At 38.5% G+C, this 57405-nt stretch carries 52 protein-coding genes, 2 tRNA genes and 3 pseudogenes; 10 read left to right on the top strand and 47 right to left on the bottom strand.

What is annotated here, in order from left to right; translation table 11 throughout:
* Positions 1-190: 190 nt before the first annotated feature.
* The 5 genes from HFK82_RS07980 to HFK82_RS08000 all read right to left on the bottom strand — a co-directional run bounded on the left by HFK82_RS07980 (position 191) and on the right by HFK82_RS08000 (position 5903).
* Complete coding sequence (locus HFK82_RS07980; protein ID WP_168261388.1) at positions 191-1123, bottom strand: ABC transporter ATP-binding protein; 933 nt, start codon at positions 1121-1123, stop codon at positions 191-193.
* Positions 1123-2169, bottom strand: a complete 1047-nt coding sequence (locus HFK82_RS07985; RefSeq protein ID WP_168261389.1) for an ABC transporter ATP-binding protein — start codon at positions 2167-2169, stop codon at positions 1123-1125. The genes HFK82_RS07980 and HFK82_RS07985 overlap by 1 nt, the downstream gene beginning before the upstream one ends.
* 10 nt (positions 2170-2179) lie before the next feature.
* On the bottom strand, positions 2180-3211 hold the full coding sequence (locus tag HFK82_RS07990) for an ABC transporter permease (protein WP_168261390.1): 1032 nt from the start codon (positions 3209-3211) through the stop codon (positions 2180-2182).
* Between the two features lie 10 nt (positions 3212-3221).
* Complete coding sequence (locus HFK82_RS07995) at positions 3222-4136, bottom strand: ABC transporter permease (protein ID WP_168261391.1); 915 nt, start codon at positions 4134-4136, stop codon at positions 3222-3224.
* A 111-nt stretch (positions 4137-4247) separates the two neighbouring features.
* Positions 4248-5903, bottom strand: coding sequence for a peptide ABC transporter substrate-binding protein (locus HFK82_RS08000; protein WP_168261392.1), 1656 nt, complete (start codon positions 5901-5903; stop codon positions 4248-4250).
* A gap of 175 nt (positions 5904-6078) precedes the next feature.
* Between HFK82_RS08000 and pbp3 the strand changes: the two genes are divergently transcribed.
* Positions 6079-7308: a D-alanyl-D-alanine carboxypeptidase PBP3 gene (gene pbp3 / locus HFK82_RS08005; protein WP_206151232.1), complete on the top strand. Its 1230-nt coding sequence runs from the start codon at positions 6079-6081 to the stop codon at positions 7306-7308.
* A gap of 73 nt (positions 7309-7381) precedes the next feature.
* On the opposite strand, the gene sufB is transcribed toward pbp3, so the two are convergent.
* The 8 genes from sufB to HFK82_RS08045 form a co-directional block, all read right to left on the bottom strand.
* Complete coding sequence (sufB, locus tag HFK82_RS08010; RefSeq protein WP_154455417.1) at positions 7382-8800, bottom strand: Fe-S cluster assembly protein SufB; 1419 nt, start codon at positions 8798-8800, stop codon at positions 7382-7384.
* Complete coding sequence (gene sufU, locus HFK82_RS08015; protein WP_154455418.1) at positions 8801-9253, bottom strand: Fe-S cluster assembly sulfur transfer protein SufU; 453 nt, start codon at positions 9251-9253, stop codon at positions 8801-8803.
* Positions 9240-10472, bottom strand: coding sequence for a cysteine desulfurase (locus HFK82_RS08020; protein WP_168261394.1), 1233 nt, complete (start codon positions 10470-10472; stop codon positions 9240-9242). The genes sufU and HFK82_RS08020 overlap by 14 nt, the downstream gene beginning before the upstream one ends.
* 1 nt (position 10473) lies before the next feature.
* A complete protein-coding gene (sufD, locus tag HFK82_RS08025) occupies positions 10474-11736 on the bottom strand; it encodes a Fe-S cluster assembly protein SufD (protein ID WP_168261395.1) in 1263 nt (420 codons plus the stop codon).
* Positions 11737-11813: 77 nt separating this feature from the next.
* Positions 11814-12584 carry a Fe-S cluster assembly ATPase SufC gene (gene sufC / locus HFK82_RS08030; protein ID WP_154455421.1) on the bottom strand — a complete coding sequence of 257 codons (771 nt, stop codon included), beginning with the start codon at positions 12582-12584 and terminating at the stop codon, positions 11814-11816.
* 123 nt (positions 12585-12707) lie between these two features.
* Positions 12708-13865: a glycosyltransferase family 4 protein gene (locus tag HFK82_RS08035; protein WP_168261396.1), complete on the bottom strand. Its 1158-nt coding sequence runs from the start codon at positions 13863-13865 to the stop codon at positions 12708-12710.
* A gap of 1 nt (position 13866) precedes the next feature.
* Positions 13867-14622, bottom strand: coding sequence for an adaptor protein MecA (gene mecA / locus HFK82_RS08040; protein ID WP_168261397.1), 756 nt, complete (start codon positions 14620-14622; stop codon positions 13867-13869).
* Positions 14623-14762: 140 nt separating this feature from the next.
* On the bottom strand, positions 14763-15602 hold the full coding sequence (locus tag HFK82_RS08045; protein WP_168261398.1) for an undecaprenyl-diphosphate phosphatase: 840 nt from the start codon (positions 15600-15602) through the stop codon (positions 14763-14765).
* 221 nt (positions 15603-15823) lie between these two features.
* Between HFK82_RS08045 and HFK82_RS08050 the strand changes: the two genes are divergently transcribed.
* Together HFK82_RS08050 and HFK82_RS08055 are read left to right on the top strand one after the other, a co-directional pair.
* Positions 15824-17395 carry an ABC transporter permease subunit gene (locus tag HFK82_RS08050; RefSeq protein ID WP_168261399.1) on the top strand — a complete coding sequence of 524 codons (1572 nt, stop codon included), beginning with the start codon at positions 15824-15826 and terminating at the stop codon, positions 17393-17395.
* The gene (locus HFK82_RS08055; RefSeq protein ID WP_154454829.1) at positions 17395-18135 is read left to right on the top strand and encodes an amino acid ABC transporter ATP-binding protein; all 741 of its coding nucleotides are present in this window, start codon (positions 17395-17397) and stop codon (positions 18133-18135) included. Before HFK82_RS08050 ends, HFK82_RS08055 begins: the two co-directional genes overlap by 1 nt.
* Positions 18136-18184: 49 nt before the next feature.
* On the opposite strand, the gene HFK82_RS08060 is transcribed toward HFK82_RS08055, so the two are convergent.
* From HFK82_RS08060 to HFK82_RS08115, 12 genes and pseudogenes are all read right to left on the bottom strand, one after another.
* Positions 18185-19069, bottom strand: a complete 885-nt coding sequence (locus HFK82_RS08060; RefSeq protein ID WP_168261400.1) for an SPFH domain-containing protein — start codon at positions 19067-19069, stop codon at positions 18185-18187.
* A 147-nt stretch (positions 19070-19216) separates the two neighbouring features.
* Positions 19217-20467: a threonine ammonia-lyase IlvA gene (gene ilvA, locus HFK82_RS08065; RefSeq protein ID WP_168261401.1), complete on the bottom strand. Its 1251-nt coding sequence runs from the start codon at positions 20465-20467 to the stop codon at positions 19217-19219.
* 111 nt (positions 20468-20578) lie between these two features.
* Positions 20579-21601, bottom strand: a complete 1023-nt coding sequence (ilvC, locus tag HFK82_RS08070) for a ketol-acid reductoisomerase (protein ID WP_168261402.1) — start codon at positions 21599-21601, stop codon at positions 20579-20581.
* 68 nt (positions 21602-21669) lie between these two features.
* Positions 21670-22152: an acetolactate synthase small subunit gene (gene ilvN / locus HFK82_RS08075; protein WP_154454825.1), complete on the bottom strand. Its 483-nt coding sequence runs from the start codon at positions 22150-22152 to the stop codon at positions 21670-21672.
* On the bottom strand, positions 22145-23848 hold the full coding sequence (locus tag HFK82_RS08080; protein ID WP_168261403.1) for an acetolactate synthase large subunit: 1704 nt from the start codon (positions 23846-23848) through the stop codon (positions 22145-22147). The genes ilvN and HFK82_RS08080 overlap by 8 nt, the downstream gene beginning before the upstream one ends.
* A gap of 122 nt (positions 23849-23970) precedes the next feature.
* Entirely contained in the window at positions 23971-25680 is a 1710-nt protein-coding gene (gene ilvD, locus HFK82_RS08085; protein ID WP_168261404.1) for a dihydroxy-acid dehydratase, read from the bottom strand.
* Positions 25681-25857: 177 nt separating this feature from the next.
* Positions 25858-27525: a DAK2 domain-containing protein gene (locus HFK82_RS08090; protein WP_168261405.1), complete on the bottom strand. Its 1668-nt coding sequence runs from the start codon at positions 27523-27525 to the stop codon at positions 25858-25860.
* Entirely contained in the window at positions 27525-27890 is a 366-nt protein-coding gene (locus HFK82_RS08095) for an Asp23/Gls24 family envelope stress response protein (protein WP_154454823.1), read from the bottom strand. The genes HFK82_RS08090 and HFK82_RS08095 overlap by 1 nt, the downstream gene beginning before the upstream one ends.
* 212 nt (positions 27891-28102) lie before the next feature.
* Positions 28103-28291, bottom strand: a complete 189-nt coding sequence (gene rpmB, locus HFK82_RS08100; protein WP_168261406.1) for a 50S ribosomal protein L28 — start codon at positions 28289-28291, stop codon at positions 28103-28105.
* Positions 28292-28479: 188 nt separating this feature from the next.
* A tRNA-Thr gene (locus HFK82_RS08105) sits at positions 28480-28552 on the bottom strand.
* A 485-nt stretch (positions 28553-29037) separates the two neighbouring features.
* A pseudogene (locus HFK82_RS08110) lies at positions 29038-29493 on the bottom strand (hypothetical protein).
* Positions 29494-29724: 231 nt separating this feature from the next.
* Positions 29725-31488: pseudogene (locus tag HFK82_RS08115) on the bottom strand (oleate hydratase).
* 512 nt (positions 31489-32000) lie between these two features.
* Here HFK82_RS08115 and HFK82_RS08120 point away from each other — a divergent pair.
* The 5 genes from HFK82_RS08120 to HFK82_RS08140 all read left to right on the top strand — a co-directional run bounded on the left by HFK82_RS08120 (position 32001) and on the right by HFK82_RS08140 (position 33894).
* Positions 32001-32240: a GlsB/YeaQ/YmgE family stress response membrane protein gene (locus HFK82_RS08120; protein ID WP_168261407.1), complete on the top strand. Its 240-nt coding sequence runs from the start codon at positions 32001-32003 to the stop codon at positions 32238-32240.
* A 56-nt stretch (positions 32241-32296) separates the two neighbouring features.
* Entirely contained in the window at positions 32297-32863 is a 567-nt protein-coding gene (amaP, locus tag HFK82_RS08125) for an alkaline shock response membrane anchor protein AmaP (protein ID WP_168261408.1), read from the top strand.
* A gap of 12 nt (positions 32864-32875) precedes the next feature.
* Positions 32876-33046: a DUF2273 domain-containing protein gene (locus tag HFK82_RS08130; protein ID WP_168261409.1), complete on the top strand. Its 171-nt coding sequence runs from the start codon at positions 32876-32878 to the stop codon at positions 33044-33046.
* Positions 33047-33060: 14 nt separating this feature from the next.
* Complete coding sequence (locus tag HFK82_RS08135) at positions 33061-33618, top strand: Asp23/Gls24 family envelope stress response protein (RefSeq protein WP_168261410.1); 558 nt, start codon at positions 33061-33063, stop codon at positions 33616-33618.
* A 72-nt stretch (positions 33619-33690) separates the two neighbouring features.
* Entirely contained in the window at positions 33691-33894 is a 204-nt protein-coding gene (locus tag HFK82_RS08140; RefSeq protein ID WP_154454818.1) for a CsbD family protein, read from the top strand.
* Positions 33895-35317: 1423 nt separating this feature from the next.
* Here the strand turns inward: HFK82_RS08140 and HFK82_RS08145 are convergent.
* Positions 35318-35641, bottom strand: coding sequence for a DNA adenine methylase (locus HFK82_RS08145; protein WP_419579910.1), 324 nt, complete (start codon positions 35639-35641; stop codon positions 35318-35320).
* A 458-nt stretch (positions 35642-36099) separates the two neighbouring features.
* A complete protein-coding gene (locus tag HFK82_RS08150) occupies positions 36100-37029 on the bottom strand; it encodes an HpaII family restriction endonuclease (protein WP_168261424.1) in 930 nt (309 codons plus the stop codon).
* A gap of 52 nt (positions 37030-37081) precedes the next feature.
* Here HFK82_RS08150 and HFK82_RS09215 point away from each other — a divergent pair, with 52 nt between their 5' ends.
* Positions 37082-37432 carry a tyrosine-type recombinase/integrase gene (locus HFK82_RS09215; protein WP_336498579.1) on the top strand — a complete coding sequence of 117 codons (351 nt, stop codon included), beginning with the start codon at positions 37082-37084 and terminating at the stop codon, positions 37430-37432.
* Between the two features lie 131 nt (positions 37433-37563).
* Here HFK82_RS09215 and HFK82_RS08160 read toward each other — a convergent pair whose 3' ends face one another.
* From HFK82_RS08160 to HFK82_RS09105, 12 genes and pseudogenes are all read right to left on the bottom strand, one after another.
* On the bottom strand, positions 37564-38445 hold the full coding sequence (locus tag HFK82_RS08160) for a class II fructose-bisphosphate aldolase (RefSeq protein WP_168261411.1): 882 nt from the start codon (positions 38443-38445) through the stop codon (positions 37564-37566).
* A gap of 188 nt (positions 38446-38633) precedes the next feature.
* Positions 38634-38719 (bottom strand) — tRNA-Leu (locus tag HFK82_RS08165).
* Between the two features lie 46 nt (positions 38720-38765).
* Positions 38766-39707, bottom strand: a complete 942-nt coding sequence (locus tag HFK82_RS08170; protein WP_168261412.1) for an alpha/beta hydrolase — start codon at positions 39705-39707, stop codon at positions 38766-38768.
* A gap of 102 nt (positions 39708-39809) precedes the next feature.
* The gene (locus tag HFK82_RS08175) at positions 39810-41414 is read right to left on the bottom strand and encodes a CTP synthase (RefSeq protein ID WP_154454814.1); all 1605 of its coding nucleotides are present in this window, start codon (positions 41412-41414) and stop codon (positions 39810-39812) included.
* A 259-nt stretch (positions 41415-41673) separates the two neighbouring features.
* Positions 41674-42255, bottom strand: coding sequence for a DNA-directed RNA polymerase subunit delta (gene rpoE, locus HFK82_RS08180; RefSeq protein ID WP_168261413.1), 582 nt, complete (start codon positions 42253-42255; stop codon positions 41674-41676).
* Positions 42256-42435: 180 nt separating this feature from the next.
* Complete coding sequence (tig, locus tag HFK82_RS08185; RefSeq protein WP_154454812.1) at positions 42436-43719, bottom strand: trigger factor; 1284 nt, start codon at positions 43717-43719, stop codon at positions 42436-42438.
* Positions 43720-43998: 279 nt separating this feature from the next.
* Complete coding sequence (locus HFK82_RS09075; RefSeq protein ID WP_240928852.1) at positions 43999-44391, bottom strand: hypothetical protein; 393 nt, start codon at positions 44389-44391, stop codon at positions 43999-44001.
* A gap of 32 nt (positions 44392-44423) precedes the next feature.
* A complete protein-coding gene (locus HFK82_RS08190; RefSeq protein ID WP_240928851.1) occupies positions 44424-45410 on the bottom strand; it encodes a PTS transporter subunit EIIC in 987 nt (328 codons plus the stop codon).
* A pseudogene (locus HFK82_RS09335) lies at positions 45410-46890 on the bottom strand (alpha-amylase family glycosyl hydrolase). Before HFK82_RS09335 ends, HFK82_RS08190 begins: the two are co-directional and overlap by 1 nt.
* Positions 46891-47494: 604 nt before the next feature.
* A complete protein-coding gene (locus HFK82_RS08200; RefSeq protein WP_168261414.1) occupies positions 47495-47704 on the bottom strand; it encodes a hypothetical protein in 210 nt (69 codons plus the stop codon).
* Between the two features lie 13 nt (positions 47705-47717).
* Positions 47718-48098 carry an SIS domain-containing protein gene (locus HFK82_RS09100; RefSeq protein WP_336498581.1) on the bottom strand — a complete coding sequence of 127 codons (381 nt, stop codon included), beginning with the start codon at positions 48096-48098 and terminating at the stop codon, positions 47718-47720.
* A gap of 237 nt (positions 48099-48335) precedes the next feature.
* On the bottom strand, positions 48336-48500 hold the full coding sequence (locus HFK82_RS09105) for a hypothetical protein (RefSeq protein WP_240928848.1): 165 nt from the start codon (positions 48498-48500) through the stop codon (positions 48336-48338).
* Positions 48501-48630: 130 nt separating this feature from the next.
* On the opposite strand from HFK82_RS09105, the gene HFK82_RS08210 reads away from it, so the two are divergent.
* Positions 48631-49473 carry a mechanosensitive ion channel family protein gene (locus tag HFK82_RS08210; RefSeq protein WP_168261415.1) on the top strand — a complete coding sequence of 281 codons (843 nt, stop codon included), beginning with the start codon at positions 48631-48633 and terminating at the stop codon, positions 49471-49473.
* 30 nt (positions 49474-49503) lie between these two features.
* On the opposite strand, the gene HFK82_RS08215 is transcribed toward HFK82_RS08210, so the two are convergent.
* The 8 genes from HFK82_RS08215 to hrcA all read right to left on the bottom strand — a co-directional run bounded on the left by HFK82_RS08215 (position 49504) and on the right by hrcA (position 57173).
* Entirely contained in the window at positions 49504-50073 is a 570-nt protein-coding gene (locus tag HFK82_RS08215; RefSeq protein ID WP_154454809.1) for a TIGR01440 family protein, read from the bottom strand.
* A 31-nt stretch (positions 50074-50104) separates the two neighbouring features.
* On the bottom strand, positions 50105-50572 hold the full coding sequence (locus HFK82_RS08220) for an ECF transporter S component (protein WP_168261416.1): 468 nt from the start codon (positions 50570-50572) through the stop codon (positions 50105-50107).
* Positions 50559-51326 (bottom strand): bifunctional hydroxymethylpyrimidine kinase/phosphomethylpyrimidine kinase, encoded by a 768-nt coding sequence (locus HFK82_RS08225; protein ID WP_168261417.1) that lies wholly within the window; start codon positions 51324-51326, stop codon positions 50559-50561. The genes HFK82_RS08220 and HFK82_RS08225 overlap by 14 nt, the downstream gene beginning before the upstream one ends.
* Positions 51316-52065 carry a tRNA pseudouridine(38-40) synthase TruA gene (gene truA / locus HFK82_RS08230; protein ID WP_168261418.1) on the bottom strand — a complete coding sequence of 250 codons (750 nt, stop codon included), beginning with the start codon at positions 52063-52065 and terminating at the stop codon, positions 51316-51318. The genes HFK82_RS08225 and truA overlap by 11 nt, the downstream gene beginning before the upstream one ends.
* Positions 52066-52182: 117 nt before the next feature.
* A complete protein-coding gene (gene dnaJ / locus HFK82_RS08235) occupies positions 52183-53325 on the bottom strand; it encodes a molecular chaperone DnaJ (RefSeq protein WP_168261419.1) in 1143 nt (380 codons plus the stop codon).
* A gap of 320 nt (positions 53326-53645) precedes the next feature.
* Positions 53646-55475, bottom strand: coding sequence for a molecular chaperone DnaK (dnaK, locus tag HFK82_RS08240; RefSeq protein WP_168261420.1), 1830 nt, complete (start codon positions 55473-55475; stop codon positions 53646-53648).
* Between the two features lie 82 nt (positions 55476-55557).
* Positions 55558-56097, bottom strand: a complete 540-nt coding sequence (gene grpE, locus HFK82_RS08245) for a nucleotide exchange factor GrpE (RefSeq protein ID WP_168261421.1) — start codon at positions 56095-56097, stop codon at positions 55558-55560.
* A gap of 41 nt (positions 56098-56138) precedes the next feature.
* Complete coding sequence (gene hrcA / locus HFK82_RS08250) at positions 56139-57173, bottom strand: heat-inducible transcriptional repressor HrcA (protein WP_168261422.1); 1035 nt, start codon at positions 57171-57173, stop codon at positions 56139-56141.
* Positions 57174-57405 lie beyond the last annotated feature (232 nt).

Consider the following 57405-nt stretch of genomic DNA (forward strand, 5'->3'; position numbering starts at 1 on the left):
ATCTCTTGGATCTCTTGTCAATAACTTTTTTAAAGTTTTTTCAAAACCTTTAAGTTATCAACCGTCCCTCGTTGACAGCTTATTCAGTATACTAAATACTAAATCTATTGTCAAGAGAATTTGAGATTTTTTTCTTAATACACAAAAAACAGTAGTCGTATTTGACTACTGTTCTGATACAGCAAAGAGTTTATTGATGCATTTTTCGGTACTCTTCGGCTTCTTCTGGTGTTGAAAGGACAAAATGTCCTGGAGTGATTTCGTGCATTTGACGTTCTTGTCCGTCCAATTCCTGACTTGGATCGTACTCAGTGTGAACACGAGTGCGTTCTGACTCTGGATCTGGCTCAGGAATAGCACTTAATAGGCTCTTAGTATATGGATGGATAGGGTGGTTATAAACGTCGTCAGATGTCCCTATTTCAAGCATTTTACCCCAGTGCATAACCCCAATACGGTCAGAGATGTATTTCACCATTGAGAGGTCATGGGCAATGAAAAGGTAGGTTAAGCCTTGTTCTCTTTGAAGTTTTTGCATTAGGTTAACAACCTGTGCCTGAATTGACACGTCCAAAGCTGAAATTGGCTCGTCAGCGATGATAAATTTAGGTTGTACAGCCAATGCGCGTGCAATACCGATACGTTGACGTTGACCACCTGAAAACTCGTGTGGGTAACGTGTTAAGTGGTCTTTATTCAAACCAACCAAGGCAAGCAATTCTTGAACTCTTTGGTCACGCTCTTCTTTCGTTTTAACCAATTTATGTACATCAAGTCCTTCTGCAACAATATCACGGATTTTCATACGTCCGTTCAAGCTGGCTTGAGGATCTTGGAAGATCATTTGAACATTTTTACGGAATTCGTGTAATTCTTTTCCTTTTAGATGAGAAATGGTTTCACCGTCAAAGTCAATCTCACCTTTACTGATATCATATAATTTTAGGATAGCACGACCAACGGTGGTTTTCCCTGATCCTGATTCACCCACAAGACCAAAGACTTCACCTTCATAAATATCAAAACTGATATTGTCGATCGCTTTTACTTCGTTCCTTTTTCCTTCGTTAAATGACAATGACACATTTTTAAGCTCGACAAGCTTTTTTTTGTTTTCAGTCATTAAGCTTTTCTCCCTTCAAGCTCTTTCCATTTCGCCCAACGTTTTTGAATTGGCAATGGTGGTTCTACTTTAGGCGAGCGTTCATCTAATAGCCATGTTGCAGCGTAATGCGTATCACTCACTTTAAAGAGTGGTGGTTCTTCTTCGTAATCAATATCTAAAGCAAATTCATTACGTGGTGCAAAGGCATCCCCTTTTGGAGGATTAAGAAGATCTGGTGGTGTTCCAGGAATAGATTGAAGGCTACCTGCTTCTGTGTCTGTTGTTGGCATAGAATTCAACAATCCCCAAGTGTATGGGTGTTGTGGATTGTAGAAAACTTCATCTACTGTTCCATACTCAATGATTTTACCAGCATACATAACAGCAACACGATCAGCCATACCAGCAACAACACCTAAGTCGTGGGTAATAAAGACAATTGATGAATTACGTTCTTTTTGAATTTTCTTCATCAAGCTCAAAATTTGGGCTTGGATCGTTACGTCTAGGGCTGTTGTTGGTTCGTCGGCAATCAAAACATCTGGGTTGGCTGCTAGGGCAATAGCGATAACGGCACGTTGACGCATTCCCCCTGACCATTGGTGTGGGTAATCATTGATATGTTCTTCAGCTTTTGGAATACCTACACTTTTCATCAATTCCAAAGCACGTTTGAGAGCTTCTTGTTTTGATACTTTTTCGTGAATCATAATTGGTTCAGCGATTTGTTGACCAATTCGCATAGTTGGGTCAAGACTGGTCATTGGATCTTGGAAGATCATGGCAATTTCATTCCCACGAACTTTAGTCCATTCGTCTTCTTTAAGGTCAAGCAATTTTTTGCCCATAAAGTCAATATCACCTGTAATGTTCGCATTAGGAGCTGACAAGCCCATCAATGTTTTAGTTGTTACAGATTTACCTGAACCTGATTCACCTACGATAGCAAGGGTTTCCCCTTTTTTAAGGTCAAAATTGACATCGCGAATCGCTTTAATTTCTCCAGCATAGGTGTGAAAATCTACTCGGAGGTTTTTAACTTGTAAAATTGTTTCTTCACTCATCTTTTTCCTCCTAACGATCACCAGATTTTGGATCAAATGCATCACGAAGACCATCACCCAATAAAATAAAGGCAAGTGAAATCAATACCAAGGCCATTGAAGGTAGTATTACTTGATATGGATAGTATTGTAAGTATTCTTGAGCATCCGTAATCAATGAACCTAGTGAAGCCGTTGGTGGTTTTACCCCTAGGTTAATCGCAGAAAGGACTGCTTCATACATGATGGCACTTGGAACGGTCATCATGATTTGAACGATAATAATCCCTGAAATATTTGGAAGGATATGTTTAAAGGCAATTTTTGGTGCACTTTCACCAAGCGAACGAGCTGCCAAAACAAACTCTTGTTCACGGTAAGATAAGGTCAAGTTACGCACTTGACGCGCCATTGAAGTCCATCCAACGATGGCAATTGAAATGATAATTGAAGTAATACCATTTCCTAGCAAAAGACCAAGCATGGTAACGATAACCAAGTTAGGAATTGATGAAACAACCTCGATAATACGTTGCATGACCATATCGACGCGTCCACCAACGTAACCTGAAATCAGACCATAGGTTACCCCGATTAAAAGGTCAATCAATGTCGCAACAATCGCGATAAGAAGGGAAATACGTACCCCAACGATGATACGTTTGGCAAGGCTACGACCTAGGTTATCTGTACCTAAGATGAATTTTGTTCCTTCAGGAACCCCTTGTTCTTTATAAACATTAGTTGGTTCTGTGTTTCCAGAATAAGTAATGGTACCATTCCAGAATGGAAGATCACCACTTAATTTCGGTGGAAGGTTACGGTAAGTCGTCACTTCCTTTGTATTAAAGGCGTTGGCTTCATCACGGGTTACAAAAGCAACTGAAGCAATTGAGAAAACGATCAAGAAAGCTAAGAACCACATTGAAATAACGGCTAATTTATTTTTCTTGAGACGACGCCATGCATCTTGCATAAAAGAAAGAGCAGGCTTCTCAATTTTTTCTTGCATATTTGCTGAACCGATGCCAACAAGTTTAAATTCTCTATTTTTTTCTGCCATCTTTTTCTCCTTATTGCAAGCGTACACGTGGATCAACTATACTTGTTGCAATATCTGTGATCAAAATAGCTACCATCAACATCATTGCATAAACAATAGTAGTTCCCATGATAACGGGATAATCTTTAGCAGGGATAGACGTTACAAATTGTTGTCCAATTCCTGGAATTGAGAAAATTTGTTCAATCAAGGCAGAACCTGTTAGAAGGTTAGCAGCCATTGGTCCTACTAACGTTAAGACAGGAATCATTGAGTTACGGTAAGCGTGTTTGCGTGTGACTTGACGTCTTGTCAAACCTTTAGCAATAGCTAATTGGATGTAATCTGAACTCAATGTTTCAATCATTTGCCCCCTAAAGAATCGTGTCACTTGAGCAAAAACTGGAATAGCTAAGGCAACTGATGGGAGGACAGTTTGAGCAAACGTACCCCAACCAGCTAATGGGAATAGATTCCATTTAAATCCGAACAATACCAACAAGAATAGACCTGTAATGAAAGATGGTACTGAGATACCTAATGTTGAGATAACACTAAGCACACCATCAATCCAGTTATTTTTGTTACGGGCTGAAGCAGCACCGACTAAAATACCTGAAACCAAACCAATGATAAGAGCTTGCACACCCAATTGTACAGAAACGCCCAAGCGTTGTGAAATCAAACGTGATACTGGTTGGTTGATTGATTGGTAACTTGTTCCAAAATCACCATGAAGAACATTCCAAAGGTAAGTAAGATATTGTTGCCAAACAGGTTTATCCAAGCCATATTGCTTGTTCATCATAGCAATCATTTCATCTGTTAGTTTTGGATTGTTATAAGGAGTCCCAGGCATAACTTGCATGAGGAAAAACGACAGGGTAACTACGACCCAAAGTGTTACAAGTAGAATCGCAACACGTTTAAGAATGTATTTTATCATAATATTTCCTTCTCTTTATTGCTTTTGTTGGCAGGATAAGACCTTTCCTGTCAACAAAAGCAAGAATTGGTCATATCCAATTCTTGCCCATTAGTGAATGCTGCTTAAAGATTATTCTTTATAGGCATAGGTAAAATCAACTTGCAACCCTGTTGAATTACGAACAAGTCCTTTTAATGAAGGATTTTGAAGTGATTCTGTGCTACGGAAGTAGATTGGGTTGTAGTCTGCATTTTCATAAAGAATTTTTTCTGCTTCTTTATAATCTTCAGCAGCTGCCGCTGGGTCTAGAGCATCTGTTGTCACAGCTTTTTCGTAAGCCGCATCATACTCTGGACTTGACAACTTACCGTAGTTGTAAGATGAATTGCTTGTAAATAGACTATAGAATGTTGAACCTTCTGGGTAGTCACCGCCCCAAACATTCATAACAACATCAAAGTTTTGGTTCTTAGAATCTTGCAAACGTTGTTTGAATGTGACAAATTTTTCTTCAACAGTTAATCCTGGAAGAGCATCTTCCCAAGTTTGTTTGAGGTAGTCAACAGAAGCTTTCGCAACTGGGCTATCTGCATCTGAGGTAACCGTCAAGGTCAATGAGTCTGTTCCAAGTTCAGCTAAACCTTCTTTGAAGAGTTTTGCAGCTTCTTTTTCATTGTAGCTGTATCCTGGAGCAACGTAATTTGTCAAATCTTTACCGTCAGGTAATTTTTCAAGTCCGTAAGGTACCAAAGCAGTTGCTGGTTTAGAACCTGTATCAATCGCTGCTTTAACGATTCCTTCACGGTCAGTTGCTAAGTTAAGAGCTTGACGAATTTTTGTATTTGTCAATGCTTTAACAGAACCTGATTGGTTGTAAACCAAGTAAGCTGTTGTTGCTTCAGGAACATCTACAACATCTTTATTGCTCTTGTTGGCATTGTAGATAGCTTCTGTACCAGAAATGCTTGCGGTATCCAATTGACCGTCTTTGTACATTTGAACAGCTGTATCTGGTTTTTTGATGGTTTGGATGTTAACTTTTTCATTCTTAACATCTTTGACATCCCAGTAGTATTTATTTTTAACTAATGTAAATGTACCGTTTGTTCCGTTCCAATCTTTTACAGTGTACGGACCAGAATAAAGGGCTTTGTCTGAACTTGTTCCGTAGTCATCGCCTGTTTTTTCCACGAAAGCTTTACTTTGTGGCATGAAGTTTGTGAATGACAACAAGCTCATGAATTGTGGTGATGGGCTTGACAAAGTAAAGATGACTTTATTACCATCTGCTTTAACACCAAGTTCATCAACACTCTTTGTTCCGTTGATAACCTCTTCGGCGTTCAAAACGTGGGCATCTGAAACTAAGTAAGCATACTCTGAAGCTGTTTTTGGATCAACGATACGTTGCCATGTGTAAACGAAATCTTCAGCTGTCAAGTCACTTCCGTCTGACCATTTAAGGTTGTCACGCAAAGTGGCTGTGTAAGTAAGACCATCATCTGAAACTTCGATATCTTTCGCTGCTAAATCTGGTTGCAAATCACCATTTTTATCGCGACGAAGCAAGTTACTTCCTGAGTTACCAATAGCAATAGATGAATAAGTATCCGTTACTTTTGAAATATCTAAAGTGCTAATTTCAGTTGGTAAGTACCAATTAATTTCATCTTTCGATGAAGACGTTGTCGAGCTGCCCCCACCACAAGCTGTCAAAACAGCTGCAGAAACAAGGGTTACAGCTCCTAAGCTAATGCGTTTCCATGCTTTACTATTTAGTGACATGTGACGCTCCTCCTAGTTGTTCTCTAAAAATTATATTATTTGACAGATAAGATTATAACATAAATTTATCTTAAAGAGAATACTTTTGTCAGAATTTTTTGTCAGATTATCTCCCATGCAAACTGTGATATAATGGTAGATACCTAATTATTTTAATAGACAAAGGATGGAATTGATGAAGAAGTTCATTGCTTGTTTGGCCATTTTGATGGCTTTCTTTACCGTTAAAGTTTCTGCCGATGATTTTGACGTTCCTGCCAAGCACGCGATTGCTGTGGAAGCAACGACAGGAAAGGTCTTATACGAGAAAGATGCAACTACGCCTGCAGGTATTGCATCAATCACAAAAATTTTAACGGTTTACATGGTTTACAAAGAGATTAATGAGGGCCATTTGTCTTGGGATACGCGTGTTCCCATTTCAGATTATGCGTATCAGTTAACGGCGAATTCGGACGCCAGCAATGTGCCCATGGAAGCTCGAGAATACACTGTTGAACAATTGGTTAATGCTGCCATGGTTGCCAGCGCCAATAGTGCCGCTATTGCACTTGCGGAGCAAATTGGTGGAAGCGAAAGCCATTTTGTGGATATGATGAAGGAACAACTAAAGGAATGGGGCATTACAGATGCAACGTTAGTCAACGCTTCTGGTCTAAACAACAGTTACTTGGGCGACAATATTTACCCTGGTTCTAGCAGTTCAGATGAAAATATGATGAGCGCTAGAGATGTGGCTATCATTGCTCAACACCTTATCAACGAATACCCTGATATTTTGAAAATTACCAATCAAGCGACAGCTGATTTTGATGGGACAACCATCCATACCTACAATTATATGTTAAAAGGGATGCCTTATGAACGCGATGGCGTGGATGGCTTGAAAACAGGAACAACCGAATTAGCTGGTGCGTCTTTTGTAGCTACTTCTGTTGAAAATGGCATGCGTGTGATTTCCGTCATTTTAAATGCAGACGACTGGGAAAACAATACCTATGCTCGTTTTGAGGCAACAAATGATTTGTTGGATTATGTTAAAGCCAATTTCGAGATGAAAACATTGATTAAATCAGGTGATAGTTACCAAAAGAGCAGGGCTCTTGTCAAAGACGGTAAGGAAAAATCAGTCACAGCAGTCGCTGAAAAAGATTTGAAAGTGGCTTGCCGTATCAATACTGAACCAAGTGCAACTTTTAAAACGGAGGAAAATGGCTACGAAGCTCCAATTCTCCAAGGTCAAAAAGTTGGAACCTTTAGCTACGATGACAAGCAGATTGTCGGAACAGGCTATTTGGAGTCAGAGCCTAGTGTGACAGCCGTCGCAAAAACCAACGTAGAAAGAAGTTTCTTCCTCAGAGTTTGGTGGAACCATTTTGTGACTTTCGTCAACGAAAAACTCTAATAATAACCTTTTCAAGTAAAAAAATAGGGCTTACCTTGTTATAAGGTAAGCCCTATTTGTGTGGCGTTCTCTATTATCCAACAGAACCTTCCATTTCATAACTGATTAAACGGTTCAATTCAACGGCGTATTCCATTGGTAATTCTTTGGTGAATGGTTCAACAAATCCCATAACAATCATCTCTGTCGCTTCTTGTTCAGAAAGGCCACGACTCATGAGGTAGTACAATTGTTCTTCTGAAATCTTAGAGACTTTAGCTTCATGTTCCAAAGCGACTTGTGAATTGTGGATTTCGTTAAACGGAATAGTATCTGAACGTGACAAATCATCCATGATAATGGTGTCACATTCGATGTGGCTGACCGATTTCTTAGACTCTTTGTTGAAGGTTACTTGTCCACGATAATCCACTTTTCCGCCACCTTTTGCGATTGATTTTGACACGATAGATGATGACGTGTGTGGGGCATTGTGAATCATTTTTGCACCTGTATCTTGGTGTTGCCCCTGATTAGCAAAGGCGATCGATAACATAGTACCACGCGCTCCTTCACCGTCAAGGTAAACAGATGGATACTTCATGGTTGTTTTGGCACCAAGGTTTCCGTCAATCCATTCAACCGTAGCATTCTTTTTCGCGGTAGCACGTTTCGTTACCAAGTTATAAACGTTATCTGACCAGTTTTGGATGGTTGAATAACGCATATAGCTGCCCTCGAGAGCAAAAATCTCAACAATAGCAGCGTGCAAGCTGGCAGATGAATAGTTAGGAGCCGTACAGCCTTCCACGTAATGAACACTTGCTCCTTCATCTACGATAATCAGTGTACGTTCAAATTGCCCCATCGCTTCATTATTGATACGGAAATAGGTTTGAAGCGGGATATCCACTTTAACCCCTTTTGGTACGTAGATAAAAGTTCCTCCAGACCAAAAGGCTGAGTTTAAAGCAGCCAATTTATTATCTGTTGGCGGAACTAATTTTGAAAAGTATTTTTTAAAGAGGTCAGGGTATTCTTTCAAAGCAGAATCCGTATCTGTGAAAATAATACCTAGCTTGTCATACTCTTCTTTCATGTTGTGGTAAACAACTTCTGATTCGTATTGGGCTGAAGCACCAGCCAAATACGCACGTTCTGCTTCAGGGATACCAATTCGTTCAAAGGTTTCTTTGATTTTATCTGGAACGTCGTCCCATGAACGGGCAGGTTTGTCAGACGCTTTTTGATAATAGGTAATGTCGTCAAAATTGATATCTGACAAATCAGGGCCCCACGTTTGCATAGGCATTTCATTAAATATTTTTAGGGATTTCAAACGGAAATCGAGCATCCATTCAGGTTCGCCTTTTTCCGCTGACATTTCACGAACAACCTCTTCGCTGATTCCTTTTCCCGTAGAAAAGACAGGCGTGACATCATCGTGAAAACCAAATTGATATTCCCCAAGATCAATTGGTTTTGGTGTTACTTTTTCATTGTTTTCAGACATTTAATCACCTTCTCTATCGTCATTATCATCCATTGCAATCGCTTTTTTGAGCGCATTCCATGCAAGTGTTGAACATTTGATTCGTTGAGGGAATTTAGACACGCCTGCCAAAAAGGCTGCGTCACCTAATTTTTTTTGTTCTGCAGAGCTTTGTCCTTGGACCATTTCTGAAAAAATCTCAGCTAAAACCAAGGCTTCTTCCTTGGTTTTGCCAATCACTGCATCAGTCATCATGCTTGATGAGGCTGTTGAAATGGTGCAACCGTCGCCATCAAAAGCAATATCAGCAATACGGTCACCATCGAATTTAACAGAAAGTGAGATGACATCTCCACAGGTTGGATTATTCAAATGAACAGGTGTGGTATCATCGAGTTTGCCATGGTGGTGGGGATTTTTAGAATGGTCCGCCACAACCGCCATGTAGAGACTATCTAATTTAGAAAGTGCCATTGAAAAACTCCTTTGTCTTGACCAAGGCTTCCACCAAACGGTCACAATCTTCCTTGGTATTATATATGTAAAAACTTGCACGAACAGTTGATGGAATACCTAAATGAGTAAGTAGTGGTTGGGCACAGTGGTGACCAGCACGAACAGCAACCCCTTCATAATCCAAGGCCGTTGCCACATCATGCGGATGCAAACCTTCTACATTGAAGGCAATCACTCCCATGTGCTGGCTAGGGTCTTGTGGCCCATAAACCGTCACACCATCAATGGCTTGCAATTTTGGAAGGACATAGTTAACCAATTCTTGCTCATGAGCATGAACGGCGTCCATTCCGATATTGGTCAAGTAATCAACCGCAGCACCTAGAGCAATAGCTCCTGCAATATTAGAGGTTCCTGCTTCAAATTTCCATGGCAATTCTTTCCACGTTGCTTCTTGTTCATAGACAAAATCAATCATTTCACCGCCAAATTCGACAGGGGACATGCGATTTAGGAGTTCTTCTTTGCCATAAAGCACGCCAATACCTGTTGGACCTAGCATTTTATGGCCAGAAAAAGCAAAGAAATCGCAATCTAAATCCTGAACGTCAATAGCCATGTGAGGGGTTGATTGGGCACCGTCAACTACCATATAGGCCTCAACTTGATGAGCCAGCTCTGCCATTTCTTTAACGGGTTGCACAGAGCCTAACACATTAGACACATGGGCAATGCTGACAAATTTTGTCTTGGCATTGAGTTTTGCTCGGAAATCTGCCATATCAAGCTGGCCGTCTTTGAGGTAAACATACACGAGTTTTGCCCCTGTTTTACGGCACGCTTCTTGCCAAGGAATGAGGTTTGAGTGGTGTTCCATAATGGAAATCAAAACTTCATCATCTGCTTGTAACACTTCTTCTGCAAAACGAGCCACCCAGTTTAACCCTGTTGTGGTACCTCGCGTAAAGAGAACTTCCTTGGTCGATTTGGCATGGATAAATTGGCGGACTCTTTCACGACTGATTTCGTAAAGAGAGGTGGCACGCTCAGCAAGTGTATGCACTCCTCGGTGAACATTAGCATTCGTCGTGTGGTAATAATCGTTAAGAACATCAAGAACAGCCTGTGGTTTCTGTGTGGTCGCAGCATTGTCAAGATAAACTAAAGGTTCATCATTGACCACTTGGTCGAGAATAGGAAAGTCTTGATAAATTTTGTGAGCATCAAATGCAGTCATTTTAACGATTCTCCAATTTTTTATCTAAGACGTCAATCATTTCGTCATGTACTTCTTTGACTGGAATTTCTGTGATAACAGCGCCCAAGAAACCACGAATAACCAAGCGTTCTGCTGTATCCTTATCCAAACCACGGCTCATCAAATAATACATATCTTCTGGGTCCACTTGCCCGATAGAGGCAGCGTGACCAGCCGTGACATCATTTTCATCAATCAAAAGAATCGGGTTGGCATCTGAACGTGCCTTATCTGAAAGCATCAAGACACGGCTTTCTTGCTGAGCATCCGCCCCTTTAGCCCCATGAACAATATGTCCAATACCATTAAAGGTAAGGGTCGCACGTTCTAAAATAACCCCATGTTGCAAAATGTGACCAATAGAATTGCAACCGTAGTTTGTCACTCGAGTATCCACACCTTGCACTTGGCGTCCTGATGAGGCAGCGACGACTTTCAGATTAGCATGGCTACCATCTCCATACAAATCAGAGTCAAAGTCAGCAATCACATTACCTTCGTTCATGACACCTAGCGCCCAATCCACACTAGCATCTTTGCCATGACGGGCACGACGGCTAATATAAGTCGTTACGTTATCACCAAGACGGTCAATAGCCGAATATTTCACCTGACTACCATCGAGGGCAATCAATTCAACACCAATATTAGCGGTAGCTTTGGCATCTCCTTCACCAATTGTTTCAAAACGCTCTAAGTAATTCACGCGACTATTGCGTCCAGCGATGATGAGCACATGTTTGTTAAATGGCACCGCACTTGCTTTGTCTTGGTAAAACAAAGCTTCAATAGGCTCGTCAATTTCAACATTATCGGGAACGTAAAGCACTGCCGCACTGTTAAAATAAGCCATGTGGTAGGCTGCTAATTTGTCTTCCTTGGCTCCACGCGCCTTACAAAAGTATTTTTCAATAATATCAGGAATTTCTTCTAAGGCAGCGTAGAAATCCGTAAAAATCACACCTTGGTCAATCAAATGTGTAGGTAATTGTTCAAAAACAGTTTGTGTCCCTACTTGAACAAGTTTTGGATTGTCCCCAAGTGCTGTAAAATCAGGCACATTTGCCATAGCTTGGTCTTCTGAAAGGGTCCCGTCACCTAGATTCCAACGATGAAATTTGACACGATTAATTTCAGGTAAATCTAGGTGTTTGATGCTATTAAAAGCAGCCAAACGGCTATCTTGTAGCCATATGGGTTCTGCCTTGCTTAGTGAGAAATTAAGAATAGCTTCTTTTGTCATAAGTTGATGTTTACTCCTTTTTATCCTAATTTACGCGAGTAGAACCTACTGAAATTAGTAGGTTTTGACATCATTCATTACACTTCTTCCTCGTAGGTCAAACCAAGTTCTTCGGCGATTTTAGCGTAACCTTCTTTTTCAAGACGAGCAGCAAGTTCCGCACCGCCTGATAGTACAACGCGTCCATCCATCATGATATGCACAACATCTGGTGTAATGTAGTTCAAAAGTCGTTGGTAGTGAGTGATAATCATGGCACCAAAGTCATCACCACGCATGGCATTAACCCCTTTTGAAACAATTTTAAGAGCATCAATATCAAGGCCTGAGTCGATTTCGTCAAGAAGGGCAAATTTCGGTTCAAGCATCAACAATTGGAGGATTTCATTGCGTTTTTTCTCACCACCTGAGAAGCCTTCGTTGAGGTAACGCTCTGCCATTTCTTCTTTCATACCAAGAAAAGCCATTTTTTCATCTAATTTTGTGATAAAGTCCATCACTGAAATCTTGTCTTCATCTTCTTTTCCAGCATTCATAGCTGCACGGATAAATTCGGCATTGGTAATACCAGGAATTTCAGATGGGTATTGCATGGCAAGGAAGAGCCCGAGGCGAGCGCGCTCATCCACTTCCAATTCAAGGATGTTTTCGCCATCTAGCAAGATTTCACCTTGAGTCACTTCGTAGTTGGGATTTCCCATAATAGCGGCAGACAAGGTTGATTTCCCTGTTCCATTTGGTCCCATGATCGCAGCAATCTCACCTGTTTTGAGGGTCAAATTGACACCTTTTAAGATTTCCTTATCTTCAATAGAAACATGAAGATCTTTTATTTCGAGTACAGACATGTGTACGTTCCTCCCATTCATCAATATCGAATATCGCGATAATTTTCAGAAAATTACCGCATTTCTATAAGGCTATTACCCATTATAACAAAAAAAGCCATTTAAGGCTTTTTTTATTGCTTATTATTTTCGACGTTGCTTCCATTGCAACATAACAGCTTGGCGGTAGTCGCTATTTCCGATAAATTTAAGTGTATTAAAGAGTGGCGTACGACCAACACCCCAAATTTCCAGTCCTTCGATAAAGACTTCGAGGGCAAAGGCCAGACCGATAATCAATAACATGCCACCGACACGACTTGATACATTAAGCAACAAAGCAATCAAAGAGAACAAAATAGCAATGCCATAGACCACCAAAACCGCACCACGATGGGTAAAACCCATTGCTAGCAAGCGGTGATGCAAATGCATTTTGTCAGCTTCTGTGGCAGGACGACCAGATAATTTGCGTCGAATAATGGCAACTGTTGTGTCTAAGATTGGCACCCCAAGGATAATCACTGGTGTGATAACCGCTACTGCCGTCGAATTTTTCAGACCTTGCAGTGATAGCACTCCAATCATAAATCCGATAAAGAGGGCACCAGTATCCCCCAAATAAATAATAGCTGGATGATAGTTGTAAGGGAAAAAGCCTGCAATACAAGCAATTAACAGCAAAATGGTCAAGGTCAAGTAAAAATCCGTTTGCGGTAAAAAGAAGTAGGACACCAAAGCCATGGTTCCAAGGCTGATAATCGATACCCCACTAACCAAACCATCCAACCCATCAATCAGATTCATGGCATTGGTAATGGAAATAATCCAAAAGACCGTCAAAAAGAAGGTCACAACCGAATTAAACTCTAACAGCGGCCCGCCAAATGGAATTTTAAAACTATCAAAACGAAAGTCCGTAAACGCCCAGACAATGACCGCACCAATAATGATACCCAGCATTTTGGTCCGAGGTTTTAATTCAAAAATATCGTCAATATAACCTGTCGCCGTGATGATTAAAGCAGCGATAACCACAGGTAAAATGTAGTCAAAATAAGACACTGCCCCTGGTATGCCTTTTAACACCTTTGGCATTAAAATCAAGGCAGACACCAAAAAAGACAGGAAAATGGCTAGACCACCGCTACTTGGCATAGGAACCTTGTTGATGCGTCTGGCATTGGGATTGTCAACAGCTCCCACACGAAAGGCGATAGAGCGAACAATCGGCGTCAAAAATAAAGACAGCAAAAAGCCACCAATCAGGACAAGAACGTAATCAATTGTAAATGGTATCATATTACATCAACTCAATCATTTTTAATTTTGTTAGGGCTGCAGTTGAGAGCATCTCAATACCATGTTCTTGTAAATATGCACGTGTTTTTGTCCCTGGGTTAGCGTATTCCAATAAACGCGCATACATCAAATTGGCATAATAAGACGGTTGATTTTGCAAATCAAGCAAAATCGTCATGTGGTAACTGTCTTGGTCCTTGTAGAGTTCAGATTCTTCAACTGGCAAATCAATGACTTTGGCAAAGGCAACGACAGACTTCAAGTCTGGAAAATCAAGCACATAGTGCACATAATCTGACGGATTGATATCCTCATCAGATGCTTCTGCTTCTTCTTGACTTGCCATAGCAGCGTCTGCTTCATTTTCAAGCATCGCTTCGACTTTTTCAAGTTTTTCATGGGCATCTGTATCCCCTTTTGACAACATGGTTTGTTCAAGTGTCTTGAAAAATTCTTCTGGGGACATATTTGACACGTCATCAAAAGCCGCTAAATCTTCAAAATTCAAATCTTTATTGAGTTCTGATTTGGTCACAAAGACATCAATACGGTCTTTTCTTGGAGTCACGCGGAAGCTAAGCATACCGCTATCTTTAAAGGTATCTGGCAAATCCAATTCATCCATGACAGAATAGAAGAACTCTTCTGTCTTTTCTTGTGGAATCAAAAAGTCTTTCAATTCCATACCACGTTCTTCCAAATCTTCCATACTAATCGTTATTTTAAGTGTTGTTTCACTAATCTGTTTCATTTCCATACTAAATTACCTCGCACGAGTAGTCATTATATTATACAGGAAAAGTCGCGCTTTTTCAATTTTAAAAAGTTAATTACCTTTTTAAAAATAGCTCTAGGCAGTAAAAAACAAGCAACTCGAATCGAGTTACTTACCTTATCTTATAGCATGAATTTCACTAAGCTGTAAACAATCAAGATGGTTCCCAAAACGATACGGTATTTACCAAAGACGGTAAAGTCGTGTTTCTTAACGTAATCTGTCAAGAAGCGAATTGAGTAAAGGCTGACTATAAAGGCTGTCACACTAGCTACAAACAAAATTAAGATTTGACTAGAGCTGAACACATTGCCGTCTAAGAAGAATTTCACAGCCTTCAAACCACTGTAACCAAACATGGTTGGAATCGCAAGGAAGAAGGTAAAGTCTGCGGCAACAGAACGGCTAGTTCCTAAAATGATAGCCCCCAAAATGGTCGCCCCTGAACGGCTGGTCCCTGGAACGATACTCAAGACTTGGAAACACCCAATCAAAAAGGCTGTTTTATAAGACATGCGTGCTAATTCAGTAACCTTTGGAGTGACATTGGCATTTCTCTTTTCAATCCAGATAAAGACAATCCCGTAGAAAATCAATGCAATGGCAATAGGAATCATATAATTGAAATGTGCCTCAAACCAATCATCCAGAGGCACTGCAATCACAATAGAAGGAATACAAGCCACAGCAACTTTTAACCACAATTGCCAAGTGAGTCGAACCTCACGTGCCGTTTTACCAGGTTGAAACGGATTCAAACGCTCAAAATAAATCACAATAACGGCTAAAATAGCGCCCAATTGAATCACAATATTGAACATATCCATAAAATCTTGGCTTTGGTCAAGATTGATGAATTGTTGCACCAAAATCAAGTGCCCTGTACTTGAAACAGGTAGCCACTCCGTAATCCCCTCCACAATACCAAAGAAGATTGCTTTTAACACCTCAACGAATAACATAGGTCCTCCTAAATTTAATATCTGTTTTATTATATCAAAATGAACGTTTTTTTAGAATACCCCTAAACAAAGAATGCCAATCCATCTACTAACAAGGAATAAAACGCATCCTAATAATATTTTATTGTATAAATATGCTATTTTTACATTAGTCTGTATTGAAATCAACACCCTTTTCCTGTAAAATGGTATGTTGATATAAGAATAGACAGGAGTCTTAAATGAAAAAGTTACTTTTAAGTTGTTTTCTAGCCACTTTGTTTTTATTTAGTGGAATAACTCATATACACGCAGATGAGTATCTTCGTGTCGGAATGGAGGCAGCTTATGCTCCTTTTAACTGGACACAAGACGATGACTCAAATGGTGCAGTTCCTATCGAAGGAACAAACCAATATGCTAATGGATATGACGTTCAAATCGCTAAAAAAATTGCAGAGGGATTGGATAAAAAACTTATCGTTGTCAAAACAACTTGGACAGGTTTAATTCCAGCTTTGACCTCTGGAAAAATCGACATGATTGCTGCTGGAATGAGTCCAACTGAGAAACGTAAAAAAGAAATTGCCTTCTCTGATAGTTATTACACTAGCCGTCCTGTCATTGTCGTATCTAAAAGCGGTAATTATGCCAATGCGACATCGCTAGATGATTTTTCTGGTGCCAAATTAACATCCCAACAAGGGGTTTACCTTTACAATCTGATTGACCAAATCAATGGTGCAGTTAAAGAAACGGCTATGGGCGACTTCAACCAAATGCGTCAAGCCTTGCAATCTGGCATCATTGACGGATACATTTCAGAACGACCAGACGCTATCTCAGCTGAAAATGCTAATAGTGATTTTAAAATGATTGCTTTTGCTGACGGCAAAGGATTTACCACATCTGCTTCTGATACTGCTATTGCTGTTGGTTTGCGTAAAAACGATACTGAGATGTTAGCCAAAGTTAATAGCATTTTAGCAGGGATTTCTGAAGATGAACGTGTTCACTTGATGGACAAAATGATTGACGAACAACCTGCTGAACAAGCTAGTGACAGTGCTGATAGCAACTTCTTTTCTGAAGTCTGGACGATCTTCAAAAATAACTGGGATCAATTCTTGCGCGGTGCTGGTGTGACGCTCTTCATTTCAATCATTGGTACTGTGGTCGGTCTTGTAATTGGTTTGCTTATCGGGGTTTACCGTACAGCACCTAAAGCTGGCAATAAAGTACTTGCTGCCTTGCAAACGCTCTTTGGCTGGGTACTTAATGTTTACATCGAAGTTTTCCGTGGTACGCCGATGATTGTACAAGCTATGGTTATTTATTACGGAACTGCTCAAGCCTTCGGTATCTCAATTGACCGTATTTTAGCAGCCGTTGTCATCGTTTCTATCAACACTGGGGCCTACATGAGTGAAATTGTTCGTGGTGGTATCTTCGCCGTTGACAAAGGGCAATTTGAAGCGGCAACAGCACTTGGATTTACCCACGGACAAACCATGCGTAAGATTGTCTTGCCACAAGTTGTGCGCAATATCTTACCAGCCACAGGTAACGAGTTTGTCATTAACATCAAAGACACTTCTGTCTTGAATGTTATCTCTGTTGTCGAGCTCTACTTCTCAGGAAATACCGTTGCCACTCAGACTTACCAATATTTCCAAACCTTTACCATTATCGCAATCATTTACTTTGTTCTCACCTTCACGGTCACACGTATTTTACGTTTCATTGAACGTCGTTTTGATGCCGATACTTACACAACAGGTGCTAACCAAAACCAAACTATGGAGGTGCGATAATGTCATCTGCGATTATTGAAATCAAACATTTGAAAAAATCTTACGGTCAAAATGAAGTGCTAAAAGACATTTCCCTTTCAGTAAATAAAGGTGAGGTGATTTCGATTATCGGGTCATCAGGGTCAGGAAAATCAACCTTCCTTCGCTCTATTAACCTTTTGGAAGAACCAACTGCAGGTGAAATCCTTTTTCATGGTCAAGATGTTCTTGCCAAAGACTACAACTTGACCGAGTACCGTGAAAAATTGGGAATGGTGTTCCAATCCTTTAACTTGTTTGAAAACCTCAACGTTTTGGAAAATGCCGTCGTTGCACAAACGACCGTGCTGAAACGTTCTCGTGAGGAAGCTGAAAAAATCGCTAAAGAAAACCTCACCAAAGTAGGCATGACTGAACAATATTGGAAAGCCAAACCCAAACAATTGTCAGGAGGGCAAAAGCAACGTGTGGCAATTGCTCGTGCTTTGTCTGTCAATCCAGAAGCCATGCTCTTTGACGAACCAACGTCAGCTCTAGACCCTGAAATGGTTGGAGAGGTTTTAAAAACCATGCAAGACCTTGCTAAATCTGGATTAACCATGATTATCGTGACACACGAAATGGAATTTGCCAGAGATGTGTCAGACCGCGTGATTTTCATGGACAAGGGTGTTATTGCCGAAGAAGGCACACCAGAGCAAATCTTCGAACACCCACAGCAAGAACGTACCAAAGAATTCTTGCAACGTTTCTTAAAATAATATACTAAAACTAGAAATCCCATCACTTAATAAAGTGATGGGATTTTGTTTATTTTACTTTTAAAGCAGATAGGATTTGGGCGCGAATGTCTTCAACACCTTCGGGGTGATTTGGAAGGAAAATCGTTTGATTGCCCTTGATGGCAAAGGTGTTTAAAGTGTCTAAATACTGATTAGTCAGCAAAATAGACATAATCTGTTCTTCATTCATACCAACGCTGGTGGCTTTTAGTTCAGCAATAGATTCTGCCAAGCCATCCACGATAGCCTTACGTTGTTGGGCAATACCAACCCCGTGCAAGCGGTCTTTTTCAGCCTCAGCCTCGGCAGCCGTCACGATTTTAATTTTATCTGCTTCTGCCAATTCTTGAGCGGCAACACGTTTACGTTGGGCTGCGTTAATCTCGTTCATTGATTGTTTAACTTCGGCATCGGGCTCAACTTTGGTAATCAAGGTTTTGACAATGACATAACCATAAGTGGACATTTCTTCTGCCACTTGGTGTTGCACTTCAAGTGCGATTTCATCTTTTTTCTCGAACAATTCATCCAAGGTTAATTTAGGTACTGATGAGCGAAGCGCGTCTTCAATGTAAGACTTAATTTGTGCCTCGGGACGCATGAGTTTGTAGTAAGCATCGATAACATTTTGCTCGCTCACACGGTACTGCGTTGCCACATTCAAGGTCACGAAAACATTATCCTTCGTCTTGGTTTCTACAACGATTTCAGATTGTAACAGGCGCAACTGGATACGCGCAGCAATTTTATCAATCCCGAAAGGCAAACGAATGTGAATGCCACTGCTTGCGGTGGTGTAGTATTTTCCAAACCGCTCGATGATGACAACTGTCTGCTGACGCACCACATAAAGCATACTAGCTACAATTCCCAAGGCAAGTAGCACTAAAACACCTAAAATAATAAAAATCATACTTTTCTCCTTTCAAGCCAACTCTGGCTTGCCCATGAATGCTTTAAAAGGCGTTCTTTTTTGTATTTACTTATTAATACAATTATATGTGATTATCACAAAAAAAGTCAAGTAGAAAAAAGTTGCCTCAAGGAAGCAACTTTTGGGTCAAACTAATAAATTATAGAGGCTTTCGTTGCCGTGCAGATTGATATAAGACGGGTCAAAAACAGATAGGCGGTCAATCAGAGCATTATAATCATTTTTATCGCTCAGTGCAATACCAATCAAAACAGGTCCTCTGCCTTTATTGGCACGCTTGATGTACTCAAAACGTGTGATGTCATCATTAGGTCCCAAGATATTATTCACAAATTCACGCAAAGCTCCTGGACGCTGTGGAAAATTCACCACAAAATAATGTTTAATGCCGTCATAAATCAAGGCACGTTCTTCCATTTCTTGCATACGATTGATATCGTTATTTCCGCCTGAAATGATGCAGACAATCGTCTTGCCTTTGATATCTTCTTTCATGACTTCAAGAGCCGCAATGGAAGCTGCCCCTGCAGGTTCTGCGATAATTCCTTGCTTAGAATACATATCAATCAAGGTTTCTGAAATCAAACCTTCATCCACACCGACCAACTTATCCACATATTTACGCGCAACAGCAAAGGTCTTTTCCCCAACTTTTTGCACAGCAATGCCGTCCGCAAATTTATCAATTTCTTCTAATTTGACAGGACGTCCTTTATCAAATGCAGCCCGCATACTACGAGCCCCTGCTGCCTCAACACCGACAACTTCAATTTCAGGTGACGCATCTTTCATGTAGGTTGCTACCCCCGAAATCAAGCCACCGCCACCAACTGGCACATAAATTTGGTCAAAAACAACACCTTCTTCTTGGGCTTGCTCGTAAATTTCATAAGCCACTGTTCCTTGACCTGCTTGCACATTATCATCGTCAAAAGGGTCGATAAAGGTCATGCCTTCTGCCTTGGTAAATTCTTGTGCCGCTTGAGCCGAGGCGTCAAAGGTATCCCCAACCAATTTGATGGTCACATAAGAACCACCAAAAAATTTAACTTGCCCAATTTTTTGTTGAGGCGTTGTCACTGGCATAAAAATAGTGGCTGGAATTTTCATCTCGTGACAAGTAAACGCAACCCCTTGGGCATGGTTTCCCGCAGAAGCACAAACAACGCCTCGCTGCTTTTCCTCTTCAGACAACCCATGGATAGCATAATAAGCCCCACGAATTTTAAAGGAACGCACTTTTTGCATATTCTCACGTTTGAGATAAACCGTTGCACCGTATTTTTCCGACAGGTAACGGTCAAAATCCAGTGGTGTCCGATCCACAACATCTTTTAAGACCGTATGTGCACGGACAACATCCTTTGCTACAATCATAATCCTACCTTCTTATTCTTCCAAATGTCTCACGTTCCCTCAGGAATCCAGTACATAGATAAAAAACCGATGACAACCATCGGTCTTTTAAAAAGCGAGCCGTTTCAAAAATTAGTTATAAATTTTGAACGCGTCATCATCATTTTGCCCAACAAATGGCATGGCTTTACGAAGTTCGCTACCCACTTTTTCTATTTCAAGTTCCGCAGCTTCTTTACGGTAAGCTTCCAATTTTGGACGACCTGATTTGTAGTCATTGACAAATTCTTCAGCAAATTTACCTGATTGGATATCAGCAAGAACAGCTTTCATGTTTTCTTTCACTTCGTTAGTGATAACACGTGGGCCTGATACGTAATCACCAAATTCAGCAGTGTTTGAGATTGATTGACGCATTTTCTTGAAACCACCTTCGTAGATAAGATCGACGATAAGTTTCATTTCATGAAGAACTTCAAAGTAAGCCAATTCAGGAGCATAGCCTGCTTCTGTAAGCACTTCAAAACCTGCTTCAATCAAGGCTGTTAAGCCACCGCAAAGAACAGCTTGTTCACCAAAAAGGTCTTCTTCTGTTTCTTCTTTAAAGGTTGTTTCAAGCAAGCCAACACGCGCAGCTCCAACACCTTTCGCCCAATCCATGGCAATTTCTTTGGCGTGACCAGTAGCATCTTGGTAAACGGCATAAAGAGCAGGCACACCAAAACCTTCAACGTAAGTACGACGAACAAGGTGACCAGGTCCTTTAGGGGCACACATAAAGACGTCAACTGTTTCAGGAGCTTTAATGTATTCAAAGCGAATGTTGAAACCATGAGCAAAACCAAGGGCATTTCCAGCTTCAAGGTTTGGTGCAATTTCTGTAGCATAAAGGTCTGCTTGGATTTCATCTGGTACCAAAATCATGATAACATCAGCTAATTTAGTTGCTTCTGCTACTTCATAAGTATCAAACCCGTCTTCTTTGGCTTTGTCAAATGATTTGCCAGGACGAACACCGATAATCACATCACGACCTGAATCACGCAAATTTTGCGCATGCGCATGACCTTGTGAACCGTAACCAATAATGGCAATTTTTTTCCCATCAAGTGCTGCTACTTTTACGTCTTTTTCATATTCCATTGTTACTGCCATGTTTTATCTCTCTTTCTTCATTTTTATATCTAAATGCCTAGGCATTTGTTGATAACTTGGTTAATTGTTTAGGATAAATCCCGTGAGAATCCTGTTGCACCAGTACGAGCAAGATTTTGAATGCCATAAGGCTTAATCACGCGAATCAAAGCTTCGATTTTATCTGCATCGCCTGTGACTTGGATGGTGATTGATTTTTGAGCCACATCGACCACACTCGCTCGAAACGGCTGAATGACTGCAAGAATTTCAGCACGTTTGCTCGTTGGAGCGGTCAATTTCACCAAAATAACCTCACGCTCCAAATGTGGAATATCCGTGATATCACGAACACGCAGGACATCAATCAAACGATTGAGTTGCTTGATGATTTGCTCCACTTCTTCCAAATTCGCCACGTCAATAATAATCGTAATGCGAGATACATCTGGTTCCATTGTCGGACCAACGGAAATGGATTCGATATTGACCTGACGGCGTGAAAGAACACCAGTGAAACGGTTTAGAACACCAGTTGAATTTTGGAGTTTTGCTGTCAACATTCTACGCATTGAAAGTCACCCCCAACATCTCACTATTTGATTTACCAGACGGAACCATCGGATAAACGTGCTCACGATTTGAAATAGCGACCTCAATCAACATCGGCCTATTCTCCGTAATAATCGTCAAATCATTCTCCAAGGTATTTGGATTGGTAAATTTGTAATGACTAACGCCGTAAGCTTCAGCCAATAATTGGAAATTTGGCTCGTCATCAAAAGTCGATTCACTACGATGTTCGTCATAGAAAGACTCCTGCCACTGACGCACCATTCCCAACGAATGATTGTTCATCAAAACCACTTTTATTGGAACACCGTAACCATTTAATAAGGCTAATTCTTGGTTGGTCATTTGGAAACCACCGTCGCCAACAAAAAGGATAACCTCTTTATCTGGATTGGCTAATTTCGCTCCAATAGCTGCTGGAATGCCAAATCCCATCGTTCCCAAGCCGCCTGAGGTGATGAGTTGTCGTGCATTTTTGTATGGGTAAAATTGCGCTGCCCACATCTGATGCTGCCCAACATCGGTAACCACAATCGCATCACCCTTGGTAATCTTACCAATCGTTGCGATAGCGTGCTGAGGTTTGATAATATTTTCTTCAAATTTATAACTAAATGGTGCTTTGGCTTTGTTGGCAAGAACTGAATCAGTCCAATCTTCGTGGCGAGTTTTGACAGGTTCTGCCTCAAGAAGAATCTGCAAAGCAGCTTTGGCATCGCCTACAATCGGAATCTTTGTCTTGACCACTTTCCCAATTTCAGCGGGGTCAATATCCACATGGGCTACAACCGCATCTGATGCAAAAGTGTCAGGATTTCCCGTCAAACGGTCAGCAAAGCGACAACCAAAATTAATCATAAAATCACATTCCATCAAGGCCATATTGGAAGCATAAGAACCGTGCATTCCTCCCATCCCCAAAGACAGAGGGTGTTCAATTGGCATCACACCAAGGCTTAGCAAGGTTGACACTACGGGAATATTGTAGCGTTCTGCAAAGGCCTGCAATTCTTCTGCTGCATTGGCATAATTAACGCCACCACCCGCAACAATCAAAGGTTTTTTAGCTTTCTTCAGTTGCGTTAAAATTTTCTTCACCTGAAGGGCATTGGGTTCAATCGTTGGCTGATAACTTGGAAGGGTCACCTCAGGGTCATAGTAAAAGCTTGTTTTCATTTCTGAAACATCTTTTGGCAAATCTATCACAACAGGACCTGGACGACTAGTTGTTGCAATGTGAACCGCTTCTGTGATAATACGAGGAATATCCGCCACATCACGAATTTGGTAATTGTATTTGGTAATGGGCATCGTAATACCAATAATGTCCGCTTCCTGAAAGGCATCTTTTCCAATACCAGAACGAGCAACCTGACCTGTAAAGACCAGCATTGGCACGCTATCACTCATACCGTCAGCAATACCAGTAATGGCATTTGTCGCACCTGGTCCGCTGGTCACGATAGCCACCCCAATTTTCCCCGTTGATTTGGCGTAACCTTCCGCTTCGTGGAGGGCTCCTTGTTCATGACGGGCTAAAATATGGCGAACACCATCAAATTGGTAAATGGCATCGTAGAGAGGCAAGACAGCTCCACCAGGGTAACCAAAGACGGTATCAATCCCCAGACTAGCTAAGGTTTCCAATAATAATTCTGATCCATTTTTGGATTCAGTTAACTTAATCTGTTTCACAAGGACCTCCTTTTCAAGTATATTTTGAATTATCTAAAAATTCCAACTTATTGTATCTATCATACCACTAAAAAAAATAAAAGCAAGCTAAAGTTTTAAAATATTATAATCGTATTTAGGGACTAATCCTCACGTTCTGCCTTGCGTTCTTCAAATTCTTCTTGGGTCATCATAGAACCACCAAAGTTTGCAGACGACGCAAAAGCCGTGTAGCGACGTAGCCAGCCGCTTGAGATTTTTGATTTAAATGGTTTCAAATGTTTGCGACGTTCTGTCAAGGTTGCATCATCCACCAACAAATTCAAGGTACGATTTGTCAAATCAATGCTAATCTCATCATCATCTTCAATCAAAGCGATATTTCCACCTTCTGCTGCCTCTGGTGACACGTGTCCAATAGCAATACCACGAGTAGCTCCAGAAAAGCGACCATCTGTAATCAAGGCGACATCTTTACCCAAGCCACGCCCAACGATTTTAGAAGTTGGCGCCAGCATTTCAGGCATCCCTGGACCACCTTGAGGGCCTTCGTAGCGAATAACCACAACGTGACCTTTTTTAACCGTGCCATTGTCAATCAATTCAAGGGCTTCATCTTGCGAGTCACAACAAATAGCTTTGCCTCGAAAAGTCTTAACAGATGGATCAACCCCACCAACCTTTATAACGGCACCATCTTGAGCAATATTACCATAAAGGATAGACAAGCCACCTACTGGCGAAATAGGATTTTCAATCGAATGAATGACTTCCTCGTTCTTGATTTCAGCACCAGCAACATTTTCTTTTAAGGTTTTACCAGTCACAGTGATGCGATCCCCTTTAATCGTTCCTTTCTTAATCAACTGGTTAATAATAGCTGAAATACCACCTGCTTCTTGCACATCGTGCATGGTGTAAACACTTGATGGGGCAATTTTAGACAGATAAGGTGTCTTCTTGGCGATTTCATTGATGTCTTTCAAGTCGTAATCAATACCTGCTTCACGCGCAATAGCCAAGGTATGAAGAACGGTATTGGTTGAGCCCCCCATGGCCATATCCAGTGCAAAAGCGTCGTCAATAGCTTCCTTGGTCACGATATCACGCGGACGCACATTATTTTTAACATTGTCCATCAAATGTTTAGCTGCTTGACGCACCAATTCACGACGTTGGTCAGACACTGCCAAAACAGTTCCATTTCCAGGAAGAGCAAGCCCCAACACTTCCATTAGAGAATTCATCGAATTTGCCGTAAACATTCCTGCACAAGAACCACAAGTTGGACAAGCATTTTGCTCCAAATAATCCAATTCTTTTTTGGTCATATCGCCAGCTTGATAGGTTCCTACAGCTTCAAACAAGCTTGACAAGGTCGCTTGATGCCCTGTCATATCAACACCGCCCTTCATCGGACCACCCGAACAAAAGACCGCTGGCACATTGGTTCTAAGAGAAGCCAAAATCATACCTGGCGTGATTTTATCACAGTTTGGAATGTAGAAAACACCATCAAACCAGTGGGCATTGATAACCGTTTCAGCAGCATCCGCGATAATTTCACGAGAAGGAAGGCTATAGCGCATCCCAATATGCCCCATAGCAATCCCGTCATCAACACCAATGGTGTTAAATTCAAAAGGAATACCACCCATTTCACGGATAGCTTCCTTGGCAACATCTGCCAATTCACGCAAATGCACGTGCCCAGGAACAATGTCAATGTAAGAATTGCAAATGGCAATAAATGGCTTTTGCATATCTTTAGCTGATTTTACTTGCCCGGTTGCATAAAGAAGACCACGGGCTGGTGCTTTATCCACACCTACCTTAATCATGTCACTTCTCATCTGTTTTCTCCAATCCTTTAAATCTTACAATCCATGTTAACATTTTATAAAATAAAGTCAAGGGAATATTCAGAAAATTTTGCTTGTTTTAAATTTTCTTTTTTATTAGATTTTGGTATTTAGACACAAAAAAAGAAAGCAACGAAATGCTTCCTTTTATCCATTTATCAAATAAGCTTATTCAACGCTCATCAAGTATGGGTAAACGGGTTGTTTACCGTCATGAATTTCAACTTCGATATCTTCGTATGTTGATTCAAGGTAATCAGCTATTTCTTCAGCTAAGTCTTGGCTACCATCTTCACCGACATAAATCGTAATGATTTCGCTATCTTCATCAATCATTTTAGCAAATGTGGCTTTCAAAGTAGCTGTCACATCTGGATTTGACACTACAATTTTACCGTCAACCATACCAAGATTGTCGTCTTTATGGATTTCAAGACCATCGATAGACGTGTCACGAACAGCAAGAGTCACACTACCACTAACAACATCTGAAAGGCTAGCAGTCATAGCTGCCACATTTTCCTCTAGAGATTGTTCAGGGTTAAAGGCTAATAAGCTAGTGAAACCTTGTGGCACTGTGCGTGTTTCAACAACAGCTGCTGGAATTTCAGCCACTTCAGCTGCTGATTGTGCCGCCATGAAGATATTTTTGTTATTTGGCAAGATAATCACGTTTTTCGCGTTAACCGCATCAATAGCTTTGACAATGTCTTCTGTTGATGGGTTCATGGTTTGTCCTCCAGAAATCACATAGTCAACACCTTGTGATTTGAAGATTTCTGCCAAACCGTCTCCTGCTACAACAGCCACAATAGCAAAGTCTTTTTCTTCTTGCTTAGCAGCAACTTGTTGTTCTTCTTTTTCTAAAACGGCATCGTGTTGGTTACGCATATTATCCACTTTGACCTTAACAAGAGAACCGTATTTCAACCCTTCTTGCAAGACAAGACCTGGGTCTTCCGTGTGAACGTGAACTTTAACAATTTCATCGTCATTGACCACAAGAAGAGAATCTCCCAAGCCACTCAAATAAGCTTGGAATTCTTCATAGTTAAATTCTTTCACATAAGTTGGACCTTGTTTAAGAGCCACCATGATTTCTGTACAATAACCAAATTGGATGTCTTCAGTCGCCACGTGTCCTGCAACAGACTTGTGGTGCTCTGCATTAATCATTTCGGTCATTGTTGCTGGTGTTGCCTTAAAGTCCTCAGACGCGATGTAGTCGCCTGTTAAAGCTGATAAGAAACCTTCATAGATAAAGACAAGACCTTGACCACCAGAATCCACTACGCCAACTTCCTTCAAGACAGGAAGCATTTCTGGGGTTTTAGCCAAGGCGCGTTTGGCACCATCAACGGCTGCACGCATAACTTCAACCGCATCATCTGTTTCTTCAGATTTTTTAAGAGCGGCAGTTGCAGCACCACGAGAAACTGTCAAAATCGTTCCTTCAACAGGTTTCATAACGGCTTTGTAAGCCACTTCAACACCAGATTGGAAGGCGTGTGCTAGGTCTTGACCAGTTAACTCTTCTTTATCTTTAATCGCTTGTCCGAAACCACGGAACAATTGTGATGTGATAACGCCAGAGTTCCCACGCGCACCCATCAAAAGCCCTTTAGATAAAATCTGTCCGACTTCTCCAACGGTAGTTGCTGGTTTATCTGCAACTTCTTTGGCACCATTTTCAATCGTCATTCCCATGTTTGTCCCTGTGTCCCCGTCTGGAACAGGAAAAACATTGAGAGAGTTTACATATTCTACTTGATTTCCAAGACGTGTGCTAGCAGCCTGAACCATCTCTTGGAATAAACTGGTTGTAATATTTGACACTAATCTTCTCCTGCAACTTTAATATTTTGTACGTAAACATTCACCGTATCTGCTGAAAGCCCCAATTGGTTTTCAAGGTTAAACTTAACTCGTTCTTGAATGTTCTTTGATACTTCAGAAATTTTGACACCATAAGACATCACGGTATAGACATCTACTGAAATACCACTGTCTGTTGATTTGACAACAACACCTTTTGCGTAGTTTTCCTTGCGTAGAAGTGCTTGAAAATTATCTTTAAGGGCACTTTTACTTGCCATACCAACAACACCAAAAATTTCTGTTGCGGAACCACCAACGACCGTTGCAATCACATCGTCGGATAACTCAATTTGACCATCTTTTGTATTAATTTTCACAGTCATATTCACTACCTCAAAAGTTTTTATCAGTTTATTCTACCATATATCAGCCGTCTTGTAAAAAATAAGCAAGAATAATTAGGGATAAAAAGCGAGAAAATCCCTTTTTGCCACATTTAAGCCTTTTCAGCGTCAAATAGCGACTCAATTTCTCGCTTATAAAAAAAGAGGACAAACACCAAGCGATGTTTGTCTATACTGTTTCATTTATACGCTTATACGCGTTCTACTTTACCAGATTTAAGCGCACGTGCTGAAACCCAAACTTTTTTAGGTTTTCCATCAACAAGAATAGTTACTTTTTGAAGATTTGGTTTAACTGCACGTTTTGTTTTACGCATTGAGTGAGAGCGATTGTTTCCTGATACAGTTTTACGCCCTGTAAAATAACAAACCTTAGCCATATTATCTGCTTCCTCCTACTTAGATTATAGGTGCTTTACACCACATACCATAAAATGATAACATATCTGGACTCATTTCGCAACTATTTTAGACAATAAAATCTATTTTTAAGCATTTCTACCCATGAGAAAACCCATAGAAAATCTTCTATGGATTTGTCTAACTGTTATCATGATTAGCATTTCCATGCCGATTACAGGGATCGAACCTGCGACCTACGCGTTACGAATGCGTTGCTCTACCAACTGAGCTAAATCGGCTAACGTGGAAATTATATCACTTTGATGACATTTGTCAACACTTTTTAGCCTTTTCTGACAAACAAAAAAAGAAAGAGTTATAGAACTCCTTCTTTCTTTAAAACTCAATCACTAATTAAGCTTTGTTTGCTGAACATAGTTGATTTATTCGCCATACTTCCCATTACACCATAAAATGCTATATTTAAGATTTTAAACAACCACATTAATAGGAAGAGAACTTCATTATTTCTCTTAGTACTATAAAAAGTGTGTCTAATTTGAGGCAAAATATTAAATTAAATTTGCCTCAAATCGTAAGACCTGGTTTGAACAACTTTTGTTTGACTAAATTTCAAAAGTCTTTAATATCAAACATTTCTACGCTTTTCTGAAAGTGTTATTTCAATCAATTTCAACTAATTTTATCTGAATGGTGTGAATTTTACCCCAAAATTACAAAGAATTGAGCTGATAAATACTAAAAGTTCACACCGTTAGTTAAATTATTTTTTGTTACGTACGTTTTTCTTAGATGATAGACCTCCTAATTTATTTCTTATAACATTTGAACAAACCTCCGTTAGAGGTTCCCCTATTGCCTCCTTGTAATTAAATCCCAATAATTGCATAGTCTTTAAAGTATCCTTGTTAAGTAAAGCAACTAATTATTTCATTGAATCTTCTTTCCCATCTTCAACACTAGTAAATGAAGATAGTAGAGAAATAACCCGTTCTAAAGTATTGTGCAAATACTCAATATCTTTATCATCAATATGTACTTTTTCATATTCTTCTTTATATGCCTGAGCAATTCTGATTGCCTGTTCTCGTTTCGAAAGCAACTCATTTACAATTTCATCATAAGTGTTTCGTAATTTATCGGCATTACGTTTTTCCTTTAATGATTGAATTTTACTACTCACTAGTATTGTGGTTACTTTAAATGTTAGAGTTCCCAATGATTATCTCGGATTATGATTTAGAAATAAAGCAGTCCGGACTTCCCATATACATTTTCCCGTAATCAGGTTATTTCTTAAAAAATACGTAACTATAAAAAAGACTCGATGAAATATAATCATCAAGTCTTTTTCAAAAATGAAAAACTTATTATATATCGAAATATGTCGCATTAATAATAATTTGCAACAGTTTTTGATAATTCAGAGAGTTTTAACAGCTACCACGTTTTATAGTAATTTACTCTCGGTAAGTAGCTCTTCGATAAACGTTCCCTTTATCTTCTTTTTTAGAACTACTTTAGCTAATTTAGGGATTCCTAAATTAGCCTCATCAATGGTTTTTTTATCTCCCATATAGTAGATGGCTTTAAGTAGTTCTCGAATATCATAAATAGAGCCATAAACTTCAGGAACAGCGCGTTCAACTTCAAGTAAAGTATAGACAGATTCCATGGCTGTCCTAATTGAATATTCGGTAGTAAACACGGTGTCATTACTAGGTGACTCTGCAAAATTACCAATAAAGGCTAAATTAACAGACCCTTTAGGAACAATATCTGGCCTATCACCCGCAACGCGGGGCATAAAGTATGATGTAATAAATGGCATAAATACCGGAACGGTATTTATATTGTTTTGGTTAGACAATTGTTTGATTTTGGACTCAGGGACCCCAAGGTGATAAAGGAGTTCTTGCGTAATTTCTTCCCCAGAACTTTCTACAATGGTCTTATCAACAAAATTTCCTTTGGTATCTGAATATAGTCCATATATCCATACAATTGTTTCATTTTCCTTTTGTTCTTTGAAATGTGGCTGTCTGTGAACGGCAAAACTCATCAACCAGTTCGAATCGGTTATGGTAATGATTCCACCACTATTGATTTTGTGATCATGCAAATCACGATTGGTTAGACGTTCAATGTAGGGGTCAATTTCTGGTGATTTTATAGTGGCTGTCGCTGACACGAACCAACTTTTTTCAGGTAGGTTATCATAGAATACTTCTGGATGACCGAAATCATTAGATTGTTCTGCCAGATTCTTCCACAGTGACCAACTACCACCCAACTCTTTTGATATAGGAGCGGGTTTATCATGGCTCCCATATGTTGAACTTTCTGTAATAGAACCATTTGTAACGAATACAAGATCATCACGTGATAGGCTAACATCATCACCATCCTGGATCACGAGTTTTTTGGCAATTTTTTCGTCATTTTCAAAATCTACCACAACATTATTAACTTGTGTATCATAGATGAATTCGACATTATATGACTCTAAATACTTTATAATTGGTAGAACCATAGACTCATACTGATTGTACCTATTGAACTTTAGGGCGCTAAAATCAGGTAGTCCATCAATATGATGAATAAATCGCATCGTGTATCAACGCATCTCAACTGCAGAATGCCACTTTTCAAAAGCAAACATAGTTGCCCAGTACATTCAAAAGTTACTTTCAAAGAACTCATTTGAGAAAAATTCCTCAATAGTCGTCTTACCCAGTTTTGACTCAGGGGTTAAAACTAAATCTATTAATTCTTTAGGTTTTTCGTCCAAAGTATACAGGCCATCCGTTGGGACGCGTTGTCCCCGGTTATAAATTAGGCGAGTATTAGATGAATTTGGATCATCTTTATCTAGTCAATAAAATTCATCTAAGTAAGAGGCATCTTCAATTTCTAAAGAAGGAATTGATCGATACATGTCCCACATAGTTTCAAAATGATTTTCCATTTCTCGACCACCACGTGTCACAAAGCCGATATTGGCACGCTTTTCTCCATCTAACGATCCACCCGGAGTAGGCAATTCCTCATATATATGAATTTTTTCCCCGGACATTTGTCCATCACGCACCAAGAAAACAGCGGTCGCCAATCCGGCCAGCCCTCCTCCAATAATATACGCTGATTTTTGATCCACATTTTTGGGCTTTCTTGGACGTGCAAAAGCTTCATAATTTCCGTTACTGTAATACACAAATGGGCCTCCTTTGTATAGACACTAAATAAACATCCTTCTTAACTTGATTATAGGCTTTTCATTACTTCTTATAAAGAAAACCCTTTCGAAACTATTAGACAAATCAACACATTTGTCTATTGTACTAAAGGCAAATCATTAGACACAAAATGAGTTATATTTTTGGTTCTGTTGCAAAGTTTTAAATCTACTATCAAATAAGGTAGAATAAATGAAGAGTATTTACAAAACTGTTCAAAAAATAACAAGAATCGTATCAGAAATATACTTGTAAATATATGCAATCGATTGCAAAACGATTAACAGATTTCATTCTATTTTTTTGTAAGCGCGATCATTTTATTTGACTTATCATTTTTATTAACCTATACTATATATATATTAATCTTATGTTAATCTTATGATTGTTAAGATTAATATAAAAAATACTTTAGCTAAAATATAACTCTTTAGATTATTTGATTTTCCAGATAATCTAACTTTCCACAATTTAGAAAGGGGAGGACATTATGCTTTGGGCTATTATCGTAGGAGGACTTATCGGTCTTATTGCAGGTGGAATCACTAAAAAGGGAGATTCCATGGGAATAATCGCTAATATCTTTGCAGGTTTAGTCGGTTCATCTGTTGGACAATCACTTTTCGGTGCATGGGGACCTAGTCTAGCTGGAATGGCATTAATTCCATCAATCTTAGGAGCGGTTATTGTTGTTTCAGTAGTATCATTTTTCCTAGGGAAAAAAGATTGAACTTGAACCTTTCTTGACAGGAATAGATTCAAATTCTATTGATGAAAGGATTCAATATGTCAAAAAACAAAAAAATATTTTACCTTATTTTATGTATTTTAATCTTGACGATTTTGATTCCTATTTTGCTAGATTATCATAAAGTCAGCGGCTTAGGACTGCATTTAGTTGGTTGGAATAAAAATTCCTTTTTAGAATTTTATCTTTCAAGATATATTTTCTGGGGTGCTCTAGTACTTTCAGCTGTAGTGTTGTTTCTAATGCTTGTTACACTCTTTTATCCTAAACAATATTTAGAGATTCAGTTACCTGATGCCGATGGGAACCTAAAATTAAAAAATTCTGCTATTGAAGGATTTGTACGTTGTGTGGTTGCTAATCACAATTTTATAAAGGATCCTACTATTAAGGTAAACTGTCGTAAGAATAAATGTTTAGTTCATGTAGAAGGACAAATGCTTCCATCAGACAACATTATTAAACGAACTCAATTAATTAAAGATGAGATAGCGGATGGATTGAAACAGTTTTTTGGAATGAATCATCGTGTAAAACTGTATATTTCTGTAAAAGAATACAAGCCTAAACCACCGCGTAAAAAAACTGTTAGTCGTGTAGAGTAAGGAAGTAAAAAAATGGAATGGTTTAAAAAATACCAATATCTATTTCTTTCCGGATTGGCAGGTGCTATCTTAGCGTGCTTCATCCTATCCTATGGTTTTTTTAAGAGTTTATTTGTCTTGATTTGCGCCACTCTAGGTGTTGGAATTGGATATTATATTCAACAAAAACAATTATTTAAATAGTAAAGGTGATTTATATGTCAAATGTAGAACAAAAAGTAAAAGAAGTAAAAGGCGAATTGACCTATGAAGATATAGTCATTCAAAAAATTATTGGTCTTTCTTTAGAAAATGTTCCGGGTTTACTGGATATTGATGGCGGCTTTTTCTCAAAACTAACTGGAAAACTTATCAATACTGATAACGTTGCAAGCGGAGTCAATGTTGAAGTTGGTAAAAAGCAAGTTGCTGTGGATTTGAAAGTAGTTGTCGAATATCGAAAGAATGTTCCTGAATTATACAAGAAAATCAAAGAGATTGTTGTTTCAGAAATTTCTAATATGACTAATTTGGAAGTGGTTGAAGTTAATGTAGATGTTGTTGATATCAAGACTAAAGAGCAACATGAAGCAGACTCAGTAAGCCTGCAAGATCGAGCAACTGGAGTTGTTGAATCAACAAGTAAATTTACTTCCGATAAGTTTGAAAGCGCAAAAGAGGGATTGAGTGATGGCCTCTCGGCTGCAAAGGAAAAAGTGAAAGGAGTTGCCGAAGATACTAAAGAGACTGCTAAAGCAGAACCAAGAGTTCACTAAATTCTTTTATGCCTAAAAAAGTTTAAAAACATTCATTTTCAATAATCTAATTTACCAATGGAGGGTAACACTATGTCAGTAGAAGAAAAACTTAATCAAGCTAAAGGTGCTATTAAAGAAGGTGTCGGAAAAGTAACTGATGATAAAAAAACCGAAAAAGAAGGAGCTGCTGAAAAAGGCGTTTCAAAAGTTAAAGAAGTTGCCAAAGATGCCAAAGATGCTGTTGAAGGAGCAATTGAAGGCGTTAAAAATATGGTTAAAAAGGACGATAAATAATTCTAAAATCGGTTGATTTTTTACTTAAAACATGGGATTACTCTACAAGAAATTTAAGGTTGTTGTAGTCCTAACTACTCACTTTTAAAACAACACCAAAAACTATGACAAATCCTTAACATTACAATATTAATCAGGTAAAAATCAGCTTTCTTTAGATTACTTTGAGATCCTTTCTAACCTCATATGTATATTCCTTCTTATGGCAATAGCGCTCTAAAATCTGTAGTTTTGTTTAAACTATAGAAGCTAGAGTGCTTTTTATATTATTTTTAAAAAAACAAAAGTACAGATTTTACTGTACCTCAGAATGAGGTTAAGTAAGCATTCAATACAAATCAATACATAAGAAAAGCGCTAATTTCAAGCGTTTTTTCTTTTTGCTAAATGCAGTATATTGCTATATTTCAGTTTAAACTCTACCTTTTTATCGTAAAATCTGATTGGACACGGTTTGATTCCAAATAATTTATAAATAGCTTTATATCAACCTTTAGCAGGCTTGAACAACTTATTCATAAAAAATAAATAGGTCTGATTGAATGATATCTTTCATTTTTCTGTCAATTAAGCAAATTAAACTGACCAAATAAATTGTTGATATATAAAAAATTAAGTAAGTGTATTACAAAGATAGTCTTCTTTATTTATAATGCTATAATAAATCCATTAGCTTATTTATATAGGGGTATCGTTATTGATCAACCCAGAATTTTACAAAACACTTGCAAAAATACTCTGTGGAGATGAAACAGAATTATTTACCTATAAAACTGGACCACAGTTAGTAGACTTTTTTAATAGCTATTTTGGTTTAGTGATGTTTACCGTCAAGGGTTCCCAACAAGATGGATTTATGTAAATGATAAATGACTAAGTTTCTCTGAAACTGGTAAACTTGATTTTTTTCAGCATTATATTGAGCAAACAATATCTTTTAACAGAACGTCAAAAAGGTGAAGTTGATTCTTTAGAATACCAACAAAAGGTTTTAACGGAATTAATAAAGTCTGCTCAATTTATTCATTGTATTTGTCAAAAAAAGACAATGAATTTTTCTTAGTAGAAACCAATCAAGATTTAGTAGAAATCGGATGTTCTGGTATAGTAAATTTGTAACACTCTTACCTAATAAGTTAAAATATTCATTAGAATAGGAGACATAACATGAAACACTATCCAGACGAAACACGACAAAAAATTGTTCGACTGCACATTCAAGACGGATGAACATTAAAAAGCTTAGATGCTAAACATAGTTGGTTTTTTTGCCATACTTCCCATTACACCGTAAAATGCTATATTTAACATTTTAAACAACCATATTAATAAGAAGAGAACTTCATTATTCCTCTTGATTCTATAAAAAGTGTGGCTAATTTGAGGCAAAATATTAAATTAAATCTGCCACAAATCGTAAGACCTAATTTGGACAGTATTTTCGTTTGTATTTGTTTTGCTGTGACGAATTATTTTTTACTGAATTGTTCTCTTTATGTATCTTAAGCAACTGAATCAACTCTTCAACATTTTCCTTAATTACTTTATAAACTAAAATAAGCTCTTCATTATTATCGTTGATCGTTGCATTAGATGGTGCTAATTCAAAAAATAAAGCACCTCCACCTACAAAAGGTTCATAGTACTTATTAAATTTATCAGGTAAAATTCCAAGTATTTGTGGTAACAACTGGCGTTTTCCACCAACCCATTTTGTAAAAGGCTTCATACTATATTTCCACTCCATTAATGCATTTTTTATCTATGCTACCCTCTATTGTACCATAATACTTCTAACATTGTTCCAATCGCTGTCGGAGCGAATACTTACCGTAACTGAAAGAAATGATGGTGGGATATATGGTGGAAACCTTTTCTCAAGAAACATCAAAAAAAACCTTGGTGGAAACCAAGAAATGTTTGATACATGATATATCGCTAATAATTAACGTTTAGAGAATTGTAAAACTTTACGATTTCTCTTAAGACCTGGTTTGAAAATTTTATATTTAGATTTATTTCAAAAACCTTTAATATCAATGTTTTTATAACTTTCTATGAACAAAATTTTCATATGGTTTTAATCAAGTTGTTCTGAGTAGTGTGAACTTTTATTGAAACTTTTGCAAATAACTAAAACCTTATTTGGATTGTTAATGAAAATTTTTGCTCTCCATTGTGAACAGTTATTAACCCCGCACCAGTTCAACTGCTAGATGGACTATCAAATTTTGTATTCCTAAACAAGTAATTCCGTAGTTTATTTCTATCATAAATATGATAGCAGAGGACTTCACCATCATCTTTTACAACAATATATCCTCCATTAGCATCTTCCAATCCTGTCCATTTTGTATTCGGCTCCATCCCAAGTGCAACAGCTACTAATAGGTCTTTAACTTTATGAATTATTATTTCCTTATCTTCAGAAAATTCATCGCAATACTTATCCACTACGTCAGAAATTGACTTTCCTTCTACAAAATAAGATTCTAAAAATAAATTACCTAAAATTTCTGGCATTCTATAATCTACCATCTGCAAATTTCTATTAAATGTTTCATTTATCATACTATCAAAATCTAAAAGAACTCCTTTATCTTTGATATATTCGACACGATCCTTGATTTTTGTTCTAGTATTAATATTATGTAAAAATTCAACTTCATATGTGGAAAGAGGTCTCGATAACTTATATTGGACTTTTATCGCACCGCTTGCGTTAAGTAGTGTAGGCTTATTTCCAATATAAGATTTAATTGAGAATCCAATTATAGGCTCAGCACCAGTGAAGTCATCATGTATTTTAAATATGATATCTTTTTTACTATCATTACTTGCTTTTATTTTTGTTATCTTTATTTTTTGTAAGAATGGTTCAATTTCTGGAATTTCAAAAGTTCCTTTACCAGATTTAATAGATTCAAGAACAATTTGAGAAAAGAATTCAAATTCCTCATATGGAATTTCTATACATTCTAGGTTATTTACTAATAACAAGACTTTATTAGTAAACTCAATTCTCTTATATTCCTTATTTATGGCACCTTCTTGCTTTATAGCACTTAAAATTACATAAAAGCTCTTTTCAACTTTTTCTAAATTTTCGTCAGTTGAAATTCTACAAGAAGAAATTGAATTAAATCATCATATAGAATTCAATCCAGACTATAAAGATAATGGATGGATTTTCACATCTAAGAGCATCCATAAACCTGATTACAATGGAACTCCTCTTCATTACAGTGTCTTAAACAACTTCCTCAACTCTTCAGAAAATGGTAAACTAAACCGCAAGGGAAAGCCGAGACGAGCAGGCATCGATATTGACAATAAGCTTAGTTTCAAGAAACATATTACAACTCATATCTTCCGACACACGCATATCAGCTTTTTAGCTGAACAAGGAGTACCCTTGGAGGCCATTCAAGATCGTGTTGGACACACAAGGGGGAGTCGAGTAACACAAATCTATTTACACGTTACACAGAAGACTAAGAACACAATCACTCCAATGATTGATCAATTGACAAAATAAACATAATTGCGCTACTTCTATAATCAAAACGAACTGAAATTTAGAAATCGGGGGCAAAATGGGGGCAAAACATAAGAAAAAGGCTTGTCCATATTGGACAAACCCTTTATTTTCAAGCTTATATAATCTAATTAAGCTTTGTTTGCTGAACCGAATACGTCGATACGTTCTTCAACAGCTTCTGTAATAGCTTCGAAACCTGGTTTCAAGAATTTACGTGGGTCGAAAAGTTTTTTCTTATCGTATTCTGCTTCATTTGCTTCGTAGTCAGCAACAAATTTACGAGTTGCTTTTGCAAATGCGATTTGGCATTCAGTGTTAACGTTAACTTTAGCAACACCAAGTTTGATAGCAGCTTTGATTTGGTCATCAGGAATACCAGATCCACCGTGCAATACAATTGGGAAACCAGGAATCGCAGCAGTTAATTTTTCAAGGTGATCAAGGTGAAGACCTTTCCAGTTTTCTGGGTATGGTCCGTGGATGTTACCGATACCTGCAGCCAAGAAGTCGATACCAGTTTCAACCATAGCTTTAGCGTCTTCGATTGGAGCAAGTTCACCGTCACCGATGATACCATCTTCTTCACCACCGATAGTACCAACTTCAGCTTCAACTGAGATACCTTTAGCGTGTGCTTTAGCTACAACTTCTTTAGCTTTTTCAAGGTTTTCTTCGATTGGAAGGTGTGAACCGTCAAACATAACTGAAGTGTAACCAACTTCGATACATTCCAAAGCATCGTCAAAGTGACCGTGGTCAAGGTGAATAGCAACTGGTACAGTGATACCCATTGATTCTACAAGGTTTTCGATAAGTGTTTTACAAAGTTTGTAACCACCCATGTATTTAGCAGCACCCATAGAAGTTTGGATAAGGATTGGAGCTTGTTTAGCTTCTGCTGCACGTAGGATTGCTTGAGTCCATTCAAGGTTGTTTGTGTTAAAACCACCAACTGCGTAACCATTGTCACGAGCTGCTTGGACAAATTTTTCTGCTGAAACGATTGCCATTATATAGGCCTCCTATTTATTTTTTGGGATATTCCCCATTTACAAGTACATTTTATCACAAATTAATTCAGATTGCTAGTATTACTTACGAATTGGAGAGTTTTTTCACAAATCACAGTTTTGAAACCCATAAAATACAAAAAAAGAGAGAATACCAAGATTCTCTCTTTTCATACGTGTTTTTATTCTGCGGAAAGAGGGACTTGAACCCTCACGATCTAAAGCGATCACAGGATCCTTAGTCCTGCGCGTCTGCCAATTCCGCCATTCCCGCTGTGCCTTAACAACATATTATATTATATCAGCTACCCAAGAAGATGTCAATAACTTTTTTCATATTTTTTCAAAAATTGTGCTATTTTTTCCATGTAGCCTTTCGGATCAGTTTCAAAAGAGTTGGCATGCTTAGCTCCTTTGACAATATACAATTCTTTTGGTCCTTTAGTGGCTTGATAATTTTTGTAAACCATGCTAGTTGGAACAAAATCATCTTGACTACCATGGATGAACAAAATAGGCAATGTGTTTTTCTTCAGCTGGTTAACACTACTTGCTTCACCATAAGAGAATCCAGCTCGCAATTTCGACAAGGCAGAAACCTCATACAAAATCGGAAATGCCGGTAAATTGTACATTTCTTTAGCTTGGTATTTCAATTCATCCCAAACGCTGCTGTAGCCGCAATCTTCAATAATACCAACGACTTGTTTTGGCAAGCTTTCTTCTCCAGAAGCCATCATCACAGTCGCTGCTCCCATTGACACACCAAACAAGGTAATCTGAGAATTGGGTTTTTTCTCTACCAGTAAATCAGCCCACTTGATGACGTTTAGGCGGTCATTCCAACCATAACCAATAATACGCCCCTCACTGTCCCCATGTGACATATTATCAGGCATCAGAACGTTGTAGCCCAACTCATGAAACATCCACGCATAAGGCTTCATATCCTCTTTATCATTGGTAAACCCATGCACAACGATAACTGTCTTATCCGTTTGTGTTTTAGCAGGTAAATACCAAGCATCTTGCTTGAGCCCTTGATTGGTCATCCAAAGCGTTTCTTTTGGCAATTGATCAAATTCTTGCTCATATTGATACAAGGGATTGTCTTTTGAACGCCCATTGTTGTTGATAAAAGACTTTTCTTCACGAATTTGCGCTACGTGGAAGAAATAAAAACTCGCTCCAACACTAGCCGCAAAAACCAGCAGTACTCCCCACAAAACGACACGACTTTTTCTAATTCTCAAATTTCTCATAGTAACTATTATACTATATTTTCACCCCTAAAAAGTAAAATCAAAGTGAAATTTGGTTAAAAAAAGATTCTCTAAGCACTTGCTTGAAGAATCTTTGATTTATTATTTGCTATTTTCGATTGCCGCTGTCACAAAAGCAGTGTAGAGTTCTTCTGGACGGTTTGGACGGCTTTGAAGTTCTGGGTGGTATTGAGCAGCTACGAAGAATTTCTTCTCTGGCAATTCAACCACTTCCATCAAGCGGTTATCTGGTGACACACCTGAAAAGACAAAGCCAGCTTCTTCAAATTGGTCACGGAATTTCGTGTTGAATTCGTAACGGTGACGGTGACGGCGTTGCACCACTTCTTGGTTATTATAAGCTTGTGCTGCACGTGAACCTGGTTTCAATTTACATGGGTAAAGTCCTAGACGAAGTGTTCCACCCATGTCTTCAATATCGATTTGATCACGCATGATATCGATGATTGGGTATTTTGTATCAGGGTCAAGTTCGGCTGAGTTAGCTCCTTCTAAATGCAAGACGTTACGGGCAAATTCCACACAAGTCAATTGCATACCAAGACAGATACCAAGCATTGGCACGTCATTTTCACGCGCATAGCGGATAGCTTCAATCTTACCTTCTGTACCACGTTGACCAAATCCACCAGGAACAATGATACCATCAACATCGCCAAGCATTTCTTCAGCATTTTTAGCTGTCAAATCATTGGCGTTAACCCATTTGAGGTCGATAGCTGTATCGTTGATGTAACCTGAGTGTTTAAGAGCTTCAACAACTGAAAGGTAAGCATCTGGCAATTCAACGTATTTCCCAACAAGGGCAATTCGTGTTGAGTTTTTAAGATTCATAATCTTATCAACCATTGCAGACCATTCTGACATATCCGCTTTTGGCACATCCAATTTCAAGTGGTCACATACGATTTGGTCCATGTTTTGAGCTTGCATGTTGAGTGGAATTTGGTAAATATGATCCACATCAAGTGATTCAATAACAGCTTCTGGAGCCACGTCACAGAATTGAGCCAATTTGTTTTTAATGCCTTGCCCAGCTGGTTTTTCTGTACGGATAACCAACATATTTGGTTGAATCCCTAATCCACGCAACTCTTTTACAGAGTGTTGAGTTGGTTTGGTTTTCATTTCACCAGCTGCCTTCAAGTAAGGTAACAAGGTTGTGTGAATGTACATCACATTGTCAGAACCAACGTCTGCCTTCATTTGGCGCAATGCTTCAAGGAAAGGAAGGCTTTCAATATCACCAACAGTACCACCAACTTCAGTGATAATAACATCAGAATCTGTCGTAGCTGCAGCACGTTTAATTTTTTCTTTCAACGCGTCTGTGATATGTGGAATAACCTGAACAGTTGCTCCAAGGTATTCCCCTTTACGTTCTTTTCGAAGCACTTCGCTATAAATTTTACCAGTTGTAACATTCGAATACTTGTTAAGGTTAATATCAATAAAACGTTCGTAGTGACCAAGGTCAAGGTCTGTTTCAGCCCCATCATCAGTCACGTAAACTTCACCGTGTTGGTAAGGACTCATTGTCCCTGGGTCAATATTAATGTAAGGGTCAAATTTTTGGATGGTTACCTTAAGCCCGCGATTTTTCAATAAACGACCAAGACTTGCAGCGACAATACCTTTACCAATAGAAGACACCACACCACCAGTAACAAAAATATACTTCGTCATTAAAAAACTCCTTTAAAAATAAAATGATAAGTGCTTGAATAAAATCGCATCACTTATAATTAGCGTTTGGGTAGCCTTGTTAGCATGGGGTTCCAACGCACATAGACAACTATTTTAAAAAAACAAAAACAGCCCCCTAAAAGTTAGGGAGCTTTTACATGACCTCTCAAATCAAAAAGAGGTGCCCGATTAACATTATATGTTATCTTTGATAAATTGTCAAACGATAACCATAATGATCTGATTGTTTTCGAAAAACTTATTCTTCCTCGTCCAAATCATCATCGTCGTCATCGTCATCTTCTTCGTTGATGTCAACGTCTTCGTCTAATTCATCATCAGGGATGATTTCGTTGATTTCTGAATCGTAAGATTCCACTTCTGATTTTTCATCATCTGGATTTTCTTCGTCGTATTCCATATCAGCTAATTTTGGTGTGAAATCTTCATCTTCTGGATCATCGTCTGAGTAGTCAATAGCATCTTCATCACCATCCATGAAGGCATTGACACGTTTTCTCTTGCGTTTTGGTTCTCCGTTTTCATCTTCTTCAAGAGTGATGATTTCTTCGTCAATCTCATCAATAGCATACCATGAACGAAGGCCCCATTTGTTATCCCCAAGTGGAATAAAACTACCATCCACATTTAATGCAGAATAAAAGTAAGGTAACGCTTCACGAATATCTGCGTCTGATTTTTCGAGGTAATTTTGAATCTCGTTCACAAGATCGCTGAAGTACATCTCATGATCACGGCCACGCTCTTCTAAAATAGCACGAGCTACTTCAACCATTGAGAGTTCATTTTTTTCTTGTCCAGCAAATACTTCTAATTCCAAGGTAATTCTCCTTATTTATTTTAGGATATGAGCCAGTAGCTACAAAAAACCTATTGTCTAAAATTTGTCACTCTTTATTTTACGCTAATTTTAGGTATTCGTCAAAAGATTTTTCAGCAAAAATAATAAAAAGTCAAGTAATACAAGATTACTTGACTTGAATGGTTCGTATCAGTAAGCTTATTTCACTTTAACTGAGCTTGTGATAACATCAACCGCTTTTTTCATTGCGATATCATGTTTAAGCATTTCAGGTGAAAGAAGGTGACGAACTTGTTCCACTTCCATGTTGTATTCTGAAGCCAAATCGTTGATTTCTTTTTCGATTTCTTCGTCGCTAGCTTCAAATCCTTCAGCTTTAGCGATTGCTTCGATAACAAGGTTTGTTTTAACGCGTTTGTCAGCGTCTGCTTCGTATTGTTTGTGAAGGTCTTCTTCAGATGTACCTGTCAATTGGTAGTACATTTCTGGAGAGATACCTTGGCGTTGCATGTTGCCCATGAATTCGTTCATTGCACGGTGTACTTCGTCATGAACCATTTCTTCTGGCAATTCAACGATTTCTGCGTTTTCAACAGCCAATTCAATGGCAGCAGCTTCAACAGCGTCATCGTAAGCAATTTCTTTAGCTGATTCAAGTTCTTTACGGTATTTAGCTTTCAATTCGTCAAGTGTTTCCACTTCTTCGTCGATATCTTTAGCCAATTCATCGTCAAGAGCTGGTACTTCTTTTGCTTTTACTTCGTGGATAGTTGTCACGAATTTAGCGTCTTTACCAGCAAGGTCTTCAGCTTGGTAGTTTTCTGGGAATGTTACGTTAACTTCAACAGTTTCACCAGCTTTAGCACCAACTAATTGGTCTTCGAAACCTGGGATGAATTGACCTGAACCAAGTTCAAGTGAGAAGTTTTCGCCTTTACCACCGTCAAATTCAACACCGTCAACTGAACCAACGAAGTCGATAACAACAGTGTCACCAAGTTCTGCAGCGTCGTCTTTAACAACCAATTCAGCAAGGTTGTTACGTTCGCGTTCTACTTTTTCATCTACTTCAGCATCAGTAACTTCTTTTGTAGCGTCAACTGAAACTTCAAGGTCTTTGTAAGCACCAAGTTTCACTTCTGGTTTTGTAACAACTTCTGCAGTCAAAGTCCATTCTTGACCTTTTTCCATTGATTTGATGTCAATTTTTGGTTGAGCAACAACGTCAAGGCTAAGTTCAGCAACAGCTGCTTCGTATGCTTCTGGAAGAATAGCGTTCAAAGCATCTTCGTAAAGAGCTTCTTCACCAAATTTTTGGTTGAATACGGCACGTGGCATGTGTCCTTTACGGAATCCAGGTGCGTTCAAATCTTTCTTAATTTTATTGAATGCTTTGTCAAGAGCTGGTTTGATTTTGTCTTGACCAATTGTGAATGTAATCACACCACGGTTAGTGGCTTTGTTTTCAAATGATACAGACATGAAGTCATTTCTCCTTAAAATTTTATATACAGTTTAGTTTATCATATTTTAGAGGCTTTTTAAAGTTTTTTGTATAAAATAGTGATGTTTTTATCATTCTAAAACCAGTAAAAAAGGTTCTAGATATACATTCAACAGTGCAAGCAAAAATACAACTATTGTCATCCATGTTTGGATTGGGATTCTACATAACTACCTAAAATGAATCTATAACATTTTAAATGCACCCTAGTATTCAGATATAAAACCTCATACTAGGATGCAGTTCTTTAAAAATAATTATTCGTCTTCCACTAAAATTTCATCTGGAATTGCAAGTAATTTTGTCAACGTGTAGCACACTACTACAGTAATAACTGAAATAGCAAAATAAACAAGTAACTGATAGCTATTATAAATGTACATTAGATATGACAGAACTACTGCTAAACCATACGAATTAGATTGAATACGAAAAATTGAAAGTATGGCTGCTCCAAGTCCAGAAGAAAAAAGCATAATATACAATGGCTTAAGATTATATCTTAAATGCAAACCAAACAAGACAGGTTCACTAACTCCGAATAATTGTGACATGAAAGCTCCCATTACTGTCTGTTTTACCTTAGCATTTTTAGCAGAACTATAGAAAGCTAAAGAAGAACCAAGATTGGCAACACCTACATGGCACAAAGTGTAATCAGTTGGTTGAATTCTGTATTAGCTCATAAAGAGGTCTCAATAACAACATACATATGATGAAGTCCTGTAATAACAGCTAGTGGATAAGTAGCTCCTACAAAGAAACCACCTATTCCAAATGGTATGTTCATTACTGCTTGAGTAACAGCAATCAATATAGTCTCCAACCAATGAACTATTGGAGCAAACCCTAATAATGCTATTACAATTGTTGCAAACATCGTAAGAAATGGAGTCATAATCAAATCTAAAGAATTTGGCATTACTTTTCGTAGTTTACGTTCAATAGTCGCTCCAATATAACCAGTTAAAATAGCTGTCACAACCGATCCTTGTGCTCCCATTACAGGAAGAAAACCACCAACCATAATTGCCTTTGCATCGCCTGATGCAACAGAATAAGCATTAGGTAACTGAGGAGCTACTAACATTAAACCAATAACAAAACCAATCATAGATGTTCCTTTAAAAACACGAAAGGAAGACATCGTAATTAATGCTGGTAAGAAGCTAAAAACTGTATCCGTCAGTACTGAAACCAATGAATTTAAGTAGTCTGGAAAAATATCTGTTGATAAGCCAAAAAGTGATAAAACATTATCATTAAAAATAACACCTTTTAGCCCCAAAAATAAACTAGTAGCTGCAATAACAGGAACAATAGGTACAACAATATCCCCTAGTGTTCTCATCAACGCTTTTATACCTTTTTCTTGAGACTTAACATACTCATCTTGCTGACTTTTATCTATAGTTGAAACATTCATTGCCTCCAACTCTTCAAATACTTTATTGACAATTCCTGTCCCTAAAATAATCTGATACTGACCGCTATTGAAAAATGTTCCTTTAACTTCATCAACTTTTTCAATAGCTTTTGTATCTATTTTATCCTTATCTTTAACAATTAAACGCAAGCGTGTGGCACAATGGATTGCTGATACAATATTATCAGGTCCAACTATTTCTAAAATCTCACTTGCTATATCATGGTATTTATTATTTGTCATCAGATTTTCTCCTTTATTAGTACCGCTCCATAAGTTTCCAATTGTAATTTATTATTAAAACTCTTTACTTGTCCGTTATCTAATAAAATTTCAATACGATTTTTAAACTTATCTAAAATCTTCACATCTTCAGAAAAGTTAATAACTATAAAATAAGAATTTTGACTATCGTATCTTCTGTAGATAAAAATATCTTCGTCCTTATCCTCAAGAAAATCAATTTTTCCAAACGTTAACGCTTCATGCATAGGACTTTTTTTGATTTGGATTAATTTTTGATAAAAATGCCAAAGACTTGATGAAGTTTTAACTTGACTTGCCACATTCCTAACTTGTTATCTCTCTGTAATATATATCCAAGGTTTAACGTTTGAAAAACCAACAAATTCAGATTCATCCCATTGCATAGGAGTCCGAGCATTGTCTCGACTACGATAATTTATAATATCCATCGCCTCCGCTGGAGTTAAGCCTTCTGAAATAGAGTAACGCAAGAGCTTTTTGAGCAGCAGAACTTGTTTGCTGAGACCCAAGATATTTACTTGGTGCTCTATTTTGATCATGATTTTCAATAAAAGGAGCTCCCCAGCCAACTTTTTGAATAGCTACCTGAGAGTCTTTTATTTTATTAAATAAATCCTTAGGCTTCCATTTAATAGGTTTAAACTACTCACTACCACTTGCTACATCCAAATCTGCAGCTTTAAAATCAAAGATCATTGAAAAGAATCCATCTTTTCCAATGAAGTCATCAAGTTGATCATATTCTACACCTGGTGCTTCTGCGATGGTAACTGCTTGATTTGACTTAAAGCATTTTTCTTGTAATTCAGACAAAAAAATTTCTATACTCGGTTGATTACGGCTAACTTTTGTACACTTAGCCAATCCATCTACTCCATCTGGTTCAATAGATTGGAATTTAAGATCTTTTTTAATAAATGTAATCGCATTAACTCTAAATCCCGAAATTTCTAAGTCCAACCACTAGTTAATCATTGTATAGATTTCATTTCTTAACTCAGGGAGTTTTTCCCCAGACATTTCCTCCAAAAATCGAACACCAATTTGTTGGAGGAGTAGGAGACTCTTTAAAAATATAGTAATTTCTATATTTTGAATTTTTGTCTCTTAATGCTTTCTGAAACCAGATATGTTCATCTGAGGTATGATTAACTACTAAATCTAAAATAATTTTTATGTCTCGCTTTTTAGCTTCATGTAATAAATCCTTAAAATCATCGATTGTTCCAAACTCTGGAGCAATAGTATAATAATCTGAGATATCATATCCATTATCTGCCATAGGAGATTGGTAAATTGGACTTATCCAAATGGAGGTTATTCCTAGATCTGCTAAATAATCCAAGCGCGAAATAATTCCTTGTATATCTCCAACTCCGTCACTATTACTATCTTGAAAACTCCATGGGTAAATTTGATAAATAACTTCAGATTGCCACCAGTTTCTACTATTCATTCTTTCACCTCAATGTTTTGTTTCCGTTTACATTTTTTATTATAGATATAAAAAAAACTACTAGGCAACCGTTCCTAGCAGTTTTATAAATATGCTCTCCTTTTAAACTTTTTTACTAAAAATGTAAAATTGTCCATTATTCTAATTGTAGTTTCAAATAAAGCATTTCAAGCGCCAAAATAGAAGGTGTAATAAGCATTTGTGAATATCTAAAATCGGAATGGCGACTATCATCCACAGTCGGAATCAACATATGTTCATTTGAAATAACGGGTATATACCGTACATCACTTAGTAAAACTGTATACACACTGCTCATTTGATGACTGTCATGTAAAATAATCGGATAATCTATGTTACTATCAATAGACAAGAAAAACAAAATATTATTTCTTATCTCATCAAAAGTAGCACTTAAAGATTTTGTATTTGGTAAAATAAAAATCGGCTTATTAATGGGAAAAAAATTCGTTGAAACTCTTTTGCTAACCTCAACTCCAATTCACTATAGGCGAATATATATTTCTTTGCTTTCAAACAACTTATCTTTTAATTGTGAGATTTCATATCTATCAATATATTCTACAATATCATGATAAGTTCTTCAAACCAAATCACGATTAGCAATTTTGTTATCAGAAACTTCCTTCAAGATTGCTTTTAGTTCACCAAAACCAGTTAAACCTAATTTTTGACAGAATCTAAAGGCAGTTGTTGTTGAAACATGAGTATGAGCCGCTACACTCGAAATTGTGATATTAGTACTAGCAGAAGAAGTTAAATAATCATAAATCTGCCAATCAATTGGTGTCATTTTTAGTTTTTTTCTATGAACTATTTCGCTTAGTGTCACCCTTTTGACTCCTTTCTAACTCATCTACATATTCTAAGAATAATTGTTCAATAATAAAATAAAAAGTAGTACTTACTTCATAAGTTAACCTAGTAGGAGTTTTTATTGATTCTGTTGGTACGTAAAGACAATAATCAGATAATTGGGCCATCGTATTTCTTGAAGTACAAGTAAAAACTACTCTTGTTATTCCTCTTATTTGACTATCTATTAATAAATTTACTCCTTCTGCGGATTCACCCTTATAAGATAACAAAATCAATAAATCTTTTTTTGTCATATTATCCTTCAGGTAATCGTATTCACCCTTATCAAAAAAACGATAACCTTTTTTCCTACAGAGATAAATAGCTATCTAAGCATTTCAACTTCAAGCTTCTGTTCATTGCCTGTACCATATAGGTAAAGTGTATTGGTTTTTATCAATAATTTAATAACCGAAGTTAAATTTAATTTTTCAAAATTTGATCAATATAAGTGTGATAATTTTGTACAACTTTAGTAAAGCTTGATTCCTTCTTAAACGCTTTTGGAGAACTATCTTTTTGAAGAATGTACTTCAATTCTGCAAAACTCTCAAGATTTAATTTTTTTAACAATCGAAAAATACTTGAACGTGAAACAAGAAAGCATCTGCTAATCTTCGACTAGTCAACTCCTTAGGAGGTGTCTCTAATTGCTGCAAATAAGCAACTATTTTTTTCTCTTGAAGATTGAGATCCTCATAATGAGCATTTACTAGTGAAATAAAATCCATCTATGACTCCAAGTTTCTAATTAATTTATTATTTTAAACTAAAGTTTAAAAAATCTCCACTTAATAAAAAACCTTATCCTTATTTATCTATAGCTTGCCTCTTCTACTATTTTTTACTAAACTAAATAGTATGAAAATTATTAACGATTACATTGAACAACTTCATGTTGAGCAGGTGGCTTTTAATGTGATTTCTAAGGTCGTTTCGCTGCTCATTATTTTGCTTTTGTTTCTTATTGCCAAGCGAGTGGCTGAATTTATTTTTGAGCATGCCATCAAAAAATCCATTAGCTTGTCGCATCAGACAGAGGCTCGGCAAAAGACCATCATCAAGCTACTTCACAATATCATGAATTACACCTTGTATTTTATGCTCATTTATTGTGTGCTTTATGTATTAGGCATTCCAATTTACAGCCTTCTTGCTGGGGCTGGGCTTGCTGGGGTTGCTATTGGACTTGGAGCTCAAGGTTTTTTGACCGACGTGGTCAATGGATTCTTCATTTTACTTGAAAATCAATTTGAAGTGGGGGACTCTGTGGTGTTGGATTCTGTGGAGGGAACTATTGCCAGCGTGGGTATCCGCACCACTCAAGTTCGTGGTTTTGATGGTACCTTGAATTTCATTCCCAACCGCAATATCACTGTCGTGTCAAACAAATCTCGCGGCAATATGCGTGTGCAAATTGACATTCCCATTTATGCGCATAGTGATTTGGAAGGTATTTCAACAATTATCAAGCAAGTCAACGCTGAAGAGCTTGCCAATTATCCTGCCATTGTTGGACAACCGAGCATTTTAGGACCACGAACCAATACGGCTTCGCAGCTCGTCTTTCGTGTGAATATCATCGTTCAAAACGGCACTCAAGAGGAAATTTACACTCAATTTTATAGCCTTTACCAAGAAGCGCTTTTGGAGCATGGCATTGCCTTGCCAACCATGTACACTAACCCTGTCAAAAGCAAATAAACCAGTACGTCTGTACTGGTTTTTGTGTTATCAGATTAAACTCTTACGAATAGGGTCAGGCGTGTAGGTCGCACGATTGCCACCAATTAATTTTGGACGGCTAGCAAGGGCCGTAACGTGCGCTTTCCCTAATTCACGACTCACTGGAATCAAAGGAACTTGGACGCGTTTGACGTGCATACCAATAAAAGTATCGCCAATATCCAAGCCAGCATGAGCCACGACTTCTTCAACTTCCACAGGGTCTGACATCAATTTGAAGGCTGCCACTTGACCGCTGCCACCTGCGTGCAGGTTAGGAATGACATTAACGATTTCCAAATCTTTTGCCTCTACCACTTCTCTTTCTACCACCAAAGCACGGTTTAAATGTTCGCAGCCTTGAACAGCCAAGTGAATGCCACGTTTTCCCAGTTCTTCCAATAGCACTGACACAACCACTTCGCCAACCTCAGCGCTGCTATTCTTGCCAATGTTACCTCCGATAACTTCGCTTGATGATAAGCCAAGGACAAAAAGCTGTCCTTTTTTAATAGCAGAGCGTTCAATGACATCAACAACAATCGCACGCGTTTGTGTTTCTAATTCCTTTAAATCCATGCTAACCTTCTTCCTTTGTTTTCTTTAGTTATTAGCGCTTTTCGATGCGTGAATAAGCGAGGTAAATCAAGTAACCAACCAGCATTCCAAAGCAGTTTTGCAAGAGATTGCCCAAAATACCAGCCAAAGCTGCACCCAGACCATAGCCCAGTAGCAAAGTCGCGATAAAATACCAACCAACCATTGACACACTCGCCAAAATCAACCCCAAAGGTCGCTTTTTCCCGCTCCAACCAGCAAAGTAACCTTGGGCACCGTGGGCAATCAGACTGTGAATCATGTACTGAGGATACCCCAGCAGTAAATCAATCAAAAAGCCTGACAAGCCACCCACAACCGCACCAGCTCTTGATCCAAGGTAAAACGCCGTGAAATAAATACCAGCATCTAACAGGGTCAAATAACCTGTTGGTGTCGGAATATGGATATAGGCTAAAACCACGCTCAAAGCCGTCAAAACCGCCATCAAGGCAATATCACGTGTATTAGTTCTCCTCATAATTCTGCTTTACTCCGTATTGGTCTGAATGGCGAATAGCTTGATAGACAAAGTCTTTTGACAGTTTCACCGCCTCTTTTGGTGAATGCCCAAGCACCAATTGACTGGCAATGCTTGAGGCAAACGTACAACCCGCACCGATATTGTTATTGTCAAGGACGGGTGATTCCAAAACAGTCCAATCTTCACCGTCATAAAAGACATCAATCGCCTTGTCTTGACTCAAACGATTGCCACCCTTAACCACCACATATTTTGCGCCTAACTGGTGCAATTGTTTGGCAGCTGCCTTCATATCGTCCAAGGTTTTGATTGATTTTTGGGTCAATAGCTCCGCTTCTACCAAGTTTGGTGTGATAATGGTCACGTAAGGGAAGAATTTCAACAACTCATCACGCAGAGCTGACACTTCCACATCATGTTTTTCCTTACAAACCAAAACAGGGTCCAACACGATAGGAATCTCTTGATGCGTTTTAACAAAATCCAGTGCCAAATCAGCAATTGTCACATTGGGCAACAAGCCTAATTTGATACCTGAAAACGGCACATCTTTTAGGCTATTGAGCTGGTGAGAAAAGACGGTTTCATCGGTTGCAAAAACGTCAAAACCTTTTTCTGTCAATGCTGTCAAACACGTCACAGCCAAAAAGCCGTGGAGCTTATTGGTCGTGTAGGTTGCCAAATCAGCATAAAGCCCACCGCCACTGAAAATATCGTTTCCTGAAATAGCCAAAATATAATTATTCGTCATAAATAATCTCCTTCAAATAAAGCCCATTGCCTGCTGCCGTTGGTCCTGCCAAATCACGATTTTTCGACTCCAAAACCGTCTGAATTTGACTGACTGGCATCCGACCGTTACCGATTTTCAACAAGGTTCCCACCATGTTACGCACTTGTTTGTACAAAAAGCCATTGCCACTAAACGTAAAGACATAAAAACCTGTCTTTTCATCAATGTCAACTGTCGCTCGTGTAATCGTACGCACCTTATTTTCCACCGATGTTCCAGAAGCGGTAAAACCCGTAAAATCGTGCGTTCCCACCAAATCCTTAATAGCCTCTTGCATAGCAGCCAAATCCAACGGATAAGCGTAATGCGTAGCGTAATGCCGCATCATCGGATTTTTAGGACGTCCCGCATCCACTAAAAGTTCGTAGGTTTTGCTATGCTTGTTGTAGCGAGCATGAAAGTCATTGCTAACTTGTTCGACACGCACCACATCCATATCCTCTGGCGATTGCGTATCCAAACCAAATCGCAATTTTTCCACATCACGCGCTTGCGGCAAATCAAAATGCACAACTTGCCCATAAGCATGCACACCCGAATCTGTCCGCCCAGCACCGTGTACCTTAACAGGTTGACCACTATTTAGCTTTTGCAAGGTTTTTTCTAACTCTTCTTGAACCGAACGCTCACTTGTCTGACGCTGAAAACCAGCAAAGAGCCTCCCATCATAAGAAATTGTTGCTTTATATCTAACCATGACTGTATTTTATCATCTTAGCAAAAGACTTTCCAGAAAATTTAGATCAATCTGTCCCCATACAGATGAAGTGCCACAAAAAAGAAGCTAGACCTCTTGGTCTAACCTCTTTCTATCTTATTCCCCTTCGAAAAAATCTTTGGCTTTATCGAACAAACCTTTTTTCTTAAGAGTGACTGGCTTGTCACCACCAGCCTTAGCAAAATCTTTCAATGCTGCAACTTGGGCAGGGTTGAGTTTTGTTGGGGTTACAATATTAACGGTAACGTGTTGGTCACCTTGACCGCCACCACGCAATTTAGGAGCCCCTTTACCTCTTAGACGGAAAGTCTTACCTGTTTGTGTTCCTGCTGGAATTGTCAATTCAACCTTACCATGTACAGTTGGTACTTCAACCGTATCACCAAGAGCTGCTTGAACAAAACTAATGTTCATGCTGTAATAGATGGTTGAGCCGTCACGTTCAAATTCCTTGCTTGGTAAGACTTTAATGATGACAAAGAGGTCACCATAAGGTCCACCGTTAAAGCCAGCTTCCCCTTGACCTTGCAAGCGGATTTGTTGACCTGTTTCAACCCCTGCTGGGATTTTAACAGATACTTTGTGTCTTTTCTTTTCATGACCACTACCATGACAAGTGGGACATGGGTCTTTGATTTCTTTACCAGTACCGTGGCAGACATCACAAGTGACTTGACGACGCATCATACCAAGTGGGGTTTGTGTATCGACGTTAATGACACCTTGACCATGACAACGGCTACATGTTACAGGGCTAGTACCTGGCTTAGCTCCTGTACCAGAGCAGGTTTCACACGTTGCTTCACGGTTGTAAGACACTTCTTTTTCAACACCAAAGACAGCTTCTTCAAAAGTCAAGTCTACACGGTATTGTAAGTCATCCCCCTGACGAGGTGCATTTGGATTACGTGTTGCACCACCGCCACCGAAGAAACTTGAAAAGATGTCTTCAAAGCCGCCAAATCCAGCTCCACCGTTAAAGCCATCAAAGCCACCGGTACCACCACCGAAGCCACCGTTGGCTCCAGCAGCACCGTATTGGTCGTAAGCAGCACGTTTTTGTTCGTCACCTAAGGTTTCATAGGCTTCTTGAACTTCTTTGTACTTTTCTTCTGCACCAGGTTCTTTATTTATATCTGGGTGATATTTTTTCGACATTTTGCGATAAGCTTTTTTAATCTCATCTTGCGAAGCGTCCTTTGAAACACCCAAACGATCGTAAAATTCTGTATTATTCATAATTAAGATACAAAGGGCGTTAAGCGGACAAAGTCAAATAGAAGATGCGACAAGAAATATTGACGTCCTCGAAAAATCTATCTATCTGACACAGTCCGTAGCCCGTGCTCATTTCTGAGCACTTTCCTTTCTTCATCATTAAAAAGATTGGTCAACATAATGCTACTACTTATTCAAAAACAGAGGTTGATGTTTTGCAACCTCTGGATTCTTTATAACTTATCAAGAAACAAAGTCGATTAACTTCATTCAGTCAGTAAGTCATCTGCAAATAGCTAGGGCCGTTTCGTAAAACGGAACCCTAACGTTTCTTGGATGAATTATTTTTCAGTAAATTCGCCGTCAACAACGTCATCACCATTGTCTGATGAGTCAGTTGATTGAGCACCTTCAGCACCTTGTGCTGCTTGTTGAGCTGCAGCAGCTTGTTCGTACATTTTAACAGCAAGTGCTTGAGCTTTTTCATTAAGAACTTCAAGTTTAGCTTTCATATCTTCAAGATTGTTAGCTTCTTGAGCAGCTTTCAATTCATCAAGAGCAGATTGAGCAGCATCACGTTCTGTATCAAAGCCTTTGCCTTCAGTTTCTTTGATTGTTTTTTCTGTTGCAAAGATAGCTTGATCAACTTCGTTACGAAGGTCAACTTCTTCTTTACGTTTAGCATCAGCTTCTGCGTTAGCTTCTGCATCTTTCATCATTTTTTCAATTTCTTCATCAGTCAAACCTGAGTTAGATTGGATAACGATGTGTTGTTCTTTTTGAGTACCAAGGTCTTTAGCTTTAACAGATACGATACCGTTTTTATCGATATCAAATGTTACTTCGATTTGAGGGATACCACGAGGTGCAGCTGGGATATCAGTCAATTGGAAACGACCAAGAGTTTTGTTATCAGCAGCCATTGGACGTTCACCTTGAAGAACGTGGATATCTACAGCTGGTTGGTTATCAGCAGCTGTTGAGAAGACTTGTGATTTAGAAGTTGGGATAGTAGTGTTACGATCGATAAGTTTTGTAAATACACCACCCATAGTTTCGATACCAAGTGACAATGGAGTTACGTCAAGAAGAACGACGTCTTTAACATCACCAGTGATAACACCACCTTGGATAGCAGCACCCATAGCAACTACTTCATCAGGGTTAACTGATTTGTTTGGTTCTTTGCCAGTTTCAGCTTTAACAGCTTCTACAACGGCAGGGATACGAGTTGAACCACCGACAAGGATAACTTCGTCAATGTCAGACATTGAGAGACCAGCATCTTGAAGAGCTTGACGAACTGGTGTTTTTGTACGGTCAACAAGATCACGAGTCAAATCATCAAATTTCGCACGTGTAAGGCTTGTTTCCAAGTGAAGAGGTCCAGCAGCACCTGCAGTGATGAATGGAAGTGAAATTTGTGTTTGTGTCACACCTGAAAGGTCTTTCTTAGCTTTTTCAGCAGCATCTTTCAAACGTTGAAGAGCCATTTTATCTTGGCTAAGATCTACACCATGTTCGTTTTTGAAGTCAGCAACTAACCAATCAATGATTTTTTGGTCAAAGTCGTCCCCACCAAGTTTGTTATCACCTGCTGTTGCCAATACATCAAAGACACCATCACCAAGTTCAAGGATTGACACGTCGAATGTACCACCACCAAGGTCAAATACTAAGATTTTTTCATCTTTATCTGTTTTATCAAGACCATAAGCAAGGGCAGCAGCTGTTGGTTCGTTAACGATACGTTCGACTTCCAAACCAGCGATTTTTCCAGCGTCTTTTGTTGCTTGACGTTGTGCGTCGTTGAAGTAAGCAGGAACAGTGATAACAGCTTTTGTTACTTTTTCACCAAGGTAATCTTCAGCATAACCTTTAAGGTATTGAAGAATCATAGCTGAAATTTCTTGTGGTGTGTATTCTTTACCGTTAGCAGATACTTTTTCAGAAGTACCCATTTTAGATTTGATTGAAATAATAGTATCAGGGTTTGTTACTGCTTGACGTTTTGCAGCATCACCAACGATGATTTCACCATTTTTGAATGATACAACTGAAGGTGTTGTACGGTTACCTTCTGGGTTTGCAATGATTTTTGCTTCAGTTCCTTCAAGAACTGCGACAGCTGAGTTTGTAGTACCTAAGTCAATACCAATAATTTTAGACATAATCTTTACCTCTATTTTTTAAATCGTTTTTTACATTTTTTATTGCTAGTTCACAATCAAACAAACTAACCTTTTGTTTTCATTAGTTATAGACGACAACCATTGCTGGACGAAGCAAGCGGTCGTGTAATTTATAGCCTTTTTGAAGGACTTCTGCGATGCTATCCACAGGATGGTCATCATCAGCAGGCAAGGTTTGAACAGCCATGTGCAAGTTATGGTCAAAGTTATCCACAACCACTTCTTCAACACCCTCTTCTTTAAGGGCTTGAATCAAGCTATTGCGGGTCATTTCAAGACCTTTTTTAACGTCATCTGTCAAGCCTTCAACCGCAAGGGCACGTTCCAAATTATCCAAACTTGGCAAAATACCTTTGGCTAAATCTTGTGATCGATACTTTTGCAATTGTTGACGTTCTTCATTTGCACGACGCTGGATATTTTGCATTTCAGCATGAGCACGAAGGTATTTGTTTTCCAAATCTTCCGCACGCTCTAAAGCTTTTTGCAATGCTTCGTTTTGAGCATCCTCTGGTGTCTGCTCGGTTTCTTTTTCTTCAGTCACAACATCAGTGGCTTCAACTTCTTTTTGAAGTTCTTCGTTTTTCTTTTCTTCAGACACTGTGTCCCTCCCTTATCTTTTTATCACATTCATTACCAAATTTAGTTGACCTCGTAGTGATTACTATTTAAATAACGGTAATAATCACCAAGCTTCATCGCCAAGACACGCCCGATAACATTGATCAAGCTAACACTTCGGCGATAATCCATATCGATGGGTCCAATCAAGCTAAGTAGACCAAATCCACGATAAGGAATCAAAAAGCGATGGGTCAAGACAGTTACATTAGACAAGGCAGCTTCTTCACTATCTGCCACCTGAATCGATGCAACCTCACCTTCTTCCATCGAAGACCTTAATGCTAAGGCAACCCGTTGCTTGTCATCAAGGAAACGATAGGTTTCTAAGCTAGCATAGTCTAACGAATGAACCTTACCAGCCACAAAGACCAATTCCTTAAACAAATCCGCAAAAATATAATCAAACAAATTCAATACATTATCCGTTACAGTGAAATACTTTTGCAAAATTTGAGGAATCTCAGTCCGCAACTTGTAATGGATATCCATCACCGTGCGTCCTAAGAACCGTTCATTGACAATATCTTTTAAGGTCGCCAAATCCTTCAACATAAAGTTTTTCGGAATCGCAAATTGTATGGTCGCAGGTTTACATTCATCCAAAGTTAAAACAGCTAAAGCATCGTGATTTGACAACTGAACGATATCAAAAGCTGTCAGTTTTTGGCAAGCAGGTTCAACATCCAAAATAACGGAAGTGTAACCCGACATATCCGATAAAATCTGACTTGCCTTATGCAAAATATCATCCAATTTAAATGGTTCAAAGTCAAACGCTTTGATGACTTGATAAATGTCACGCTCATCAATACTATCTAGATTCAAGGAATGTTCTACAAAGTATTTGAATCCAGCAGCACTGGGCATGCGTCCACTAGAGGTGTGCGCCTTTTCAAGCAAGCCCAATTTTTCTAACTTGGCCATATCGTTTCGAATAGTCGCGCTACTCAAATCAATGCTTGCTTGCAAAGTCTTAGAGCCGATGGGTTCATGTGTCTGCGTAAACAATTCGACAATGACATTCAAGATGTCATTTTGACGTTGTGTAATCATCTCATGCCTCCCTTCGTCTTTTAGCACTAACACCTGTTAACTGCTAACCATGATTTTATTATACTCTTTTCTTCGGGACTGTCAAGAGAAAAACTCAAAAAATTAGCACTCTTTTTTTAGAGTGCTAATCAGGCATCGTATTTCGTTAAATCGTAAGTTTCGATAATCTTTATTAGTTTTGTGGCATAATCAGGGTCGCTACTAAATCCAATGTCTTGCAAGGCTTGAGCAG

Source organism: Streptococcus alactolyticus (assembly GCF_012277075.1).
Classification (GTDB): Bacteria; Bacillota; Bacilli; order Lactobacillales; family Streptococcaceae; genus Streptococcus; species Streptococcus alactolyticus.

Bases quoted from the DNA above. Each gene is read 5' to 3' on its own strand.
- HFK82_RS08130 (WP_168261409.1), top strand. From the start codon at position 32,876: ATGGAATGGTTTAAAAAATACCAATATCTATTTCTTTCCGGATTGGCA.
- HFK82_RS08200 (WP_168261414.1), bottom strand. From the start codon at position 47,704: ATGACACCAATTGATTGGCAGATTTATGATTATTTAACTTCTTCTGCT.
- mecA (WP_168261397.1), bottom strand. From the start codon at position 14,622: ATGGAAATGAAACAGATTAGTGAAACAACACTTAAAATAACGATTAGT.
- HFK82_RS08060 (WP_168261400.1), bottom strand. From the start codon at position 19,069: ATGATTTTTATTATTTTAGGTGTTTTAGTGCTACTTGCCTTGGGAATT.
- ilvN (WP_154454825.1), bottom strand. From the start codon at position 22,152: ATGCGTAGAATGTTGACAGCAAAACTCCAAAATTCAACTGGTGTTCTA.
- HFK82_RS08055 (WP_154454829.1), top strand. From the start codon at position 17,395: ATGTCATCTGCGATTATTGAAATCAAACATTTGAAAAAATCTTACGGT.
- HFK82_RS08020 (WP_168261394.1), bottom strand. From the start codon at position 10,472: ATGACTGCATTTGATGCTCACAAAATTTATCAAGACTTTCCTATTCTC.
- sufC (WP_154455421.1), bottom strand. From the start codon at position 12,584: ATGTCTGTACTCGAAATAAAAGATCTTCATGTTTCTATTGAAGATAAG.
- HFK82_RS07990 (WP_168261390.1), bottom strand. From the start codon at position 3,211: ATGGCAGAAAAAAATAGAGAATTTAAACTTGTTGGCATCGGTTCAGCA.
- HFK82_RS07985 (WP_168261389.1), bottom strand. From the start codon at position 2,169: ATGAGTGAAGAAACAATTTTACAAGTTAAAAACCTCCGAGTAGATTTT.
- hrcA (WP_168261422.1), bottom strand. From the start codon at position 57,173: ATGATTACACAACGTCAAAATGACATCTTGAATGTCATTGTCGAATTG.
- truA (WP_168261418.1), bottom strand. From the start codon at position 52,065: ATGGTTAGATATAAAGCAACAATTTCTTATGATGGGAGGCTCTTTGCT.
- HFK82_RS08050 (WP_168261399.1), top strand. From the start codon at position 15,824: ATGAAAAAGTTACTTTTAAGTTGTTTTCTAGCCACTTTGTTTTTATTT.
- HFK82_RS08145 (WP_419579910.1), bottom strand. From the start codon at position 35,641: ATGGAGTGGAAATATAGTATGAAGCCTTTTACAAAATGGGTTGGTGGA.
- HFK82_RS08160 (WP_168261411.1), bottom strand. From the start codon at position 38,445: ATGGCAATCGTTTCAGCAGAAAAATTTGTCCAAGCAGCTCGTGACAAT.
- HFK82_RS08035 (WP_168261396.1), bottom strand. From the start codon at position 13,865: ATGATACCATTTACAATTGATTACGTTCTTGTCCTGATTGGTGGCTTT.
- ilvC (WP_168261402.1), bottom strand. From the start codon at position 21,601: ATGGCAGTAACAATGGAATATGAAAAAGACGTAAAAGTAGCAGCACTT.
- HFK82_RS07980 (WP_168261388.1), bottom strand. From the start codon at position 1,123: ATGACTGAAAACAAAAAAAAGCTTGTCGAGCTTAAAAATGTGTCATTG.
- tig (WP_154454812.1), bottom strand. From the start codon at position 43,719: ATGTCTGTATCATTTGAAAACAAAGCCACTAACCGTGGTGTGATTACA.
- sufB (WP_154455417.1), bottom strand. From the start codon at position 8,800: ATGTCTGAAAACAATGAAAAAGTAACACCAAAACCAATTGATCTTGGG.
- HFK82_RS08190 (WP_240928851.1), bottom strand. From the start codon at position 45,410: ATGACAAATAATAAATACCATGATATAGCAAGTGAGATTTTAGAAATA.
- sufU (WP_154455418.1), bottom strand. From the start codon at position 9,253: ATGGCACTTTCTAAATTAGATAGTCTCTACATGGCGGTTGTGGCGGAC.
- HFK82_RS08045 (WP_168261398.1), bottom strand. From the start codon at position 15,602: ATGTTATTCGTTGAGGTGTTAAAAGCAATCTTCTTTGGTATTGTGGAG.
- HFK82_RS08215 (WP_154454809.1), bottom strand. From the start codon at position 50,073: ATGGATTTAAAGGAATTAGAAACACAAACGCGTGCGATTGTTGTTGAT.
- sufD (WP_168261395.1), bottom strand. From the start codon at position 11,736: ATGACAAAAGAAGCTATTCTTAATTTCTCACTAAGCAAGGCAGAACCC.
- HFK82_RS09105 (WP_240928848.1), bottom strand. From the start codon at position 48,500: ATGGATTTTATTTCACTAGTAAATGCTCATTATGAGGATCTCAATCTT.
- ilvD (WP_168261404.1), bottom strand. From the start codon at position 25,680: ATGAGAAGTGACATGATTAAGGTAGGTGTGGATAAAGCACCAGCCCGT.
- pbp3 (WP_206151232.1), top strand. From the start codon at position 6,079: ATGAAGAAGTTCATTGCTTGTTTGGCCATTTTGATGGCTTTCTTTACC.
- HFK82_RS08220 (WP_168261416.1), bottom strand. From the start codon at position 50,572: ATGAGGAGAACTAATACACGTGATATTGCCTTGATGGCGGTTTTGACG.
- HFK82_RS08140 (WP_154454818.1), top strand. From the start codon at position 33,691: ATGTCAGTAGAAGAAAAACTTAATCAAGCTAAAGGTGCTATTAAAGAA.
- HFK82_RS08095 (WP_154454823.1), bottom strand. From the start codon at position 27,890: ATGACTGTGAAAATTAATACAAAAGATGGTCAAATTGAGTTATCCGAC.
- ilvA (WP_168261401.1), bottom strand. From the start codon at position 20,467: ATGATTGTAGCAAAGGATGTTGTCCGTGCACATACGGTCTTAAAAGAT.
- HFK82_RS08225 (WP_168261417.1), bottom strand. From the start codon at position 51,326: ATGACGAATAATTATATTTTGGCTATTTCAGGAAACGATATTTTCAGT.
- amaP (WP_168261408.1), top strand. From the start codon at position 32,297: ATGTCAAAAAACAAAAAAATATTTTACCTTATTTTATGTATTTTAATC.
- HFK82_RS08170 (WP_168261412.1), bottom strand. From the start codon at position 39,707: ATGAGAAATTTGAGAATTAGAAAAAGTCGTGTCGTTTTGTGGGGAGTA.
- HFK82_RS08120 (WP_168261407.1), top strand. From the start codon at position 32,001: ATGCTTTGGGCTATTATCGTAGGAGGACTTATCGGTCTTATTGCAGGT.
- dnaJ (WP_168261419.1), bottom strand. From the start codon at position 53,325: ATGAATAATACAGAATTTTACGATCGTTTGGGTGTTTCAAAGGACGCT.
- HFK82_RS08210 (WP_168261415.1), top strand. From the start codon at position 48,631: ATGAAAATTATTAACGATTACATTGAACAACTTCATGTTGAGCAGGTG.
- HFK82_RS08175 (WP_154454814.1), bottom strand. From the start codon at position 41,414: ATGACGAAGTATATTTTTGTTACTGGTGGTGTGGTGTCTTCTATTGGT.
- dnaK (WP_168261420.1), bottom strand. From the start codon at position 55,475: ATGTCTAAAATTATTGGTATTGACTTAGGTACTACAAACTCAGCTGTC.
- rpmB (WP_168261406.1), bottom strand. From the start codon at position 28,291: ATGGCTAAGGTTTGTTATTTTACAGGGCGTAAAACTGTATCAGGAAAC.
- HFK82_RS07995 (WP_168261391.1), bottom strand. From the start codon at position 4,136: ATGATAAAATACATTCTTAAACGTGTTGCGATTCTACTTGTAACACTT.
- HFK82_RS08135 (WP_168261410.1), top strand. From the start codon at position 33,061: ATGTCAAATGTAGAACAAAAAGTAAAAGAAGTAAAAGGCGAATTGACC.
- HFK82_RS08000 (WP_168261392.1), bottom strand. From the start codon at position 5,903: ATGTCACTAAATAGTAAAGCATGGAAACGCATTAGCTTAGGAGCTGTA.